The sequence below is a fragment of the Niveispirillum fermenti genome (genome assembly GCF_052474395.1).
This window is the reverse complement of record NZ_CP156680.1, coordinates 113,434-171,104: the sequence shown is the minus strand read 5'-3', so window position 1 is coordinate 171,104 and position 57,671 is coordinate 113,434. Positions and strand designations below refer to the sequence as shown.

At 65.6% G+C, this 57,671-nt stretch carries 49 protein-coding genes, 2 pseudogenes and 2 other annotated features (2 of these 53 only partly in view); of the genes and pseudogenes, 33 read left to right on the top strand and 18 right to left on the bottom strand.

What is annotated here, in order from left to right; genetic code table 11:
- A protein-coding gene (locus tag ABC728_RS10705; protein ID WP_416621459.1) for a MaoC family dehydratase crosses the window boundary here: on the top strand, positions 1-38 show its final stretch. Its footprint begins 448 nt before the window's first position; only the last 38 of its 486 coding nucleotides appear in the window; the start codon falls outside the window, past its left edge; its stop codon occupies positions 36-38.
- A 238-nt stretch (positions 39-276) separates the two neighbouring features.
- Complete coding sequence (locus tag ABC728_RS10700) at positions 277-1,602, top strand: aromatic ring-hydroxylating oxygenase subunit alpha (RefSeq protein ID WP_416621460.1); 1,326 nt, start codon at positions 277-279, stop codon at positions 1,600-1,602.
- 139 nt (positions 1,603-1,741) lie between these two features.
- Here ABC728_RS10700 and ABC728_RS10695 read toward each other — a convergent pair whose 3' ends face one another.
- A complete protein-coding gene (locus ABC728_RS10695; RefSeq protein ID WP_416621461.1) occupies positions 1,742-2,419 on the bottom strand; it encodes a TetR/AcrR family transcriptional regulator in 678 nt (225 codons plus the stop codon).
- Between the two features lie 276 nt (positions 2,420-2,695).
- Here ABC728_RS10695 and ABC728_RS10690 point away from each other — a divergent pair, with 276 nt between their 5' ends.
- The 3 genes from ABC728_RS10690 (at position 2,696) to ABC728_RS10680 (ending at position 4,940) form a co-directional block, all read left to right on the top strand.
- Entirely contained in the window at positions 2,696-3,517 is an 822-nt protein-coding gene (locus tag ABC728_RS10690; protein WP_416621462.1) for an enoyl-CoA hydratase/isomerase family protein, read from the top strand.
- Between the two features lie 209 nt (positions 3,518-3,726).
- On the top strand, positions 3,727-4,140 hold the full coding sequence (locus ABC728_RS10685; protein WP_416621463.1) for a YybH family protein: 414 nt from the start codon (positions 3,727-3,729) through the stop codon (positions 4,138-4,140).
- An 11-nt stretch (positions 4,141-4,151) separates the two neighbouring features.
- The gene (locus ABC728_RS10680) at positions 4,152-4,940 is read left to right on the top strand and encodes an SDR family oxidoreductase (protein ID WP_416621464.1); all 789 of its coding nucleotides are present in this window, start codon (positions 4,152-4,154) and stop codon (positions 4,938-4,940) included.
- A 169-nt stretch (positions 4,941-5,109) separates the two neighbouring features.
- Here the strand turns inward: ABC728_RS10680 and ABC728_RS10675 are convergent, their stop codons facing one another.
- Complete coding sequence (locus tag ABC728_RS10675) at positions 5,110-5,919, bottom strand: TetR/AcrR family transcriptional regulator (RefSeq protein WP_416621465.1); 810 nt, start codon at positions 5,917-5,919, stop codon at positions 5,110-5,112.
- A gap of 291 nt (positions 5,920-6,210) precedes the next feature.
- Here ABC728_RS10675 and ABC728_RS10670 point away from each other — a divergent pair, with 291 nt between their 5' ends.
- From ABC728_RS10670 to ABC728_RS10655, 4 genes are read left to right on the top strand one after another with little or no spacing between them, the layout of a single operon-like run.
- Positions 6,211-7,179 (top strand): thiamine pyrophosphate-dependent dehydrogenase E1 component subunit alpha, encoded by a 969-nt coding sequence (locus ABC728_RS10670; protein ID WP_416621466.1) that lies wholly within the window; start codon positions 6,211-6,213, stop codon positions 7,177-7,179.
- A 15-nt stretch (positions 7,180-7,194) separates the two neighbouring features.
- A complete protein-coding gene (locus ABC728_RS10665; protein WP_416621467.1) occupies positions 7,195-8,208 on the top strand; it encodes an alpha-ketoacid dehydrogenase subunit beta in 1,014 nt (337 codons plus the stop codon).
- A gap of 20 nt (positions 8,209-8,228) precedes the next feature.
- A complete protein-coding gene (locus ABC728_RS10660) occupies positions 8,229-9,851 on the top strand; it encodes a 2-oxo acid dehydrogenase subunit E2 (RefSeq protein WP_416621468.1) in 1,623 nt (540 codons plus the stop codon).
- Positions 9,852-9,867: 16 nt separating this feature from the next.
- Entirely contained in the window at positions 9,868-10,371 is a 504-nt protein-coding gene (locus tag ABC728_RS10655) for a nuclear transport factor 2 family protein (RefSeq protein WP_416621469.1), read from the top strand.
- A gap of 301 nt (positions 10,372-10,672) precedes the next feature.
- Here the strand turns inward: ABC728_RS10655 and ABC728_RS10650 are convergent, their stop codons facing one another.
- Both ABC728_RS10650 and ABC728_RS10645 read right to left on the bottom strand, forming a co-directional pair.
- The gene (locus ABC728_RS10650) at positions 10,673-11,818 is read right to left on the bottom strand and encodes a thiolase family protein (protein WP_416621470.1); all 1,146 of its coding nucleotides are present in this window, start codon (positions 11,816-11,818) and stop codon (positions 10,673-10,675) included.
- Positions 11,819-11,846: 28 nt separating this feature from the next.
- Complete coding sequence (locus tag ABC728_RS10645; protein WP_416621471.1) at positions 11,847-12,257, bottom strand: Zn-ribbon domain-containing OB-fold protein; 411 nt, start codon at positions 12,255-12,257, stop codon at positions 11,847-11,849.
- A gap of 202 nt (positions 12,258-12,459) precedes the next feature.
- Here ABC728_RS10645 and ABC728_RS10640 point away from each other — a divergent pair, with 202 nt between their 5' ends.
- Complete coding sequence (locus tag ABC728_RS10640; protein WP_416621472.1) at positions 12,460-13,221, top strand: SDR family NAD(P)-dependent oxidoreductase; 762 nt, start codon at positions 12,460-12,462, stop codon at positions 13,219-13,221.
- Positions 13,222-13,239: 18 nt separating this feature from the next.
- On the top strand, positions 13,240-14,004 hold the full coding sequence (locus ABC728_RS10635; protein ID WP_416621473.1) for a ThuA domain-containing protein: 765 nt from the start codon (positions 13,240-13,242) through the stop codon (positions 14,002-14,004).
- Positions 14,005-14,361: 357 nt separating this feature from the next.
- Here the strand turns inward: ABC728_RS10635 and ABC728_RS10630 are convergent, their stop codons facing one another.
- Together ABC728_RS10630 and ABC728_RS10625 are read right to left on the bottom strand one after the other, a co-directional pair.
- Entirely contained in the window at positions 14,362-14,922 is a 561-nt protein-coding gene (locus tag ABC728_RS10630; RefSeq protein WP_416621474.1) for a Panacea domain-containing protein, read from the bottom strand.
- Positions 14,923-14,979: 57 nt separating this feature from the next.
- Positions 14,980-15,318: a Rieske (2Fe-2S) protein gene (locus tag ABC728_RS10625; protein WP_416621475.1), complete on the bottom strand. Its 339-nt coding sequence runs from the start codon at positions 15,316-15,318 to the stop codon at positions 14,980-14,982.
- Between the two features lie 179 nt (positions 15,319-15,497).
- Here ABC728_RS10625 and ABC728_RS10620 point away from each other — a divergent pair, with 179 nt between their 5' ends.
- The 5 genes from ABC728_RS10620 to ABC728_RS10600 all read left to right on the top strand — a co-directional run bounded on the left by ABC728_RS10620 (position 15,498) and on the right by ABC728_RS10600 (position 21,738).
- Positions 15,498-16,703 carry an acyl-CoA dehydrogenase family protein gene (locus ABC728_RS10620; RefSeq protein WP_416621476.1) on the top strand — a complete coding sequence of 402 codons (1,206 nt, stop codon included), beginning with the start codon at positions 15,498-15,500 and terminating at the stop codon, positions 16,701-16,703.
- An 8-nt stretch (positions 16,704-16,711) separates the two neighbouring features.
- The gene (locus tag ABC728_RS10615) at positions 16,712-17,851 is read left to right on the top strand and encodes an acyl-CoA dehydrogenase family protein (protein WP_416621477.1); all 1,140 of its coding nucleotides are present in this window, start codon (positions 16,712-16,714) and stop codon (positions 17,849-17,851) included.
- A complete protein-coding gene (locus ABC728_RS10610) occupies positions 17,851-19,470 on the top strand; it encodes an AMP-binding protein (protein WP_416621478.1) in 1,620 nt (539 codons plus the stop codon). The genes ABC728_RS10615 and ABC728_RS10610 overlap by 1 nt, the downstream gene beginning before the upstream one ends.
- Complete coding sequence (locus ABC728_RS10605; RefSeq protein WP_416621479.1) at positions 19,457-20,236, top strand: SDR family oxidoreductase; 780 nt, start codon at positions 19,457-19,459, stop codon at positions 20,234-20,236. The genes ABC728_RS10610 and ABC728_RS10605 overlap by 14 nt, the downstream gene beginning before the upstream one ends.
- Positions 20,237-20,334: 98 nt before the next feature.
- Positions 20,335-21,738, top strand: coding sequence for an aromatic ring-hydroxylating oxygenase subunit alpha (locus tag ABC728_RS10600; RefSeq protein ID WP_445376449.1), 1,404 nt, complete (start codon positions 20,335-20,337; stop codon positions 21,736-21,738).
- A 121-nt stretch (positions 21,739-21,859) separates the two neighbouring features.
- Here ABC728_RS10600 and ABC728_RS10595 read toward each other — a convergent pair whose 3' ends face one another.
- Positions 21,860-22,270 (bottom strand): nuclear transport factor 2 family protein, encoded by a 411-nt coding sequence (locus ABC728_RS10595; RefSeq protein WP_416621481.1) that lies wholly within the window; start codon positions 22,268-22,270, stop codon positions 21,860-21,862.
- A 367-nt stretch (positions 22,271-22,637) separates the two neighbouring features.
- On the opposite strand from ABC728_RS10595, the gene ABC728_RS10590 reads away from it, so the two are divergent.
- Genes ABC728_RS10590 through ABC728_RS10580 form a run of 3 tightly spaced genes read left to right on the top strand, consistent with a single transcriptional unit; the run spans position 22,638 to position 26,813 of the window.
- Positions 22,638-24,878, top strand: a complete 2,241-nt coding sequence (locus ABC728_RS10590) for a TonB-dependent receptor (RefSeq protein ID WP_416621482.1) — start codon at positions 22,638-22,640, stop codon at positions 24,876-24,878.
- A gap of 59 nt (positions 24,879-24,937) precedes the next feature.
- A complete protein-coding gene (locus ABC728_RS10585; protein ID WP_416621483.1) occupies positions 24,938-25,957 on the top strand; it encodes an NADP-dependent oxidoreductase in 1,020 nt (339 codons plus the stop codon).
- A 16-nt stretch (positions 25,958-25,973) separates the two neighbouring features.
- A complete protein-coding gene (locus tag ABC728_RS10580; protein WP_416621484.1) occupies positions 25,974-26,813 on the top strand; it encodes a ThuA domain-containing protein in 840 nt (279 codons plus the stop codon).
- A gap of 72 nt (positions 26,814-26,885) precedes the next feature.
- Here ABC728_RS10580 and ABC728_RS10575 read toward each other — a convergent pair whose 3' ends face one another.
- From ABC728_RS10575 to ABC728_RS10565, 3 genes are read right to left on the bottom strand one after another with little or no spacing between them, the layout of a single operon-like run.
- Entirely contained in the window at positions 26,886-27,671 is a 786-nt protein-coding gene (locus tag ABC728_RS10575; protein WP_416621485.1) for an SDR family oxidoreductase, read from the bottom strand.
- A gap of 9 nt (positions 27,672-27,680) precedes the next feature.
- A complete protein-coding gene (locus ABC728_RS10570) occupies positions 27,681-28,490 on the bottom strand; it encodes an SDR family NAD(P)-dependent oxidoreductase (RefSeq protein WP_416621486.1) in 810 nt (269 codons plus the stop codon).
- A 21-nt stretch (positions 28,491-28,511) separates the two neighbouring features.
- Positions 28,512-29,273, bottom strand: a complete 762-nt coding sequence (locus ABC728_RS10565) for an SDR family NAD(P)-dependent oxidoreductase (RefSeq protein ID WP_416621487.1) — start codon at positions 29,271-29,273, stop codon at positions 28,512-28,514.
- Between the two features lie 315 nt (positions 29,274-29,588).
- Between ABC728_RS10565 and ABC728_RS10560 the strand changes: the two genes are divergently transcribed.
- Together ABC728_RS10560 and ABC728_RS10555 are read left to right on the top strand one after the other, a co-directional pair.
- Positions 29,589-30,767, top strand: a complete 1,179-nt coding sequence (locus ABC728_RS10560; protein WP_416621488.1) for an aromatic ring-hydroxylating oxygenase subunit alpha — start codon at positions 29,589-29,591, stop codon at positions 30,765-30,767.
- A 27-nt stretch (positions 30,768-30,794) separates the two neighbouring features.
- Positions 30,795-31,139, top strand: a complete 345-nt coding sequence (locus ABC728_RS10555) for a putative quinol monooxygenase (RefSeq protein WP_416621489.1) — start codon at positions 30,795-30,797, stop codon at positions 31,137-31,139.
- A gap of 95 nt (positions 31,140-31,234) precedes the next feature.
- On the opposite strand, the gene ABC728_RS10550 is transcribed toward ABC728_RS10555, so the two are convergent.
- The 3 genes from ABC728_RS10550 to ABC728_RS10540 are packed head-to-tail and all read right to left on the bottom strand — an operon-like array spanning position 31,235 to position 34,766.
- Positions 31,235-33,019 carry an AMP-binding protein gene (locus tag ABC728_RS10550; RefSeq protein WP_416621490.1) on the bottom strand — a complete coding sequence of 595 codons (1,785 nt, stop codon included), beginning with the start codon at positions 33,017-33,019 and terminating at the stop codon, positions 31,235-31,237.
- Positions 33,019-33,537 (bottom strand): nuclear transport factor 2 family protein, encoded by a 519-nt coding sequence (locus tag ABC728_RS10545; protein WP_416621491.1) that lies wholly within the window; start codon positions 33,535-33,537, stop codon positions 33,019-33,021. Before ABC728_RS10545 ends, ABC728_RS10550 begins: the two co-directional genes overlap by 1 nt.
- Positions 33,537-34,766, bottom strand: a complete 1,230-nt coding sequence (locus tag ABC728_RS10540; RefSeq protein ID WP_416621492.1) for an acetyl-CoA acetyltransferase — start codon at positions 34,764-34,766, stop codon at positions 33,537-33,539. The genes ABC728_RS10545 and ABC728_RS10540 overlap by 1 nt, the downstream gene beginning before the upstream one ends.
- 228 nt (positions 34,767-34,994) lie before the next feature.
- Here ABC728_RS10540 and ABC728_RS10535 point away from each other — a divergent pair, with 228 nt between their 5' ends.
- The 6 genes from ABC728_RS10535 (at position 34,995) to ABC728_RS10510 (ending at position 42,507) form a co-directional block, all read left to right on the top strand.
- Positions 34,995-37,250, top strand: a complete 2,256-nt coding sequence (locus tag ABC728_RS10535; RefSeq protein ID WP_416621493.1) for a TonB-dependent receptor — start codon at positions 34,995-34,997, stop codon at positions 37,248-37,250.
- A 113-nt stretch (positions 37,251-37,363) separates the two neighbouring features.
- Positions 37,364-38,170, top strand: a complete 807-nt coding sequence (locus ABC728_RS10530; protein WP_416621494.1) for a DUF1295 domain-containing protein — start codon at positions 37,364-37,366, stop codon at positions 38,168-38,170.
- A gap of 109 nt (positions 38,171-38,279) precedes the next feature.
- Positions 38,280-40,025 carry a glycoside hydrolase family 43 protein gene (locus ABC728_RS10525; RefSeq protein WP_416621495.1) on the top strand — a complete coding sequence of 582 codons (1,746 nt, stop codon included), beginning with the start codon at positions 38,280-38,282 and terminating at the stop codon, positions 40,023-40,025.
- A 5-nt stretch (positions 40,026-40,030) separates the two neighbouring features.
- Positions 40,031-41,914 carry a glycoside hydrolase family 9 protein gene (locus ABC728_RS10520; RefSeq protein WP_416621496.1) on the top strand — a complete coding sequence of 628 codons (1,884 nt, stop codon included), beginning with the start codon at positions 40,031-40,033 and terminating at the stop codon, positions 41,912-41,914.
- Positions 41,915-41,957: 43 nt separating this feature from the next.
- Positions 41,958-42,296, top strand: a complete 339-nt coding sequence (locus ABC728_RS10515; RefSeq protein ID WP_416621497.1) for a BrnT family toxin — start codon at positions 41,958-41,960, stop codon at positions 42,294-42,296.
- On the top strand, positions 42,226-42,507 hold the full coding sequence (locus ABC728_RS10510) for a BrnA antitoxin family protein (protein ID WP_416621498.1): 282 nt from the start codon (positions 42,226-42,228) through the stop codon (positions 42,505-42,507). The genes ABC728_RS10515 and ABC728_RS10510 overlap by 71 nt, the downstream gene beginning before the upstream one ends.
- Before the next feature lie 438 nt (positions 42,508-42,945).
- On the opposite strand, the gene ABC728_RS10505 is transcribed toward ABC728_RS10510, so the two are convergent.
- Positions 42,946-44,031 carry an IS5 family transposase gene (locus tag ABC728_RS10505; RefSeq protein ID WP_416621499.1) on the bottom strand — a complete coding sequence of 362 codons (1,086 nt, stop codon included), beginning with the start codon at positions 44,029-44,031 and terminating at the stop codon, positions 42,946-42,948.
- A 404-nt stretch (positions 44,032-44,435) separates the two neighbouring features.
- Here ABC728_RS10505 and ABC728_RS10500 point away from each other — a divergent pair, with 404 nt between their 5' ends.
- Positions 44,436-45,227 (top strand): IS5 family transposase, encoded by a 792-nt coding sequence (locus ABC728_RS10500; protein ID WP_445376448.1) that lies wholly within the window; start codon positions 44,436-44,438, stop codon positions 45,225-45,227.
- A gap of 1 nt (position 45,228) precedes the next feature.
- On the opposite strand, the gene ABC728_RS10495 is transcribed toward ABC728_RS10500, so the two are convergent.
- Positions 45,229-46,457, bottom strand: a protein-coding gene (locus ABC728_RS10495) for an IS3 family transposase (RefSeq protein WP_445376447.1) whose coding sequence is annotated in 2 segments (ribosomal slippage) — positions 45,229-46,163 and positions 46,163-46,457 — 1,230 coding nt in all. Because the reading frame shifts where the segments join, the coding sequence is not laid out codon by codon here.
- Positions 46,060-46,176, bottom strand: a sequence feature (AL1L pseudoknot). It overlaps the preceding gene by 117 nt.
- A 267-nt stretch (positions 46,458-46,724) precedes the next feature.
- Between ABC728_RS10495 and ABC728_RS10490 the strand changes: the two genes are divergently transcribed.
- Together ABC728_RS10490 and ABC728_RS10485 are read left to right on the top strand one after the other, a co-directional pair.
- The gene (locus ABC728_RS10490; RefSeq protein WP_445376446.1) at positions 46,725-47,546 is read left to right on the top strand and encodes an IS5 family transposase; all 822 of its coding nucleotides are present in this window, start codon (positions 46,725-46,727) and stop codon (positions 47,544-47,546) included.
- A gap of 77 nt (positions 47,547-47,623) precedes the next feature.
- A pseudogene (locus ABC728_RS10485) lies at positions 47,624-47,833 on the top strand (transposase); the annotation flags it as partial.
- 146 nt (positions 47,834-47,979) lie between these two features.
- Here ABC728_RS10485 and ABC728_RS10480 read toward each other — a convergent pair.
- The 3 genes from ABC728_RS10480 to ABC728_RS10470 form a co-directional block, all read right to left on the bottom strand.
- Complete coding sequence (locus tag ABC728_RS10480; protein ID WP_416622301.1) at positions 47,980-51,339, bottom strand: SIS domain-containing protein; 3,360 nt, start codon at positions 51,337-51,339, stop codon at positions 47,980-47,982.
- A gap of 183 nt (positions 51,340-51,522) precedes the next feature.
- Entirely contained in the window at positions 51,523-52,503 is a 981-nt protein-coding gene (locus ABC728_RS10475; RefSeq protein WP_416622300.1) for an NAD-dependent epimerase/dehydratase family protein, read from the bottom strand.
- A gap of 1 nt (position 52,504) precedes the next feature.
- Entirely contained in the window at positions 52,505-53,842 is a 1,338-nt protein-coding gene (locus ABC728_RS10470; RefSeq protein WP_416622299.1) for a UDP-glucose dehydrogenase family protein, read from the bottom strand.
- A gap of 336 nt (positions 53,843-54,178) precedes the next feature.
- Here ABC728_RS10470 and ABC728_RS10465 point away from each other — a divergent pair, with 336 nt between their 5' ends.
- From ABC728_RS10465 to ABC728_RS10455, 3 genes and pseudogenes are all read left to right on the top strand, one after another.
- A complete protein-coding gene (locus ABC728_RS10465) occupies positions 54,179-55,000 on the top strand; it encodes an IS5 family transposase (protein ID WP_445376278.1) in 822 nt (273 codons plus the stop codon).
- Positions 55,001-55,466: 466 nt separating this feature from the next.
- Positions 55,467-56,398 (top strand): annotated as a pseudogene (locus ABC728_RS10460) (IS3 family transposase); the annotation flags it as partial.
- Positions 55,748-55,864: a sequence feature (AL1L pseudoknot), on the top strand. Its footprint overlaps the pseudogene before it by 117 nt.
- 47 nt (positions 56,399-56,445) lie before the next feature.
- Positions 56,446-57,671: the 5' portion of an IS30 family transposase gene (locus tag ABC728_RS10455; protein ID WP_445376422.1), read on the top strand. Its footprint extends 181 nt past the window's final position; the window shows 1,226 of its 1,407 coding nt (coding positions 1-1,226); the start codon lies at positions 56,446-56,448; its stop codon lies off the right edge, out of view.

Genomic DNA, 57,671 nt, shown 5'->3' with positions numbered 1-57,671 from the left:
CCTTCGAGCGCTCATTCCTGGCACGCTGCCGGCCATAGCACCAGGTTGCGGTGAGTGGAACTCATCGCAAGTGGGTCCGGCGGCGACCGCCACAGCACCGCTCGTGCGGGGTCGCCAAGCCAACGGATGCTGGCGCCGGCACGCAGCAGGGCGATATCCCGCGCGCGGCTTCTGCCGGCCGTTGACGGCGGGCGCTTCCGGCCATAGTATGATCAATGACTCATCAATCATAAATATGGCGCCGGCATGCCGGCCGACCTGCGGAGGATGAAGCCCGTGTCCGTGATCAACAGCCAGCCGCCCCGCCCCGCCGCCGATCCCTCTCCCCCGCCGCCGCCGCTGCGCGGGGACCCGATCACGGGGAACCGCTATACCAGCCGGGAATTCATGGCGCTGGAATGGGACCGGATGTGGACCCGTGTCTGGCATATCGGCGGCTGGGCGGCGGACCTGCCGCAGCCGGGCGATTACATCACCCATGGCATCGGCCGTGAAAGCATCCTGATGGTAAGGCAGGAGGACGGGTCGGTCGCCGCCTTCTACAATGTCTGTCCGCACCGGGGAAACCGGCTGGTGCATGGCGATCTGGGCCATGCCAGGGTCTTCACCTGTTCGTATCATTCCTGGCAGTTCGACCGGGCCGGCACCACCTGCCGCGTTCAGGATCCCGATGATTTCCCGCAGGGAAACCCGTGCGGCAAGGTCCGCCTCTCCCCGGTCCGGTGCGAGGTGTGGGGCGGGTTCGTCTGGTTCAACATGGACCCCGATGCCCCGCCGCTGCGGCAGTTCCTGGACCCCGTGGCCCCGCAATTCGAGAAATACGGCATGGATGGCCAGGTGCGGGTGCTTTACCTGACGGCGGAGGTGAACTGCAACTGGAAGATCATTCACGACAATTTCAACGAGAGCTATCACCTGCCGACCCTGCATCCCGAACTCTCGACCTTCATCGAGGATGCCTATCAGGACACGATGTTCGATCTTTACGCCTCCGGCCACAACCGGATGCGCATGAAGGGCGGCCTGCCATCGCTGCGGGCGCAGAGCGTGACGGATGTGGCGCAGCCGCTGGACGACATCCTGCGCGCCTGGGACCTGGACCCGGCCGCCTTCCAGGGCCATGCCCGCGATGCGCGCCGCGCCCTGCAGGAACAGAAGCGCCGGCTGGGCCGCGAACGCGGCTTTGCCCATTACGATCTGCTGGATGACGACCAGTTGACCGACTACCACCATTACACCCTGTTTCCCAACATCTCCCTGACCATGAGCGCCGACGGGTTCCAGTTGCTGCGCCCGCAGCCCCACCCGACCGATCCGGAGAAATGCATCTTCGACCATTGGTACATGGTGCCCGTGGTGCCGGGACAGACGGAGGCCGCGACCCCGGTCGGCCCCCGCCCCCTGGCCGAGGCCGAGCATGAGATTTTCACGCATGGCGACCAGACCCTGGGCTTCGTCGCCGACCAGGACCTGTCCATCGCCGTGGGGCAGCAACTGGGCCTGCGCTCCCGCGGGTTCAAGGATGCCTATCTGACGGGCCAGGAAGCGCGCGTCCGCCGCTTTCACGAGATGATCAACGATTATATCGAGGGGCGGCGCTGAAGACGGTCGCCGCCGGACCAACTTGCGATGAGTTCTACTCATCGCAAGTTGGTATGACCTTCACTATCTCCATCACCCCGGCGAAAGCCGGGGTGACCGGATGAGGCCGTTGACATGCCGGAAAACAAGGAAAACCGCCCTAATCCTTGACCGTCGCCTTCGCCCGGCGGCGGGGGGCGGGCTTTTTTGCCGGTTGCGGCTCGGGCTGGGGTTCCGGCGGCCGTGGTGCCAGCGGACCCGCCTGCAGGCCGCTGGCGACGAAGCGCAGATAGGTATCCAGGATTTCCGGCGACAGCGGCCTTATCTTGCCATCCGCCGCGCAGAACCGCATCAGCAGATAGGATCGGGCGCCCATCAGCATGCTGGCCACCTGTTCCAGTTCCGCCTCGCTGTACAGCGGCGGGTCCTGGTCCTTCAGGCTGCGGCGCAGGGACCGGACATAGCGTTCGACCAGCATGTCGACATGGGCGCGAAAGGCGGCCGGCGCGAACAGTTCCGCTTCCATCATCAGGCGGTACATATAGGGATGCGCCACCAGATAGGCGAAGTTCGCCTCCAGCCCCCGGCGCTCCACCTCGTAAAGGGAGGTGGCGTTGCGCACCGCCTCGCTGATCCGGTCCAGCATGCGTGCGCCCAGGGTCGGCAGCAGCAGATCGAACAATTCCTGTTGCGACTTGAAATGCAGATAGAAGGTGCCATGCGCCACCTTGGCCTTGGCCGTCACCCGCGCGATGGAACAGCCGGAATAACCATAGCGCCCCACGATCTTCGCCGCCGCCTCGATCAGGGCCATCCGCGTGGCCTCGTTCTTTTCCACCTTTTCGGCGGACGGCTTCCGTTTCCGGCCCTGTGCGCTTGCCCCCACCGTCGACACTCCCTGAACGTGAACCGGCACCGGACAGGCGCCGGTTCCCATGCTGTTTCCCGCCGGATCATAGCAACGGATGGGGCAACGGTTCAACGTCGGGCAGGGCGGGCGGCGGGCCGGGTGGCGGCATCATCGCTTCCGGGCGGGCCGGCGTTTCCTGTATTGACTAATGATTCATTGATCATAATCATACCGCCGGACGGGAACGTGAAGGAGGGACGGGAGATGACCGGCGGGGACGTGGTCGGCGTGGAAATGCGGGGACCGGTGGCCCATGTCACCGTCAACCGGCCCGACGCGCTCAACGCGCTGGACATGGCGCTGGCCACCGCCCTGGACGGGGTGCTGGCCGGGCTGGAGGCGGATGACGCCGTGCGCGCCATCGTCCTGACCGGGGCCGGCCGCGCCTTCATGGCCGGCGGCGATGTACGGGAATTCGCCACCACGCTGGACCAGACGCCGGCGGACCGCCGCCGTTATTTCAGCCGGCTGATCGGCCATGCCCATGGCGCGGTGCAGCGCATCTGGCGCATGCCAAAGCCGGTCATCGCCGCCATCAACGGCCCTGTTGCCGGGTTCGGCATCGGACTGGCCGCGGCCTGCGACGTTTCCGTCGCGGCCGAGGGGGCGGGCTTCTCCCTGGCCTATTGCCACCTGGGGGCCACGCCGGATGGCGGGGCGACCATGATCCTGCCGCATCTGTGCGGCCTGAAACGAGCCAGCGAACTGGTGATGCTGGGCGACCGGTTCGGCGCGGCCGAGGCGCACCGGCTGGGCATCGTCAATCAGGTGGTGGCCGCCGATGCCCTGGCCACAACGGCGGCAGCGCTGGCACAGCGCCTGGCCGCCGGCCCCGCAGGCGCCCATGCGGCGGCAAAGTCCCTGTTGCGCGCGCCCCTGACCGCGGCCTTCACGGCACAGCTTCTGGCCGAAAAGGAGCGGTTCACCGCCCGCGCCGACAGCGCGGAATTCGCCGAGGGGCTGCGGGCCTTCCTGGACAAGAGGCGGCCGGATTTCACCGGTTGCCGGAACGGCCCGCAGGCTTGACAAGCGGGGACCGCTGCAACACAATGACTGGCGGATCATTAATCATAACCGATCACTGGAAGGCCTGGTCACCGCAAGGCGTGATCACCCGTCAACATGATCATCGGGCGGGCGTCATCCGGGGATGACGGGCCCTGATGATGCCACGAGATTTGCCCGGCCCCCTGGCGGTGCCGGCCACATGATCAATCGGAAATCGGGAGGAAAAGATGCCGTTCACGGGACCGGTGGAAGACCGGCTCGCCATCCGCGAGCTGAACGAGACCTATGCGGATGCCGTCAACCAGCATAATGCCGAGGATTGGGCCTCCACCTGGGCGCAGGATGCTTTCTGGTGCCTGCCCCACGTGCCGGGCATGGAGAAGCTGTCGGGCAAGCAGACCATTGTCGACGCCTGGGTGGCGGCGATGAAACATTATCCCGACATCGTGTTCCTGGTGCTGCCCGGCTTCATCCAGGTCGATGGCGACCAGGCCACGGCGCGCATGTACACGGCGGAATCCTATACCGACAGCGATGGTGTCGCGCGGCGCACCCACGGCCAGTATGACGACATCCTGGTGAAGAAGGACGGTCGCTGGGCCTTCAAATCCCGCACCTTCTCCGTGCGCTACTGGGTTTGACGGGGGGCACCATGGGACGTCTTGAAGGCAAGGGCGCCATCGTTGTCGGGGCGGCCAACCGGGACAATATGGGTCAGGTCATCGCCCGCCGCTTCGCCGCGGAAGGGGCCACGGTGGTGGTCGCCGGCCGCAGGCGGGACGAGCTGGAACGGCTGGCCGGCGAGATCGGCGGGCACGCAGCGCTTTGCGACATCACCGACCGGGAACAGGTCTTCGCGCTGGCCGATTTCGCCAGGGAAAGGCTGGGCCATGTCGATATCGCGCTGAACGCCACGGGCTGGGGTCTGCTGAAACCATTCCTGGAAACCACGGAGGACGAATTCGATCAGATGAGCGCGCTTCAGTTCAAGGGGCCGTTCATGTTCTATCAGGCCGTGATCGGCGCCATGGACCGGGGCGGGTCGATCATCCAGATCAGTTCGGCCACCGCCACCATCATGCTGAACGATCATGCCGCCTATATGGGGGCCAAGGCCGGGACCGATCACATCATCCGCGTCGTGGCCCATGAATTCGGCAGCCGCGGCATCCGCGCCAATTCCATTTCCCCCGGCCTGACCGCCACGCCGATGACGGCCGACCACATGGCCATTCCCGGCCTGACAGAGGCGTTCCTGCCCGAATATCCGCTGGGCCGGATCGGCACATCGGACGATATCGCCGCCGCCGCGGTCTGGCTGGGATCGGATGAATGCTTCATGACGGGCCAGAACCTGCAGGTCAATGGCGGGCTGACCCTTCGCCGCAACCCCACGCGGGAAGAGGTGGCGGCATCGGTGGCACGGGCGACGGCGGGTTGAGGCCAGATCCCGGTGAGTGCAACTCACCGGGATCTTGTACGGCGGCGACCGCCGCAGCACCGCCCGCGTGCGGCATGGCCGAGCCGTTGGCGTGCTGGCGCCCGCGCCTGGGGGTCTGCCAGAACCGCCGGCGGACCCCGTCATCTGTGCCAAGGCGCCGGGCGGCCCCCTACCCCGCCGCCTTGCCCCGGCGGCGCGGGGCCAGGGGCACCACTTTTGCCTGTCCGTCCGGCACCGCCTTGGTGGCGTGTGCTTCCGGCCCGGCGCTGGCGGCTTCCGCCCCGGGGGTCATCGACGGCGCCGTCACCAGCTTCACCCCCAACCCTTCCGCAACGAAGCGCAGATAGGTTTCGGTCAGCTCGGGGGTCAGCGGTTTCAGGCTGTTGCCCTGCACGCAGAACCGGGTCAGCAGGTAATAGCGCGCACCCAGCAGCATGGAGATGACGGCATCCAGCTGTTCCTCGCTGAAGGCCGGCCGGCTTTGCGCCGCCATCGACCGGCGCAGCGACTTCTTGTAGGGCTTGGCCAGTTCCTCGAAATATTGCCGGTAGGCGACGGGGGCGTAAAGTTCCGCCTCCGACGTGACGCGGTGCAGATAGGGATGCTGCACCAGATAGTCGAAATTGGCGACCAGCCCGCGATGTTCCAGCTCGATCAGGCTTTTGCTGTCGCGCACCGCCTTGCCGATCACCTCCAGCATCTCCGCGCCCAGGGCGGGCAGCAACTGGTCGAACAGATCCTGCTGCGATTTGAAATGCAGGTAGAAGGTGCCGTGCGCCACCTTGGCCCTTGCCGCGACGCGGGCGATGGAACAGCCGGCATAGCCATATTTGCCGATGACCCGCGCCGCCGCGTTCAACAGGCGGGTGCGCGTCTCCTCGTTCTTCTGCTGCTGGGCTTCCGACCGGCGGCGGCGGGTGGCCGGCTGCCCGCTATTCGCCTTGTCGTCGGCAACGGCTTTCTGCTTCCTGGGCGGCACGGGATCACCCTGCTTGGCTGCGGTGGTTGGCGGGACTGCCGGAATGTGATTGGTGACTCGTAAGTCATTTTGGCACACTCCGCCTGTGCCCGCAATCGGTGGATTGCGCGGCGGCAAAATCCTGAAATCCTGCAGGAAGGGCCGTTGACGGGCCAGGGCCGCGACGTTACATTGACTAATGAATCAAAAATCATTGTCGGGGGAACGGGGTCGTTCAAGGCGGGCAGGAAAGGGGTACTGCCCCTTGAAGTCGCCGGCGTCCGGACCATCCGGCATCATAGGGGGATTTCCATGCAGATAAGCCGCGAGCAGATGCTGCGCGCCTACCGCCAGATGGTGACGATACGGGCGTTCGAGGAACGGATCCATGTCGATATCCAGCGCGGCGGCATTGCCGGTTTCACCCATCTTTATGCGGGCCAGGAGGCCGTGGCCGTCGGGGTGTGCGAACATCTGACGGAACGGGACAAGATCATCAGCACCCATCGCGGCCACGGTCATTGCATCGCCAAGGGCTGTGACGTCATCGGCATGATGAAGGAAATCTATGGAAGGCGGGACGGGCTGTGCAAGGGCAAGGGCGGGTCGATGCACATCGCCGACCTGGACAAGGGCATGCTGGGTGCCAATGGCATCGTTGGCGGCGGCCCGCCCATCGCCGTGGGGGCGGCCATCACGGCCAAGGTGCTGAAGACGGGCGGTGTCGCCGTATCGTTCAGCGGCGACGGCGCCAGCAACCAGGGCACCGTGTTCGAGGCCATGAACATGGCCGTGGTGCTGAAGGTGCCGAAGATCTTCGTGCTGGAGAATAACGGCTACAGCGAACATACCGGTTTCAGCTATGCGGTCGGCAGCAAGGATATGGTGCGCCGCACCGAAGGCTTCGGCATGCCTGTGTTCCAGGCCGATGGCTATGATTTCTTTTCCGTCCATGAGGCGATGCGCCAGGCAACGGAACTGTCGCGCAATGGCGGCGGCCCCTGCGCCGTCTATGCCGAATGCACCCGCTTCTTCGGGCATTTCGAGGGCGATCCCCAGCTTTACCGCGCCAAGGACGAGGTGGCGCGGCTGCGGGCGGAGAATGACAGCCTGAAAATCTTCCGCCAGCGGGTGACGGAAACAGGATTGCTGCCCGGCAGCGATCTGGATCAGGTGGAAGGCGAGGTGCATGACCTGATCGACCGCGCCGTGCGCGAGGCGGTCGCCGCCCCCGCCCCCACCCAAGCCGACGTCCTGACCGACGTCTATATCAGCTATTGAGCGGGAGCCTGACCCATGCCCAGGATTTCCATGCGCCAGGCGATCAACGACGCCCTGCATCTTGAAATGGAACGCGACCCGCGCGTCATCGTGCTGGGGGAGGATGTGTCCGGCGGTGCCGGCGGCACGTCGGGGGAACGTGAAGCCGCCGGCGGCGTCTTCGGCCTGACCAAGGGGCTGCTGCCCCGGTTCGGCGAGGACCGGGTGATCGACACGCCGATCAGCGAAAGCTGCATCGTGGGTGCCGCCAATGGCGCGGCGCTCACCGGCCTGCGCCCCGTGGCGGAGATCATGTTCGCCGATTTCGTGGGCGTCTGCCTGGATCAGTTGCTGAACCAGGCGGCCAAGTTCCGCTACATGTTCGGCGGCAAGGCGCGCACGCCGCTGGTCATCCGCATGACCTGCGGCGGCGGCATGAACGCGGCGGCCCAGCATTCGCAGACGATCTATCCCCTGCTGACCGCCATTCCCGGCCTGAAAGTGGTGGTGCCGTCTAACGCCTATGACGCCAAGGGCCTGCTGCTGACCGCCATCCGCGACGATGATCCCGTCATCTTCTTCGAGCATAAATCGCTGTACATGGATGAATGCGAGGTGCCGGACGGGGATTACACCATCCCGTTCGGCGAGGCGGCCATGGTGCGCGAGGGGGAGCATGTGACCGTGGTCGCCCTGGCCCGCATGGTGCCGCTGGCGGCCGGCGTGGTGGACAGGCTGGCGGCGGAGGGGATTACCTGCGACCTGATCGACCCGCGCACCACCAGCCCGCTGGATGAGGAAACCATCCTGGAAAGCGTGCGGGCCACGGGCCGGCTGGTGGTGGTGGATGAAAGCCCGCCACGCTGCTCCGTCGCGGCCGACATCGCGGCCATGGTCGCGGAAAAGGCCTTCCACCATCTGAAGGCCCCGATCATCCAGGTGACGGCCCCGCACACGCCCGTGCCCTTCGCGCGCGAGCTGGAGGCAGCCTATCTTCCGTCGCCGGAGAAGATCGAGGCGGCCATCCGCAAAGTGCTTTCCGGCCGCTGACACGAAGGGGTTGCGACGCGATGAATGCCATCACCCCGATCATCATGCCCAAATGGGGCCTGGAAATGTCGGAAGGCACGATCTCCAACTGGCACGTGGCGGAGGGGCAGACCCTCACGCGCGGCATGGAAATCGTCGATATCGAAACTGCCAAGATCGTCAACACGCTGGAATCCGACCTGGAAGGCACGGTGCGCCGGCTGGTGGCCCCCGTGGGGCAGACCCTGCCCGTGGGTGCCTTGATCGCCATCGTCGCCGATGCGGGCGTGCCGGACGCGGAGATCGACCGCTTCATCCGGGGGGATGCCCCGGCGGCGGAACCGGCGGAAGCGCCCGCCCCCAACCCGGCCCCGGCGCCCGCAATGACCGATGCCGGCACCGGTCCGGCGCCGGCATCGGTCAGTGATCCCGATCTGGAACACCGGAACGAGACGGCGTCGGCAACCCCCATGGCCCGGCGCATCGCCAACCGGAACGGGGTGGATCTGTCGCTTGTCACCGGCACGGGCCGCAATGGCCGGATCAGTCAGGAGGATGTGGAGGCCTTCATCGCCGCCCGCCCCGCGGCGGCGGCCCCGATGGCGTCTCCCGCGGCGTCTCCCGCGGCGTCTCCTGTGGCCGGGGGCCCGGACATTGCCGCCGGCAACCGGGCCGTCCATGCCACCTCCCACGCCATCCGGCTGGCCAACCGGCTGGGCATCGACCTGACCCGGCTGGCCGGCACGGGCCGCAACGGTCGGGTGAATGTGCAGGATGTGGAGCGCGTTGCCGGGGAAAGCGGCCTGACCGTCACGCCTGGCCCCGCCGCCACCCCGCCCGCCGGTCCCGCTGCGCGCAAGCTGGCGGCCGATCTGGGCGTGTCCCTGTCCGGCGTCACGCCCACCGGGCCGAAGGGCCATGCCACGAAGGAGGATGTGCGCAACGCCGCCGCCCCGGCCCCCGTTCCTGATCCCACGGTCACCGGCGGCGATCTGGTGCCGCACAGCGCCATGCGCCGCACCATCGCCACGGCCCTGACGGCCGCCAAGCGCGACGTGCCGCATTTCTATCTGACTGCCGACATCCTGATGGATGATCTGCTGACCCTGCGGGCACAGTTGAACGCCATGGCGGGACAGAAGATATCGGTCAATGATTTCATCGTCCGCGCATCCGCCCTGGCCCTGTCGGACGTGCCCGATGTGAATGTGCAATATACCGACGCGGGCATGCGTCGGTTCACCCAGGCCAATATCGCCATCGCCGTGGCGATCGAGGGCGGGCTGGTCACGCCGGTCCTGCATGATGCCGGCGGCCGGCCGCTGCGCGCCATCGCGGCAGAGGCCGCATCCCTGGCCGCCCGTGCCCGCGACCGGCGGCTGACCGCGTCCGACCTTTCCGGCGGCACCTTCGCCATTTCCAATCTGGGCATGTTCGGCATCCGGGATTTCCAGGCCATCATCGCCCCGCCGCAGGCCGCCATCCTGGCCGTCGGCGCCACGCGGCGCGACGCGCAGGAGGGGCCGGATGGTGGGGTGCGGTTCCGGTCCGTCCTGTCGGTGACGCTGTCCTGCGACCACCGCGCCATTGACGGGGCGGTCGGTGCCCGCTTCCTGGCAGCATTGCGCCAGCATCTGGAACAGCCGCTGGGGCTGTTGAGCTGAAAGGGGAGACAGTGCCATGGGCGATCTGGATATCCTGCTGGCCAAGCAGGCGCTGCATGAACTGAACATGGCCTATTGCCGGGGCGTGGACCGGGCGGACGAGGCGCTGCTGCGCAGCGTCTGGCACCCGGATGCCACGGTCGATTTCGGCTATTTCACGGGGCCGGCGGCGGATTTCTGCGCCCTGGCCGTGGGGGCGACGGGCGGGCTGGCCCGGTCGTTCCACATGGCCGGCAATGAATGGTTCGACATTCGCGGCGACCGGGCGGTAGGGGAAATCTACAGCCTGACGCTGGCCGCCGGGGCCGGAGACGACACGGACAGCCTTCTTTATGGCCGCTATCTGGACCGGTATGAAAGGCGGGACGGCGTATGGAAATTCAGCCATCGCCAGTATCTGATGGATTGGAACGCCAGCCCGCCGCGCAGCGTGTCCTGGGATCAGGGGGTCTTCGCGCTGATGAAACATCGGGGCGGTCAGGCCCCTTCCGACGCTGTCTATGCGCTTTGGCAGGATTGATTAAGGAGCGGTGCGGTCCCCGGACCGTTTCTTATACTATTTTGCGGTGATTAGAACCAATAGGTTCTAATCACCGCCCTCAATTGCCGGCGCCAACATTCGTTGGCTTGGGCTACGCCGAACGAGCGGTGCTGTGGCAGTCGCCGCCGGACCAACTTGCGATGAGTTCTACTCATCGCAAGTTGGTATTAGATCAGGGCAAACGGCCCGCATTATTGTGCAAGTCTGCGGGTGACCCCTGCCCTGACCAGCCTGTTCCGTCTTCCCCGCCAGGAGGCCGGGGAAGACGGCAGGCTTTCCCCTACCGCGCCAAAATCGTCACGGCCGACACGCCGGGCGCGCCATAGACATGGGTGTAGCCGGTGCGGACCGGTTTCGGCACCTGCCGCGCCCCGGCCTGCCCGCGCAATTGCAACACCGTCTCATAGACCTGGCGCAGGCCCGATGCGCCGATCGGCTCCCCATTGGCCAGACAGCCGCCATCGGTGTTGACGGGCAATTTCCCGTCCAGCCGGGTCAGGCCGTCGCGCAGCCATTTCTCCTGCTCCCCGTCCCGGCAGAAGCCATTTTCGGCCATATGCATGATTTCCGCCCCGCTTTCGGTATCCTGAAGCTGGGCGATGTCGATCTCATCCGGGCCGATACCGGCCATGGCAAAGGCGGCGCGGGCGGCGATGGGGGTGGCCCCCTCCCCATCGTCCACCGACAGGCCGGGGCTGAACACCTCGAACGATCCGGCCCCGCGCGTGCGCATGGCCGCCGCCTTCAACCAGACGGGATGGCGTGTCAATTCTGCCGCCTTCTGCGGGCTGGCCAGGATCAGGGCCACCGCCCCTTCGCCCGGCGAACAGAACATATATTGGCGCAGCGGATCGCTGATCATCGTGGATTGCGCGATCTCCGCATAGGACAGCGCGCGGCGGCGCCAGGCATGGGGGTTCAGCGCGCCATTGGCAAAGGCCTTTTCCGCCACGCGAACCAGGGCATCATCGGTGATGCCGTGCAGGGCCATGTAGCGCTGGATCTTCATGGCGAAGAATTGCGTGGTCAGCGCAAACCCCACCTCTCCATACCATTCCGGCAGGCCCCAATCGGCCGGGCGCACCCGGAACGATCCCTGTTCATGCTTGTCGAACCCGACGACAAGCCCAAGATCATACTGCCCCGACCGGATGGCGCCATAGGCAGAAATCAGTGCGCTGCCCCCCGTGGCACAGCCATTGGCGACATTGATGAATTGCAGGCCCGTCAGGCCCAGTTCATCCACCATCGTATCGGCATTGCCGCCATCCTGGCTGCCGCCATAGGCGAACTGCACATCGCCCCACGCGATCCCGGCATCGCCCAGGGCCTGACGCACGGCGAAGGCCCCCTGTTCCAAACCTGTGCGGTCCGGTGTCCGTCCGAACGGATGGATACCGATGCCCACAATCGCGACATCCGACATGTCCTGTTCCTCCCAGCCTTCCCGGTCGTCACGCCACCGGGCGGAATGCGTACATCAGCAGGTCACACCCCTGTTCATCACGGAACAGGGGCCGGATGGTCAGCCGCATGGGCATGCCGATGCGCAGATCCTCCGGCACGCAATCCACCAGCCGCGTTTCCACCCGCACCTGCCCCGGCAATTCGACATAGCCCAGCGCGAAGGGCTGGAAGTCCGCCTTCGTCTCCCGCCCCAGATAGGGCGGCTGCTTGGGCAGGAAACGCTGGACCGTCCAGCTCCACAAGGTGCCCTGCCGCGCCAGTTCCACCGGCCGTTCGCCCGGACGGCCCATGAAGGGAAAGCGGATGCGGCCCCGCCCATCGACACCGCCGATCAGGGCGGGATCGGCGCCGGGCCAGGTAAAGACATTGTCGGCCAGCGGCCTGCCCTCCATCGCCATGATGGTTCCTCCGTCGCGTTCAGCCATTCGGGTGGGGGTCAACGCCGCTTCCGGGAGCCCAGGCGTTGACTTTTGATTCATCAGTCATAATAATGAACATGGGCGCGGTTGCTTGTCAATTCATGAAGGGGGTGAAAGCATCCCCTTCCCGCCCCCTTCGACAATGGGATCATCAACAACGGACATCTGGGGAGGATAGGCGATGGACCTTCGGCTGGGCGGGCGCAAGGCGCTGATCACCGGTTCCACGCGGGGCATCGGCCGGCGCGTGGCGGAGCTTCTGGCGCGGGAAGGCTGCGACATCGCCATCGGCGCCCGCAAGCCGGCAGAGGTGGAGGCCACGGTCGCCGAACTATCCGGTCTGGGCGTGAAGGTTGCCGGTGCCGCCATGGATGCCGGGGACGCGGATTCGGTGCGTGACTGGGTGGCGCGCATGGGCGAGGCGCTGGGCGGGATCGACATCCTGATCCCGAATGTCTCCGTCGGCGGCAGCATGAACGGGGAGCAAAGCTGGCACGATGCCTTTCAGGTCGATGTGCTGGGCACGCTGCGCGCCGTGGATGCGGCCCTGCCGGCGCTGGAGGCATCGGGCCAGGGGGCGATCACCATCACCGGCACGACGGCGGCGGTGGAAACCTTCATGGCGCCCATGGCCTATAACGCGCTGAAAGGGGCCCTGATCATCCATGCCAAGCAATTGTCGCAAACGCTGATGCCGCGCGGCATCCGGGTCAATGTCGTGTCCCCCGGCCCCACGGAATTTCCCGGCGGCGCCTGGGACGGGTTCCGCACCGACCTGCCCGACCTTTATGCCGCCGCCATCGCCGAACAGCCGTCGGGCCGCCTGGGCACGCCGGAAGAGGTGGCATCCTGCATCGCCTTCCTGTCCAGCCCGGCGGCAAGCTGGGTCACCGGCGTCAATCTGGTGGTGGATGGCGGCTATACCAAGCGCGTGCAGCTCTGACGGCAGGGGGGATGGGCCATGTCCAGCAGGATCGACGTCTATCTGGTCGCCGGCGGCAAGTATCATGACATCAATTTCGCGCGGCTGGAGCTGTTGACGCTTCTGGCCGAGCATGAGGATATAAGGGTGGAGGTCGGGCCCGATTACAGCCGCATCGCGGAGATCGAGGCGGCCGACATACTGATCACCTATACCTGCGATGTGGTGCCCAGTGCGGCCGAACAGGCCGGCCTGCGCCGGTTCCTGGCCAAGGGCGGCAAATGGTTCGCCCTGCACGGCACCAATTCCGTCATCCGGTTTCTGGAGGATGGGCGCATCGACTGCCCCGACCTGGATGATGATCTGTCGGACATGCTGGGCAGCCAGTTCCGCGCCCATCCCCCCATCTGCCGCTACGAAATCCAGGTGACCGACAGCACCCACCCCCTGACCGCCGGCCTGAAGAATTTCTGGGTCGAAGATGAGCTGTATCTGGGCACCGTCAGCCCCGGCAATCAAACCCTGCTGCATACGCGCTGGGGCGGGAACTGCGCCCCCTTCGTGCAGGAGGACTGGCCGGAAGCCGACCATCCCGTGCTGTATCTGCGCGATCACGGGCCGGGGCAGGTGCTGTATCTGGTGCTGGGCCATTGCCGGGGCAAGCACGACCTGCGTCCCCTGATGGAGGAATATCCCCATAGCGAGCGCTGTTCCTGGCAAAGCCCCGTCTTTTATGAATTGCTGCGCCGGGGCATCCGCTGGGCCATCGGCCGCGGCGCCATGGGGGCAACACCGGGGTTCTGATCAAGGCCGGCGCCAACATCCGTTGCTCGGGCGCACGCGGCATGTGGCGCGCGGCGGCAGTCGCCGCCGGACCAACTTGCGATGAGTTCTACTCATTGCAAGTTGGTATAACGCCCCGGTCCAGCGCCCTTGACAATTCGCGGGGTGGAAAGGTGGTCACCCGGGACAGGTCGAGATGGCAATCACGGGACAGTGCCTGATGATCACCGGCCTTCAGTGGAAACTGCCCGATCCCATGGTGTCTGGCATCGGTGTTTATCCAGACAAACAGGGTGTCGGCCGCACAGATACACAGGGTCAGCTTGTCCTTGGGCGGCGATGCCAGTGTCGTGTGAATGACATAGACATGCCCCGGCGTCACAGAACACCGTATGCCGCAAATTCCCGTGCGTCTTGCAGAATGTCCGCCCTGGCGGGGTTCTCCTCATCGATCATGGCTTGATAATCCATGGGGCCATTGACCGGGGCTTCCATCCACGCCCGTTCCTGATGGGTCAGGCTGGACAAGGCGCTGAAACTATATTGCCGGCAAAAGGCGATGGCTTCGTCAAGGCATTCGACATCGCTGGGCGACAATACATCCAGGTCTGGCGCGCGGCGGGCCCGGACCTGTGGGTACGATTTCTGACCAACCTCAATCGCGGTGAACACGGATTCAGGATCGCCCAGCAAATCGACCCGTCCCTTGATCATGTCATACACAGATGACGGAACAGGCCCGTTCGGCATGGCGATGAACGTGTCCGCGACAATGGGACGCCCATAGCGGTTCAGGTGATATTTTTCAGCGAAAAACAATATCTTGGAGGCAAAGAACACGGTCACGCCCGGCCATTTCGAGGCAATGTGGGTCAGCGCCTCGACCGCCTTCTTCTCATCATACTGGAATTTCAGGACGGGCATGTTCATCATGTTCATACCGGCATCCTATCCCATAGCCGCCATGACCTGCCATCCGAAAATGGCCAGCCCCCCCTACCCCTTCATGCCCACCAGCACCCGCCCGTCTTCCACCTTCACCGGGAAACAGGTCAGCGGGCGATAGCCGCTGCTGCCCAGGGCGCGGCCGGTGATCAGGTCGAACCGGGCGCCGTGCAGGGGGCAGGAGATGCTGTTCTGGCGCAGCCGCCCGCCATCCAGCGGGGATTGCGCGTGCGGGCAGCGGTTGCGCAGGGCAAAGAAACCGCCCGCCGCGTGGCAGACCAGCACCTCCTCCCCCGCCAGGGAAAACAGGCGCATCTGCCCCGGCGGCAGGTCATCGGCGGAAAGCAGGTCGTGATAGGTCGGGTTTTCGGCGGCAATATCGGCGGACATGGATGTCATCCTGCGCGAAAGCGGCATGGAACAAGGGGTTGATGCCCGATGATGATTGATCCTTGATTCATCAGTCAACGTAAAAATCACTCTTCCCCGCTTCAGGCCGTTGACGAACCCGCGTCCCCGATCTAGTCTGATTTGTGACTCACCAATCATTCAAAATCCGGAGCAAGGCCATGTTGGGGATCGACCTCATGCGCGACCCGGCCATCCAGGCATTCCGGGCGGAGGTGCAGCGTTTCTGCGCCACGCACCTGCCCGCCGATATCCGCGACAAGGTCCTGTCGGGCCAGCATCTGGGCAAGGATGATTATGTCCGCTGGCAGAAGATCCTGTTCGACAGGGACTGGATCGTCGGCCATTGGCCGCGCCAGTATGGCGGACAGGACTGGACCCCCCTGCAGCGCGCCATCTTCGATGATGAAACCAGCAAGGCGGGCGCGCCCTGGCTGACCCCGTTCGGCGTCTGCTATGCCGGCCCCGTGATCTACACCTTCGGCAGCCAGGCGCAGAAGGACCGGTTCCTGCCCGCCATCCGCAGCACCGACACCTGGTGGTGCCAGGGTTATTCGGAACCGGGGGCGGGGTCGGACCTGGCCAATATCAAGACCCGCGCCGTGCGGGACGGCGACCATTACATCGTGAATGGCCAGAAGACCTGGACCACCATGGCGCAATGGGCTGACATGATGTTCGCCCTGGTGCGCACCGGCAATGACGGCAAGCCGCAGAACGGCATTTCCTTCCTGCTGATCGACATGAAGGCACCGGGCGTCACGGTGCGGCCCATCATCAGCATCGACAAGTGCCACCACCTGAACGAGGTGTTCCTGGACGATGTCCGCGTGCCGGCGGACCATCTGGTGGGGGAAGAGGGGCGCGGCTGGACCTATGCCAAGTTCCTGCTGAACAATGAACGCCTGCTGGGGGCGGAGGTGGGCAAATCCACCCGCCTGCTGCACCAGTTGCGCCGCACGCTGGCCGAAATCCGCGATGGCGGCCGGCCCCTGGCCGATGATCCGCACTGGCGCCGCCGGCTGGGCGAATTGCGCGCCCGGCTGCTGGGACTGGAGGCGGTATGCAACGAATATCTGGCCGCCGCGGAGGCCGGGTCCACGCCGGGGCTGGAGGTTTCGGCCCTGAAGATCATGGGATCGGAACTGATCCAGGGGATAACGGGGGCCATGGTCGATGCGCTGGCCGTCAAGGGCCTGGTCTACCAGACGGAAGGTCTGGAACCGGGCTGGCAGGCGCCGGCGGTCGGGGTGCCGGGTGCGCCCGGCATGATCCGCGAACATCTGCACGACCGCGCCACCACCATCTATGGCGGTGCCAACGAGATTCAACGCAACATCCTGGCAAAGGCCGTTCTCGGCCTCTAGGGAGCAACATGTCGGCATTCACCCAAGAAGACCGCAGCCTGCTGGCCGACAGCGTCGATCGTTTCATCACCGACGCCTATGGTCCGGACCGCCGTGCGGCCATCCTGAAATCCGACGATGGGTTCGGGCGGGCCGAATGGGCGCGCTATGCCGAACTCGGCTGGCTGGGCATCGCCATCGGCGAGGATCATGGCGGGTCCGGCGGCGGGCTGGCCGAACTGGCCGTGCTGATGCGGGCCGCGGGCCGTGGCCTGCTGATGGAACCGCTGCTGCCCACGCTGGTGCAGGCCGCAGGCGCGCTGGCGGCCGGCGGCAGTGCCGAACAGCAGGCACAATGGCTGCCCGCCATCGCCGGGGGACAGGCCATCCTGGCCTTTGCCCAGGATGATGCCGCCGGCGACGGGGCGCCGGTGACGGCCCGGCCCGACGGGGACGGCTATCGCCTGTCGGGCTGCCGGGGCTTCGTGCTGTACGGTGCCGCCGCCGACCGCATCATCGTCAAGGCCGACCTGGCCGGCGACACCGCCCTGTTCCTGCTGTGCCCGACGGCCGCGGGCGTCACCCTGGCGCATGCGCGCAGCATCGATGACCGGCCCGTGTCCGACCTGACACTGGACAATGTGCGGGTCGCGGCGGCAGACCGGCTGCCCGGCGGCGACGCGGCCCTGCTGGACCGGCTGAACCGGATGGCCGCCCTGGCCGTGTGTGCCGAGGCGGTGGGCGCCATGGAGGCGGCAAACCGCCTGACCCTGGACTATCTGAAAACCCGGACGCAGTTCGGCACCAGCATCGGCAGTTTCCAGGTGCCGCAGCACCGGATGGTCGACATGGTTCTGGCCGCGCAGGAGGCCGCCGCCATCACATGGTCCGCGATCGGCGCGGCCATCGCGGCCGGCACGGGCGGCCCCGCCATCCGGGACGCCCCCGTCCTGACCGCCGCCGCCAAGGCGCGCAGCGCCGCCGCCGCCCGCCTGATCGGGGAGCAATCCATACAATTGCATGGCGGGATCGGCATGACAGAAGAGTATGTCATCGGGCATTACTATCGTCGCCTGATGCTGTTGGAAACGCTGTTCGGCGGGGCTGGCTGGCATCTGGACCGGTTGGGCGGCTGGACGGCCGCCGGTTTTGACGGGGGGGATGCCTGATGGCGGCGGCTGTGAACCTTGCACCCGGCGGCTGGACCGCGCAGCCCCTGGCGGCGCTGGCCCGCCAGCATGCCGCGCGAACACCCGATGCCGTCGCCTTCCTGAACAATGACCAGCATCCCGGCACCTATGCCGCGCTGCTGACCGATGCCGAGGCGCTGGCCGTCGGGCTTTGGGATCTGGGCCTGCGACCGGGCGACGTGATCAGCTTCCAGTTGCCCAACTGGATGGAAGCCGTGCTGATCGATATTGCGGCCGGGCTGCTGGGTCTGGTCTGCAATCCCATCGTGCCCATCTATCGCGGGGCGGAGGTGGGGTTGATCCTGGCCGACTGCAAAAGCCGGCTGATCTTCATCCCCGATACCTATCGCGGCTTTGATTATGCCGCCATGCTGGACGGGTTGCGGCCATCCCTGCCCGACCTGCGCCATGTGGTGCAGGTGCGGGCGGCACAGGCGCCGCTGACCCTGGAGGGGTTGATCCAGGCGGGCCGGGGCCGGCGCATCGACTGGCCGAGAATATCCGCCGATGCGCTGAAACTGGTGATGTATACATCGGGCACCACGGGCCGGCCCAAGGCGGTACGGCACGATCACCGGTCCATCGCGCGTGTCTCCCATATCTTCATGGGGTATTGGGGGCTGGCACCGGGTGACCTGATGCTGATGCCCTCGCCCGTCACGCATATCACCGGCTATTCCAACGGGATCGAGCTGCCTTTCACCGATGGCACGCGCACGCTGTTCATGGAACGCTGGAACGCGGACGAGGCGGTATCCCTGATCGACCGGCACGGGGTGAATGTCACCATCGGCGCCACGCCGTTCCTCCAGGAATTGCTGGACGCGGCGGACCGGGCCGGATCGCGGTTGCCCTCCCTGAAGATTTTCGCCTGTGGCGGCGCCGCCGTGCCGCCCGGTCTGATCCGCCGCGCCAATGCGCTGTTCGATCGCGGCCGCGCCTTCCGCGTCTATGGCAGCACCGAGGCGCCGCTGATCACCCAGGGCTGCATGGGGGCCGACGAGGCGGAACTGGCCGCCACCACCGACGGCAAGGTCATCGATTACGACATCCGCATCGTTGACGAGGCGGGGCAGAGGCTGGAGCCGGGCCAGGATGGCGAAATCCTGGTCCGCGGCCCGTCTTTGTTCATGGGCTATGCCGATGAAGGGCAGACGCGCGAGGCGATGGATGATGACGGCTATTTCCGCACGGGCGATATCGGCCACCTGACACCAGCCGGCGCCATCGTCATCACGGGCCGCAAGAAGGACCTGATCATCCGCGGCGGAGAAAACCTGTCGGCCAAGGATATCGAGGATGTGCTGCACCGCCATCCGGGGATCCAGGAGGTCGCGGCCGTCGCCATGCCGCATGCCCGGCTGGGCGAGACGGTCTGCGTCTATGTCGTGCCGCAGCCGGGGGAACGGCCCGATCTGGACGGCATCACCCGCCATGTGGCCGCCGCCGGGCTGGCCCGGCAGAAATTCCCCGAACGGGTGGAGCTGGTCACCGACCTGCCCCGCACGGCATCGGGCAAGGTGCGCAAGGACATCTTGCGCCAGCGCATCGCGGCAAGGATCGCGCAGGAACAGGGAGGCGAGAATGACAAGGCTTGACGGCAAGGTGGCCCTGGTCACGGGCGGCACGGCCGGCATCGGGGCGGCGGCCGTGCGGCGCCTGTCGGCGGACGGCGCACAGGTGGTCTTCACCGGGTCCAACGCGGCGGCGGCGGAAAAGATCTGTCAGGACACGGGCGCCCATTTCCACGCCCATGACGTGACGGACGAGGCCGCCTGGCCCGCCCTGATGCAGGCCATCGCCGAACGGTTCGGGCGGCTGGACATCGCCTTTGCCAATGCCGGGATCGAAAATGAAGATGGCAGCATCGAAACGATCGGGCTGGCGGCCTGGAACCGCATCATGGCGGTGAATGTCACGGGCACCATGCTGACCTGCCAGCACGCGATTGCCGCCATGAAGGCCAATCCCGGCGGGCCGGGCGGGTCGATCATCGTCAATTCCTCGATCAACGGCCTGGTCGGCCTGCCGGCCAACATCGCCTATACGACATCGAAGGGTGCCGTCCGCCTGCTGGCCAAATCGGTGGCCGTGCATTGTGCCCGCACGAAAACCAATATCCGCTGCAATTCCATCCATCCCGGCATCATCGACACGCCGATCATCCGCCGCGCCGTGGCCGACACGCCCGACCCCGACGCCTCGCTGGCCTATCTGGGCAACATCTCCCCCCTGGGCCGCCTGGGCCGGGTGGAAGAGGTGGCGGCCCTGGTCAGCTTCCTGGCCAGCGCGGAATCGTCGCTGATCAATGGCGCCGAACTGGTGGCCGATGGCGGCACCACGTCGGGTCTGGTCGGGGTTTAGGCGGCGACGGGCGAAGGGCACGCCCCCCGCATCGTCGCGGGGGAGCGGCCGGCCCGACCCCGAAAGCGTCCGCCCAACGCAAGATCGAACGAAACAACATGTTCAGGGAGGTTGCCGTGCCAGATGATCTTTCGTCACAGCCCAAACCCGGCGAGGCCCGCTGTCCCGGCACGTCGTGGAACGACCTGATGGATGCGGACACCCGCCCCGTGCCCGATTTCCTGCGCCGGGAAAATTACCAGTATATGGGCAGTGACCCCCTGCAGGCCGCGCGTTACACCAGCCCGGATTTCTTCCGCCGCGAACAGGAACGGATGTGGCCGCGCGTCTGGCAATTCGCCGCGCGGGAGGAGGATATCCCCCAGCCCGGCGATTACGCGCTGTACGAGAATGCCGGCCGATCCTATCTGGTGACGCGGCAGCAGGACGGGTCGATCCGCGCCTTCCACAATGTCTGCCTGCATCGCGGGCGCAAGCTGCGGCTGGAAAGCGGATCGGCGGCGGAATTCAAATGCCCGTTCCATGGCTTTGCCTGGAACAATGACGGCAGCCTGAAGGATATTCCCTGCCGCTGGGATTTCCCGCACCTGCGGGAAGAGAAACTGGCCCTGCCGGAGGCGCAGGTCGGGCGTTGGGCCGGCTATGTCTTCCTGCGGGAAGCCGCCGAGGGTCCCAGCCTGGAGGAATATCTGGCCCCCCTGCCCGATTTCTTCAAACGCTGGCGGCACGAGGAATGCACGACCGTCATCTGGGTGGGCAAGGTGGTGAATGCCAACTGGAAGGTGGTGGCCGAAGCCTTCATGGAGGCCTGGCACACGATCGAGACGCACCCCCAGCTTCTGCCCTTCACCGGCGATGCCAATACGCAATACAGCACCTATGGCGACCATGTGAACGCGGCGCTGACGCCGTTCGCTGTCATGTCCCCCCATGTCGATCCGGCCGGCAAGCAGCAGCAATGGATCGTGGACGAGTTCCTGAAATATAACGGCCGGGCCGGCGGCACCGAAATGGCCGTGGATGTGCCCGACGGCATGACGGCACGCGCCGCCATGGCCGCCGCCAACCGGGAGAAATATCAGGCGGACAGCGGGTACGATCACAGCCATGTGACCGATGCCGAGCTGCTGGACGCCTTTGTCTACAACGTGTTCCCCAATTTCGCGCCCTGGGGCGGGTTCATGCCCAACATCGTCTATCGCTGGCGGCCCTGGCCGGATCAGGACAAGACCCTGATGGAAGTGCGCATCCTGGTCCGCCTGCCTGCCGACGCGCCGCGGCCGCCGCCCGTGGAAATGAAACTCCTGGGCCCGGACCAGCCCTGGACCGATGCCCCGGAACTGGGCGTGCTGGGCGATGTGTTCCAGCAGGATATGGAAAACCTGCCCTTCGTCCAGGACGGGCTGAAATGTTCCAAGAATGGCGAGGTGCAGTTGGGCAATTACCAGGAAATCCGGGTGCGCCACCTGCATGCCACGCTGGATAAATATCTGGCCGACTGATCCACCGGCGGGAAACGGGCCTGGCGGGGGTATACGCCTCCGCCAGGCCCGGCCGCTGTCCGGCTATTTTACGGTGATCAGAACCAACTGGCGATGAGTTCTTTTCATCGCCAGTTGGTTATCAGCCCTGTGCCCGGTTGACGGCCGCCGTCACCGCGGCGCTGTCATAGTAATAGGGCTTGATGGCGGCGACCCGCCCGTCTTCGGCGAAATGGAACACTTCCACCAGATCCAGCGGTTCCCCGACAGGCGGGACAAGCTGGAGCAGGTAGACCACATGATTGCCGGCCGCCATCCTGTTCTTCACCGCAATGGTCGCCTGCCCCAGCGAGGTGCCCAGCACCTTGGCGTAAAGCGTGCGCAGCGCCCCCTTGCCGCTATAGGTCCCGGCGAAGGGCAGCGTCTGCGCCTCCGTGATCACCAGATCCTCGCACAGCATGGTTTCGGCCAGGGGCCAGTCGCCCGTCGCCGTGGCGGCGTAAAGCGCCTCGGCGGTGGCCAGGTTGCGGGCGGCGGCATCGGTCTGGGGCATGGTCTTCCTCCGTCATGGGCCGGCCGCCGGATGGCACAATGCCCCGTCGCACCGGTTTTCTATGATTTATGATTCGACAGTCATTAGATGGGACGGCCGCCGGCCTGTCAAGCCCGCCCCGCAACCGTCTGCGCCGGTTTCCATACCCCCAAACCAAGGCGCCAATACGCACAGAAATCGACAGGGGGACCGGAAAGGTGGATTGACGTGCCACGGGACCGTGAATATAGTGATTAATGACTCATCAATCATCACTTACGGGCAGGCGTGCATCGTCGTTCTGACACGCCGGAACCGGTGCCCCGCCCGCAAGAGTTGCTGCAAAACAAGCCCACAAAAAAAGACATCCACAGGGAGGATATCCACCATGGCTTGCGCACCCACATTGCGTTCCACCCTGCTGGCCGCCGCGGCCCTGGTGCTGACCGGCACCCCCCCGGCGCTGGCACAGACCACCGGGGGCGCATCCGGCACCCAGGTCGACGCGCTGGAGGAAATCATCGTCACGGCCCGCCGCCGGTCGGAAACCTTGCAGGAGACGCCGCTGGCCGTCACGGCCATCACACCGGCGCAGTTGGAAAGCAAGGCGACGCTGAATATCGGCGACCTGATGGGCTCTGCCCCCAACGTACTGATTTCACAACAGAATTCTGGTGGCGCTGCCGCCAATGTCTCCATTCGCGGCCTGTCCTTCGCGGATATTGAGAAATCCTTCGACCCGACCGTGGCCATCGTGGTGGACGGCGTGTTCATCGGCACCAGCACCGGTGCCTATCTGGATTTCTTCGATATCGAGAGCATCGAGGTGCTGCGCGGCCCGCAGGGCACGCTGTTCGGGCGCAACACGATCGGCGGCGTCATCAATATCCGCCGGTCGCGCCCCACGGGGGAGAATGGCGGCAAGGTGGAACTGAGCTATGGCAAGTTCAACACCTGGGCCATGCGCGCCATCCTGAACGCCAATGTCGTCCCCGACAAGCTGGCCGCCAAGTTCTTCTATTTCCACAATGAAAGCGACGGTTATTACCGCCATGGCGTGAACGGTGATCGTCGGGGCGGCAATAATAACGACAATTTCGGCGCCAGCTTCCTGTTCACGCCGACCGACAATTTCGAGGCCCTGCTGACCGTGGAAAAGCAGGTCCAGAATTTCGACGTGGTCAATTCCTCCATCTCGCAGACCGGCGAGGTGATCTGCACCATGGCCCCCGCGGCCGAGTGCGACCGCAATACGCGCGGCGACCTTTACACCATTTTCAGCGAGCCCGGCCATTCCAACTACAAATCCCCGGCCGTCACGCTGGAAATGAACCTGGATACCGACGGAATGGATGTCACGTCGGTCACGGGATACCGCACCTCCGACGAGGCGCAGACCCAGGATTTCGACTCCTCCACCGCCGACCTGTACTATACCAACCGCATCCAGGATTACTGGCAGTTCAGCCAGGAACTGCGCGGAGCCGGCAACCTGACCGACAATTTCGACTATGTCATCGGCGGCTTCTATTACGAGAGCAAGTTCAACCTGTTCCAGGCCACCCGCCTGTTCGGCGCCATGACCCCCGCCGCCGATCAGTATAATACCGGCCGCGCCCGATCCTATGCCCTGTTCGGCGATTTCAACTGGAAGCTGGGCGATCAGTGGCGCCTGTCGGGCGGCGGCCGCTGGACCCGGGACGAGAAGAAGCAGATCAACCGCGTCGGGCCGGCGCAATATCCGCAGGCCAGCTACAGCGGCAGCAAGTTCACGCCGAAGGTGGTCCTGGACTACCGGCCCGATGACAACAACATGATCTATGCCTCCTGGTCGCGCGGCTACCGCTCGGGCGGCTTCTCCAGCCGCGGGCAGACGCTGGTTTCCTCCACCACGCCGTTTGGCCCGGAAACCGTGGACAGCTACGAGGCGGGCATCAAAAGCTCGATGCTGGACAACCGCCTGCAGGTCAATCTGGCCGCCTATTATTCCGACTATGACGAATTGCAGCAAAACACCACGATCCCCACCAATGTCGGCACCGGCAACGAGACGATCGTCAGCAATGTCGGTTCCGCCACGATCAAGGGCATCGAACTGGACGTGACGGCGCGGGTCACCCATGACCTGAAGGTCACCGGCTCGCTGGGTATCCAGGATTCCGGGTTCAAGGGCTTCATCACGGGTGCGCCCAATGCCGCCGGCCAGTTGGTGAATTTCGACTACTCGGCCGTGAAGATGATCTATTCCCCGGATGTGACGGGCTCGATCGCGCTGGATTACACGGTGCCGCTGGATGCCGGTGACCTGGTGTTCAACCTCGGCTACCGCTATATCGACGCCTATGACCAGCAGATCTCGCTGGGGCCGACGCAGGTCGATCCGGCGACCGGCAACGTCACCGTCCTGGCCAACGATCCGCGCGTGCGGTCGGACAAGCAGAACCTGGTCGATGCCTCGGCGACGATGAATTTCGACCTGGGCGACAACCGGGCCAAGCTGACCCTTTATGGCCGCAACCTGCTGGATGATCGCGGCCCCACGGCGGCCTTCACCGTGGCGGGCCTGTTCTCCTTCGCCTCTGCGCGGGAACCGCGGACCTATGGCGTCCAGCTCGGCGTCGAATTCTGATGCCGCCCGGCCGGCGGTTCCGCCGCCGGCCGGTTCTTTCCGTTCAGGGAGCCACGCGAATGAGTATCAACCGGCGCATCATCCTGCGCGCGCACCCCGGCGGCACCCCCGTGCCGTCCGATTTCCAGCGCATCGAGCAGCCGGTGCCGGAGCCCGGTCCGGGGGAGATGCGGGTGCGCAACCTCTATTTCTCCATGGAACCGGCCATCCGCGGCTGGCTGGACGGCAAGGACAATTATTTCCAGGCCATTCCGCTGGGCGGCGTGATCCGTGGCCCGACGCTGGGGGTGGTGGAAATATCCAACCTGGAGGGGTTCCGGCCCGGCGACCATGTCTGGGGCCTGAACCTGTGGGAGGATTATTCCATCCTGTCGGCAGAGACCATCCTTTTGGAAAAGCTGGCGGTCGATCCGGCCGTTCCGCTGTCCCACTATGTCGGCGCGCTGGGGCCGTCGGGCCTGACGGCCTATGTCGGGCTGCATGATGTGGGACAGGTGAAGGCGGGCGACACGGTGGTGATCAGCGCCGCGGCCGGTGCCGTGGGCAGCGTCGCGGGCCAGATTGCCCGGCTGCGCGGCGCGCGGGTGGTGGGCCTGGCGGGCTCGGCGGAAAAGGTGGCGCTGCTGAAGGACCGGCTGGGCTTCGATGCCGCCATCGATTACCGCGCCGTCCCCGACCTGGGGGCCGCCATCGCCGATGCCTGCCCCGACGGGATCGACATCTATTTCGACAATGTCGGCGGCCGGACGCTGGACGCCATGCTGCCGCATATGCGCGATTTCGGCCGCGTCGTCTGTTGCGGCATGATCGGCGATTACAACAACCAGTCCAACCCCACGCCGGTCCATAATCTGTGGCAGGTGGTGGCCAAGCAGTTGACCCTGCGCGGCTTCCTTCTGTTCTCGCACATGGAAACGCTGCCGCAGGCGCGGGAGGATCTGCGCCGCTGGGCGGCGGAAGGCCGGCTGGTCGCGCTGGAGAATGTCACGCGCGGCATCGACCGGGCGCCGGAAAGCTTCTGCCGGCTGATGGCGGGGCAGACGGTGGGCAAGACCGTGCTGGAAGTCGACTGGGCGTGAAGGCGGGGGCTGGCCCATGGTGATCCGCTATGATGCGGCGGTGAAGCTGCTGCTGGTCACCAAGGGCCATCCCTTCGACCGGCCCGCCTTCTTCGCCCTGTTCGATGCGCTGCCGGATGTGGCCTGGACCCATGTCGAACATCCGGCCGCCCCCTGGCTGATGGCGCCGGAACGGCTGCGGGCATTCGACCTGCTGGTCTTCTATGACATGCCGGGGCTGCTGTTCCGTCCCGCCACCCCGCCCGATCGGATCGACCCGCCGGACGCCATGAAGGCGGGCATGGAAGCGCTGCTGGCCGAGGGCAAACCCCTGCTGTTCCTGCACCATGCCCTGGCCGGCTGGCCCGCCTGGGACCGGTGGGCAGAGATCATCGGCGGCCGTTTCCATTACACGCCCGACCCGGCCCGCGGCATCATCGACAGCGGCTATCGCCATGACGTGACCCACCGCGTGCGGGTCGTGGCCGACCATCCCGTCACGGACGGCCTGGACGACGGTTTCACCATCACCGACGAACTGTACCTGACCCGCATCAACGAGGCGGACAAGCTGCCCCTGCTGCGCAGCGGCCATCGTTTCGAAGCGGAAAATTTCCATTCCGCCGATCTGGCCGTGCGCGGCCGCATGCATGCCAATGATGGCTGGCACCACCCGCCCGGCAGCGACCTGATCGCCTGGGCGAAGCGGGCGGGCAACAGCCCTGTCGTCTATATCCAGTGCGGCGACGGCCCGTCAGCCTATGGTAATCCCGGCTATCGCCGGCTTCTGTCCAATGCCGTCGCCTGGCTGACCGGCCCCGATGCCGGCCCCTGGGCACGGAATTTCACAGGCATGCCGGCGGGAAAGCCGGGTTGATGCCGGGCCGTACCGGTCCCGACCACCGGTCCCGATCATTGTCGGGACCGGTATCCAGGACAGGCGGCCCGTTCACCGGCTGGTATAGCCGCCATCGATGACCAGCTCGGACCCGACCATATAGCTGGAGGCCGGGGAGGCCAGGAACAGCACGCCGGCCGCGATCTCCTCCGGCCGGGCCTGACGGCCGATCGGGTGCATGGCATTCACGGCCTGCGTCGCCTGTTCCACCGACGCCATCGACCCCAGCGCGACATAACGGTCGATGATATCCTGGATCATGGCGGTGCCGACGGCGCCCGGATGCACGGAATTGACCCGGATCGGATAGCCAAGCGCACAGAATTCCAGCGCCGCCGACTTGGTCAGCATCAGGACCGCGGCCTTGGACGTGCAATAGGCGGCGTTGAACGGCGCCCCGCGCAGGCCGCCGACCGACGAGATGTTGATGATCGACGCGCCGCCCGGCCGGGCCGCCCCGCTTTCCCGCAGCAGCGGCAGCGCGGCCTGGATGCCCAGCAGCGGCCCTTCGACATTCACCGACTGGCACAGGCGCCACTGGTCCAGCGTGGTTTCGGCGATGGCGGCAACCAGCGGGATGCCGGCATTGTTGACCAGCACGTCCAGCCGCCCGTGACGCTTGCGGATATCCCGCATCAGCGTGGACCAGGCGTCGGCGTCGCGTACATCCAGGATGGCCTTTTCCCCCGCCACCGGGGCGGCATCGGCCGGCCAGTGGCGGTCGGCCGCCAGGACATGCGCACCGGCCCCCGACAGCGCGGCACAGATGGCCCGGCCGATGCCGCCACCGGCCCCGGTCACCAGGGCCACGGCCCCGTTCAGATCACGATCCATCATGCTGCCCCCCTATTGCGCCGTCCAGCCGCCATCGACGACCAGTTCCGATCCCGTCATGTAACTGGCATCATCGCTGGCCAGGAAGGCGATGGCGGCGGCGATTTCGTCCGGCCGGGCCAGCCGCCTGGCCGGCGTCATGCCGCCGATGGCGTCGATCAGATCCTGCGCCCGGGCCGCCTTGCCCTGATCGACCCAGCGCTGCATGCCGACATGCAGCAGCGGCGTTTCGACAAAGCCGGGATGGATTGAATTGACGCGGATGGGCTTGCCCGCCTGCGCGAATTCGATGGCCACGGCCTTGGTGAACAGGCGCACGGCCCCCTTGCTGGTATTATAGGCCGATGTCTCGGCAAACCCGACCAGCCCCATGATGGAGGCGACATTGACCACGCTGGACCCGCCCCGCCGCGCCGGCCCGCCGGCGGCCAGGGCGGCCGTGAAGGCCCGCACGCCCAGGAACACGCTGTCGACATTGACGCGCATCAGCCGGTGCCATGCCTCCAGGCTGGCCTGATCGACGGGGCCGACCATGTCGGTTCCGGCATTGTTGACCAGCACGTCCAGCGCGCCCCAGCGGCTTTCCACCCAGCCGCGCGCCAGGTCCCAATCCGCCTCCGACGTCACGTCCAGGCGCAGATAGTCGGCGGCCGGTCCCAGCCGGCCCACCACCTGGCCCACCAGCGGATCATCGGGCGGGGACAGGTCGGTCACGGCCACCTGCGCCCCTTCCGCCACCAGCCGTTCCGCCGTGGCCAGCCCGATCCCGCGCAAGGCACCCGTCACCAGGACGCGCGCGCCCTGCAATCCACGATCGATCATGGCGCTTGCCCCCCCTTGCCCTCACTGCGCCCACATGCCGCCATCGACATAAAGCTCGATGCCCGTGATGTACCGGCTTTCGTCGGACGCCAGGAACAGCACGGCATTGGCGATATCATCGGGTTCCCCCATGCGCCCCAGCGGAATGGCGGCCATCAGCGCATCCTTCACCGCCTCCGCACTGACGGATGCCTGCATCATCATGTTGGTCCAGATCATGCCGGGATGGATGGAATTGCAGCGGATATTGTCGGGCGCGCCTTCGATGGCGATGGTCTTGGTCATGGACCGCACCCCGCCCTTGGCCGCCGCATAGGCCGACAGGCCCGAAATGCCCAGGGTGCCGGCGATGGAGGACAGGTTGACGATCGACCCGCCGCCCGACCGGCGCAGCAGCGGCAGGGCCGTCTTCACCCCCAGGAAGGTGCCCATCAGGTTGACATCCAGCTGCCGCTGGAATTCCCGGGGCGTGGTGTCGTCCACATTCTTGGTCAGATGGATGCCGGCATTGTTGACCAGGATGTCCAGCCGGCCGAAGGTCTTCTCCGTTTCCGCGATGGCGTGCGCCCAATCATCTTCCGACACCACATCCTGGCGCAGATGAAGGGCCTCCCCGCCCGCCCCCCGGATGGCGGCGGCGCACAGGCCGGCGCCATCGGCATCCATGTCGGTCACGACCAGCCGGGCGCCCTCGGCCGCCAGGCGGCAGGCCGTGGCATAGCCCAGGCCGGGGTTGGACGCGGCACCCGTGACAAGGGCGACCTTACCCTGCAAACGACCCATCTTCTCCATCCTCCCTGTCTGTCGGCCGGGGCCGGCATTGCCGGCAGGCGGCAGGTGACCCCCTCCTGCCTGCCGGCTTATGGCCACGGCTTATTACGATTTATGATTCATTAGTCATTATTTCAGCGCAAACGCCCGGCCTGTCAAGCGCGAACCCGCCCCGGCCCGGCGTTTATGCAAATTCGCTGAAACGCAATCAAACCCGGCTTGACAAGCCGGTTGCGGATAGTGAACATGACGAATGAATCATAAATCATTCGGGTGGCGCGCGGGGCGGTTCCGCGGCCAGCCCGTTTGCACATCGGGGGAGGCGGTATGACGGCGCTGGCGGAACAGATCAACCGGTCGGCCGAGGCGATGCTGACCTATGTGGAAACCCAGACCACCGATCAGGCGGCGGACATCCTGAAGGTGCCGGCCGCCGATTATCTGGACCCGGCCCGGTTCGAGCGGGAAATGGCCCTGATCTTCCGGCGCCTGCCCCTGATGCTGGCCCTGTCCATCGAACTGCCGGCGCCCGGCGATTACAAGGCGATGGAGGCGATGGGCGTGCCCGTCCTGATCACCCGTGACCGGGCGGGCCAGGTGCATGCCATGCTGAATGTCTGCACCCATCGCGGCGCGCCGCTGGTGAAGCCGGGCCAGGGATCGGCCAGCCGCTTCACCTGTCCCTATCATGCCTGGTCCTTCCATAATGACGGCCGCCTGCTGGCCGTGTCGGAAAAGGCCAAGTTCGGGGAGGTGGACAAGGATTGCCACCGGCTGAAGCCGCTTGCCTGCCAGGAAGTGGCCGGGATGATCTTCGTGATCCTGACGCCGGGCCTGGAGATCGATGTAAAATCCTATCTGGGCGGCATGCTGGACGATCTGGAAAGCCTGAATTTCGGCAAATGGCATTTCTGCGGCAACCGGGAGATTTCCGGCGCCAACTGGAAGATCGCCTATGACGGCTATCTGGAAGGGTATCATTTCGCCGCCGCGCACCCGGAAACGGTGCATCCGCGCACCTTCTCCAACATCATGCATTTCGAGGGGTTCGGGCCGCATCTGCGCATCGGCTTCCCCCAGCGCAGCATCGGCAGGCTGCGCGATGTGCCGCGCGACGAATGGCACCGGCACCAGAATGACGGGTTCGATTTCGTGCGCACCCTGTTCCCCAACCTGTCCATCTTCGTGGCGCCGGAGATCGCACAGATCGCCCTGCTGCTGCCGGGGCCGGCGCCGGGGCAGAACCGCACCATCCTGACCTATGCCACCCCCAACGCCCCGGCGGACGAGGCGGAGCGGGAGAAGATGGCCATGATGGCCAGCTTCTTCGGGGATGTGACGAACCAGGAGGATTACGTGCTGGGCCTGTCCATCCAGAAAGGGCTGGAGGCCGGCGCGCTGGACCATGTCACCTTCGGCCGCAACGAACGCGGCAATCAATATTTCCACCGCTGGGTCGATCATTACCTGAAGGATGATCCGGCCGCCCCGCCGCCCCGCCTCTGACCCGGCCCCCCATCAAGGACAAGCACGATGCCCATCATCATCATGGCCACGCTGGACGTGGACCCTGCCCTGCGCGCGCAATTCCTGACCGATGCCGACCCCCTGATCCAGGAGGCGCTGGCCGAGGATGGGTGCGTGGAATATAGCTGGGGCGCCGATCACAGGAACCCGGCCCGCGTGAACGTGTTCGAGGAATGGCGCGACGAGGCGGCCCTGCGTGCCCATTTCGCCGCCCCCGCCTACAGCACCATGGTCGGCCTGCTGCAACAGGCCGGCATGACGGCCGCGGAGGCACGCAAGTACCGCGTCGATCTGATCGAACCCGTCTATGACCCGCAGGGCGTGGCGCGGGCCGATTTCTTCACGGCCTGATCCGGCAGCCGGTCCGGCCGGGAAAGACAGCGCGCAGAGACAGCACGGGGAGAAAAGGCGGGGTGCCGCCCGGCGGCGGCACCCCGCTTCCCTGCCTACAGCACCCGCACGGCCGGGCCGGGGTTGGCGCTGTAAAGATCGGCCACGATGTCGGCGCGGTGGTCGATGACGGCGCGGCGGTTGATGGTGCCCTTGTCCGACAATTCATGCCAGTCGGGGTTGGGCGGGGTGGTCAGCATGGCCACGCGCGCCACGGTGGCGGACCGGCCCGCCTGATCGCGGTTGAAATCGCGCAGCCGCCCGGCCACCTGGTCCAGCACATCGGCCGGGGCGCCGGGACGTGGCCAGAACAACAGGCCCAGCCACGGCCGGTTGTCGTCGGTGAAGACCAGATCCAGCACCAGCGGCGCCAGATGGCCCAGCAACAGGTCGCGCAGATGCCCGCCCTGAACCCAGGTGCCGTTATCCAGCTTGAATTCCTCCGCCAGCCGCCCGGCAAAGGCCAGACCCGCCTCGGGCCGCGCCTCGTCATGGAAATGGGCCAGATCGCCGGACCGGTAGAAGCCATCCTCGTCGAAGGCGGCGGCCGTCCGGTCGGGATCATCCAGATAGGCCGCCATCACATTGGGCCCGCGCAGGCGCAGCTCGTACCGCCCGTCATAGGGCACCAGCTTCACCTCCACCCCCGGTGCGGGCAGGCCGATGCCCACCTTGTCGGTCGGGAAATGGGTGACCAGACAGCCCGTTGTCGATTCCGTCATGCCATAGCCGGAGGTGATATGGACGCGGTGGCCCGTCTCCTCGATCGCCATGCGCTGCAGGCGGTCATAGACATGCTGGGCCAGACCCGCGCCGCCATACAGCATCATGCGCATGCGGCTGTAGAAGGTGCGGCGCAGCACCGGGTCCTGTTCCAGCGCATCGGCCAGCAGGGCATAGCCGGCCGGCACATTGTTGTAATAGCCGACCGACACCTCGCGCAGGTTGCGCACCGTCTCGCCGAACAGGCCGGGCATGGGCTTGCCATTGTCGACCCAGAGCGAATACCCCTCCAGCAGCGCGATACGCAGGACCGACGCGCCGGCGGCATGGTGCCAGGGCAGCCAGTCCACGATGTCGCCGTCCGGCCCCAGCGCACCACCCGCCGTGGCCATGCCCTGCGCCGTGCTGGCCGCCAGATTGGTCAGGCTGAGCGGCACGACCTTGGGCAGGCCCGTGGAACCGGAGGTCAGCATCAGACAGGCCGGCGCCGTGACATCCAGCGCCCCGATGGCCTGATCCAGATCGGCGGCGGCCGGTGTGGCCAGCAGCGCGTCGAAGCCGATGACGGGCCGGTCCAGCCCCAGGGGCGCCGTGCTGATCACGGGCATGCCGGCCGGGGCCACGGCATCGATGGCGCCGGCCAGGGCCGGATGCGGATCGACATAGGCCATGACCGGCCCGACCTTGGCGAAGACATGGCGCAGCCGCGCCAGATTGCCGCCGGCCAGCCCGTAGGAGATGCCGACCAGACTGACCCGCACCCCCGCCGTGAAGGCGGCATAGGTCAGCACGGCCGTGGCGTGGCTGTTCACCCCCATGATCAGAAGCGTGCCCCCGGCCGGCACATGGGCCGACAGCCAGCCGGCCGCCGCCGCGATATCATCGGCCAGCGCGCCGAAGCTGCGCTTTTCCCAGGCCCCGTCGGCCCCGCGCCAGGCCAGGGCCAGCCGGTCGGGATGCCGGCGGGCGCGGGCCCGGATGGCGCGCGGGATGTTGGCGTCGGGAATATGCAGGTCCAGGCGGGACCGCAGCCGGATGCTGCCATCGGCCGCGCGGTCGATGGCCAGATCGACCGGCATGAAATCGGCCTCGCGGAAGGGAACGGTCGTCATGTCCATCACAGGGCCTCCCGGTCGATCAGTTCAACCACCTGCGGGGGATAGGGTTCGCCCCGCCGCATCGCCTCGATCACCGACCGGTCGATATAGTCGCGCCAGCCGATGATCAGGTCGCCGTCAAATTCCATGATGCCGGCATAGGGCACGGCCACCTTGCGGCCATCGGCGCGCACGAACTCGTCAACCCCTTCCACGAACAGCCGGTCGCCCTGCTCGGCGGCGTGGAATAGGCGCCAGCGCACCTCCGCCACCTCCTGCGAGAATTTCTCCAGAAAGGCGCGGGCGGCGGCCTTGCCGCGCAGCGGCGGCACCACGGCCGCCGCGAAATGCCAGACGATATCGTCATGCAGCCGGGCCAGCACGGCGTCGATATCCTGGCGCTTCCAGTCGGCGATGACGGCCTTGAACTGGTTCAGCCGGCGGTCGGGCGCGGGGGCCGCACTGGCTGCGGTGGCTGCTGCCAGGGGGGCTGCTGTGATCATGGCGGGCACTCCGGCCAGGATGGTGCGGCGGTCCATCAGGCGGCCCTCCGCTCGACGATGAAGCTGACGGTGGTGGTGGTGGAGCCGCCGATATTCAGCGTTTGCACGGCCCGTGCCCCTTCCACCTGATAGCCGCCGGCCATACCGGTCACCTGCCGGGCGGCGTCCAGCACCATGCGCACGCCCGTGGCCCCCACGGGGTGGCCCAAGCCGATCAGCCCGCCGGACGGGTTGATGGGCAGCCGGCCCCCCATCTCGATGGCGCCCTCCTCCACGGCCTTCCACGCCTCGCCGGGCGCGGTCAGGCCCAGATGGTCGATGGCCATGTATTCGGTCATGGCGAAGCAATCATGGGTTTCCACGGCGTGGATCTGCGACAGGTCGGTGATGCCTGCCCGCTGGCGCGCATCCAGGATGGCGCGGCGCACCTGCGGGAAGACATGCTCGGCCCCCGCCCCGTCGGCCAGCTTGCGGCGATAGCCGATGGCGGCCGACCGGTGGCCCCAGCCCGTGATGCGGGGCAGGTCGGACAGCGCGATCCCCCGCCGGCGGGCATAATCGGCCGCGCGTTCGGGCGAGGCCAGGAACAGCACGGCGGCCCCGTCGGTCACCTGACCGCATTCCATCTTGCGCGTCCGCCCCTCCACGAACGGATTGGCCTCCGCATCGTCGGTGAAGCTGCGGTCGGTGAAGGTCCAGTTGCGCGTCTGGGCATTGGGATTGCGCCGGGCGTTGGTGAAATTCACCTCTGCGATGCGCCAGAGATGGGCCGGGTCCAGCCCATAGCGCCGTTCATATTCATCGGCCAGGTCGGAAAAGGCCTGGGGCCAGACATAGCGGCAATCGGTGAATTCCTGCCCGCGCAGGCAGGCAGCCCCCAGATGGTCGGCCGCCGTGACGCCCGGCACGTTGCGCATCAGTTCCAGCCCCACGACACAGGCCAGCCCGTGGCGGCCCGCCTCGATATCCGCCATGGCCGCCTGCACGGCCAGCGAGCCGGAGGCGCAGGCCGCCTCGTGCCGGGCCGTGGGCATGCCGTCGAAACCCGGATCGGCATGGCCGAAGAACCCGCCCAGCAGCCCCTGGCCCACGAACAGTTCGGCCACGAAATTACCGACATGGCCGCAATCGACCTCGGCCGCATCCAGGCCCGTGACCGCCAGCCCCTGCTGAACCGTCTGCGTGAACCCGGCCAGGATATCCATTCCCTGGCGCGTCCAGTTGGACGCAAAATCGCTTTGCCACCCGCCAAGCACATAGACCATGGCAATGGTTCTCCCCATGCATGATTAGTATGGTTATGCAAGTTTATATCGTCTATGGTACGTTTACGCAAGCGTTGATCCGCCACCGGCTTCCCGAAGCGCACTGTGCATACGCACAAAATTTTCCGCAGAAAATAGTTGAAGTCCAGCTTGACAGGCGCGAGCGGATGGTGAGATTTGTGACTTGCGTAAACATACCAATAAGAATTCGCAGCTAAGGGGGAAATCATGATCAACGGAATTCAGGCGGCAAACCGCCGCCATTGGCCGGCCGCCGGGCTGCTGGCCGCCCTGCTGGGCGCCACGTCCGGCCCGGCCCTGGCACAATCGGCGCCGGCCGCCACGGCCGCCGCGAACGACCAGCCCTTCCTGGCCGAGATCGTCGTGACGGCGCGCAAGCGGGCGGAAAGCCTGCAGAACGTGCCCGTCGCCGTGACCGCCATCGATGGGGAGACGCTGCGCGCCGCCGCCATCACCGACATTTCCGACCTCGCCTCGCGCACGCCCAGCTTCACCTTCCAGCAGCAGAACGCGCTGGAACAGGAGCTGTTCATCCGCGGCATCGGCACGGTGCGCCTGAACAGCGCCACGGCCGATCCGTCCGTCGGCGTCTTCCTGGACGAGGTCTATATCGGCCGCCGCGGCACGGCAACGCCGCCCATCTTCGACCTGGAGCGGGTGGAGGTGCTGCGCGGGCCGCAGGGCACGCTGTTCGGCAAGAATGTCGTGGGCGGCGCCATCAGCTTCGTGACGGCCCGCCCGAAGGAGGAGCTGGAGGGCTTCGCGTCGGTCAGCATGGGCAATTACGGCGCCATCGCCAGCCAGGCCTATATCACGGGCGCCCTGTCCGACACGGTGAAGGCGCGCCTGTCCTTCTACCAGAACCGCCATGACGGCTATGCCACCAACATCGTGACGGGGCAGGAGCTGGAGGATATCGACAGCTTTGCCGGCCGCCTGTCGGTGCAGTTCGACCCGAACGAGGCGCTGTCCATCCTGGTGGTGGCCGATGCCGGGCGCGACAGCGGCGGCGGGTCGGCCCGCCATGCCGTGGACGACCCGACGCGGGCCGGCTTCGGCTTCATCACGCCCAACCTGATTTCCGACAATCCCCGCACCACCGAAACGCCGCACGACCAGTACATGAAGCGGCGCACCTCGGGCCTGACGGTACGGGCCGATTATGATTTCGACGGGCCGGTCCTGACCTATGTCGCCGCGGTGCGCCGGGGCGAGGCGTCGAACCGCTGGAGCCAGCCGGGTGCCGGCTCCCCGCCCTCGATCACCGACAGCATGCTGACCCAGACGGAAGATTATGTCGGCATCACGCAGGAACTGCGCCTGGCTTCGGCCCAGGATCAGCCGCTGCGCTGGGTGTCCGGCCTTTATTTCCTGAAGGAGACGACGGACCGTTCGTCGCGCAACACGGCCAATTCCTTCCTGCCGGGCGGGGCGGGCAGCACGCGCGACACGCTGGATGGCGACAATATCTTCATCCAGACGGGCAAGGCACCCAATTATGCCGCGTTCGGCGAACTGGAATATGATCTGACCACCGATCTGACCCTGTCGGCCGGCATGCGCTACACGATCGATCACAAGAGCTTCGATTCCGAGGCGCGCATCCTGAGCCTGGGTCCCGACGGCATGGACAATGCCCTGTCGCCGGCCCCGCTGCTGGGCCCCTATCACATCAAGGTCGACCAGACCTGGCGCCGGCTGACGCCGCGCGTGCTGCTGGAATGGTCGTCGGGCAACGGCACCATGGTCTATGGCTCCGTCACGCGCGGCTTCAAGGGCGGTGGCTGGCAGAGCGCGGCGGCCGACGCGGCCACCGCCTCCCTGGCCTATAACCCGGAAACCGCCTGGAATTACGAGGCCGGCATCAAGACCGACCTGCTCGACAACCGCATGCGCTTCAACCTGGCTGCCTTCTACACCGACTTCAAGGACCTGCAGGTGGAGCAGCTGGACGACGTGGCCCTGACCCTGGTGGTGGCCAATGCCGCGTCGGCCAAGATCAAGGGGCTGGAGGCGGAAGTGCAGGTGCAGCCGACGCGGGAACTGACCCTGTCGGCCTCCGGCTCGCTGCTGCATGCGCGCTATGGCAAGTATCTGGACGCCGCGCGCAACCTGGAATTCACCGGCAACAAGATGCTGCGCACGCCCGATTACCAGTTCAGCGTCAGCGCCAATTACGCCATCGATGTCGGCAGCGACATGCGGCTTTCCACCAATGTCGCCTATGTCTACCAGGACAACATCTTCTGGGGGCCGGAGAACACCAATGTCGAACCGGGTTACGGGCTGCTGGATGCCCGTGTCAGCCTGGGCACGACGGACGGTGCCTGGCAGTTCACCGTCTATGGCAAGAACCTGACGGACAAACTGTACCGGACCAGCATCATCCCCTTCGCCGGGGACGAGGTGTCGCTGTACGGCGCGCCGCGCACCTACGGCGCCCGCCTGTCCACCCGGTTCTGATCCGGTCGGCACGCAAAGCCCGACGGACACGAGCGGCAAACGAGGAAGCCCCTGCCCCTGCCCGCCGTCAGCGCGGGACAGGGGCAGGGGCATCGACCAGGGAGCGCCAAGCCATGGAAACAGCCAGCCTGCTGCTGACCAACGCGGCAGTGATCATCATCGCCTTCCTGATCCTGTGGGCCATCTGCCTGGCCATCGGCGACATGACGCCCGTGGACGCCGTCTGGGGTCTGGGCATGGTGCTGGTGGCCGCCAGCACCTATGTCCAGATGGCGGGCGGCGTGGGGGACGGCGCCCCGCGGCAATATCTGCTGCTGGGTCTGGTCGCCCTGTGGGGCGGCCGGCTGGGCGGCTACATGCTGTGGCGCTGGCGCCATCACGGGCCGGACCGGCGCTATGTGGCCATGCTGGGCAAGGCGCAGGCCGCCCGCGGCTGGAGCCTGCCCGTCGCCTCGCTGATCCTGGTGTTCGCCACCCAGGCGCCGCTGCTGCTGATCGTCTGTCTGCCCGTGCAACTGGGCCAGATCGACACCAGCACGCCGCTGGGCCTGCTGGGCTGGGCCGGGGCGGGGCTCTGCCTGTTCGGTATCGCGTTTGAAACGCTGGCCGACTGGCAACTCGTGCGGTTCAAGGCCGATCCCGCCAACAAGGGACAGGTGATGTCCCGCGGCCTGTGGCGCTATACCCGCCATCCCAACTATTTCGGCGATGCCTGCGCCTGGTGGGGCCTGTACCTGATCGCGGCCGAGACCGGGCCGGGCCTGTGGGCACTGCCGGGGCCGCTGCTGCTCACCTGGACGCTGATGAAATGGTCGGGCGCCCCCACCGTGGAACGGCGCATGGCCCGTACCAAACCCGGTTACGAGGATTATATCCGCCGCACCTCCGGCTTCATCCCCTGGCCGCCGAAGCGGGCCTGACGGCCACCGCCTTCCGCCCTTGCACCAGCCCCTCATCCTCCCTGGACAGCGCCGCCCTTCTTCCGCATGATAGCGCTAACAAGATCAAGGCGCGTCAGGGAGGAAGTAAATGGGATGGGCAAGCTGGGCGCCGCGTGCGGCGCTGGGACTGGTATTGACGCTGGCATCCGGGCTGGCGCCGGCATCGGCGGGCGGAGCGGAGGCCGGGGCGGGCGCGGTGGCGCGGTTCGGCTGGCTGGACTATCAGGGGTCGGACCCGTCGGACGCCGTGGCCCGGCCGGGTCCGGGGGATTACCGCAATCCCATCCTGGCCGGCTATTACCCCGACCCGTCGATCACGCGGGTGGGCGATGATTATTACCTGGTCCATTCCACCTTCACCTGGTTTCCGGGCCTTCCGGTCTTTCACAGCCGCGATCTGGTGAACTGGACGCAGATCGGCAACGCCATCGACCGGCCCGGCATGCTGGATTTCGGGAGCCTGGGCCTGTCGCGCGGCGTGTTCGCCCCGGCGATCGAGCATCGCGACGGGGTTTTCTACATCGTCAACACCTGCGTGGATTGCGGCGGCAATTTCGTGATCACGGCCCGCGACCCGGCCGGACCGTGGAGCGATCCGGTCTGGCTGCCCGATCTGGAGGAAGGGATCGATCCGTCCCTCTTCTTCGATGATGACGGCCGGGCCTATCTGCTGAATAACGGCCCGCCGCCGGGCGCGCCGCTTTATGACGGGCACCGCGCCATCTGGATCCAGGAATTCGACGCCGGGGCGCTGAAGACCGTGGGGCCGCGGCAGTTGCTGGTCGATGGCGGGATCGATCCGTCGACCCGGCCCATCTGGATCGAGGGGCCGCACATCATCCGCAAGGACGGCCATTATTATCTGATCGCGGCAGAGGGCGGGACGGCCATCAACCATTCCCAGGTCGTGCTGCGCGCCGACGCCCCCATGGGCCCCTATGTGCCCGGACCCGTCAATCCCATCCTGACGCAGCGCGACCTGGACCCCGACCGGCCGCATCCCGTCACGTCGGCGGGGCATGCCGATTTCGTGGAACTGCCGAACGGGGAATGGTGGGCCACCTTCCTGGCCGTGCGCCCCTATGAGGGGGATTACTATAATACCGGCCGCGACACCTATCTGCTGCCCGTGCGCTGGGTGGATGGCTGGCCACGCATCACGCAGCCGGGAGAAGCCATCGCCCTGACCCATGCGCGGCCCGGCCTGCCGGCACAGCCGCCGGCGCCCGTGCCCACATCCGGCCCCTTCGCCGTGCGCGACGAATTCGACGGGCCGGCCCTGCCGCCCTATTGGATGATGGCGCGCAATCCCCGGGGCGACTGGTACAGCCTGACCGAGGATGCCGGCTTCCTGACGCTGCGCCTGACGCCGGTGGGCCTGTCCGACCATGGAAACCCGGCCTTCTGGGCACGCCGGCAGCAGCATATGAACGCCTTGGTCACCACGGAGATGCATTTCGCCCCCGTCCGGCCCGGCGACCGGGCCGGGCTGGCCGCCGTGCAGAGCGACGAATACTGGTATCGCTTCACCGTGGAACGCCGGGGCAAGGACCGGGTGGCACAGGTCGCCATGCGCGACGGGCCGCAGGCGCCGGCCGACGGACGGCTTCTGGCCTCTCTGCCCGTGCCCGATGACGGGCCGCTTTATCTGCGTATCGTGGCGCGGGGCGGGGCCTATGATTTCCTTGTCGCCACCGACGCGGCGGCGGCGGGGGAAGAATGGCGCACCGTGCTGGCCGGGGCGGACGGCAAGATCCTGTCCACCAAGGCCGCCAACAGCTTCATCGGCGCCATGATCGGCCCCTTCGCCCAATCGGCCACCGCGGGGAAGTAACGGGCATGTCCGGACGATCCACGCGCGCGGCCGCCCTGGCCGCCGGCCTCTGGCTGCCCCTCCTCCTTCTCCTCTCCCCGGCCCCGGTCACCGCCGCCCCGGCGGCCGGCACCGGCACCGGGGCGGCGGCGGGGGACATCGCACCCGTGCGGCTGAACCAGGCGGGGCTGCTGGCGCGGGCGGGAAAGCATGCCATCCTGCCCCATCCCGCCCGCACCCCCCTGCCCTGGACCCTGCATGATGCGGCGGGCCATGTCGTGGCGGCGGGCCACAGCAGCGTGACGGGCGACGATGCCGCCTCGGGCCAGCACCTGCATCAGGTGGATTTCAGCGCTGTTGTGGCGCGCGGCGACGGTTTCGTCCTGACCGTCGGGCCGTTGCGAAGCCGGCCCTTTTCCATCGGCGACGGCCCCTATGGCGCGTTGAAGCGCGATGCCCTGGCCTATTTCCACCATAACCGCGCCGGCATGCCGATCGAGGCGCGGTTCGTGGGGGCGCAATGGGCCCGGCCGGCGGGGCATGTCGGCGAGGTGGTGCCCTGTTTCGGCGGCCGCGACCGCAATGGCAATGACTGGCCGGCCTGCGCCCACCGGCTGGACGTGACGGGCGGCTGGTACGATGCCGGCGACCACGGCAAATATGTCGTGAATGGCGGCATCGCGCTGTGGACGCTTCTGCACCTGCATGAACGCGCCCTGGCGCGCGGCAAGCCCCCGCCCTTCCCCGACGGGTCCGCCGCCATGCCGGAGGCCGGCAACGGCGTGCCCGACCTGCTGGACGAGGCGCGCTGGCAGATGGAATTCATGCTGTCCATGCAGGTGCCGGCCGGCACGCGCATGGCCCTGCCGCTGGGACCCCAGAAGCCGGGGGAGCGGCTGCGCTTCACCCTGGTGGATGCCTCTGGCATGGCGCACCACAAGGTGGCGGACAGGCGCTGGACGGCGCTGCCCATGCCGCCGCACCTGGATCCCGAGCCCCGCTTCCTCTATCCGCCCGGCACGGCCGCCACCTTGAACCTGGCCGCGACGGCGGCCCAGGCGGCCCGGCTGTGGCGCACCATCGACCCCGCCTTTGCCGAACGCTGCCTGCGCGCCGCCGTGCGGGCCTGGGAGGCGGCGCGCCGCGTGCCCGACGCCCACGCGCTGGGCGATTTCGAGGGCAGCGGCGGCTATGGCGATGATGACCTGTCGGACGAGTTCTTCTGGGCTGCCGCCGAACTGCTGGCGACCACGCGGCTGCCCGTCTTCGCCGGCCCGGTCACGGGGTCGCCCCATTTCGCGGCGGATGCCGTGGCCGAGCCCGCCTGGCCGCAGGTCGCCCCGCTGGGCCTGCTCAGCCTGTCCCTGCAGGAAGGCGCGCTGCCGCCGGCCCAGGCCGGGCAGGTGGCCCGGGCCATCCGCAACGGCGCCGACCGGTTCCTGCACGATGGTGCGGGGGCGGGTTACCGCCAGCCGCTGGCCGCCACGGCCTATGGCTGGGGATCGAACGCCGGCCTGCTGAACCGCGCCATCGTGCTGGCCCATGCCCATGACGCGACGGGCGAGGCGCGGTATCGCGACAAGGTGGTCGATGTCATGGATTATCTGCTGGGCCGCAACCCGCTGGACCAGTCCTATATCAGCGGTTACGGCGCCCGGCCGATGCGCCACCCGCACCACCGTTTCTGGGCCCCGTCCCTGGACCCCGCCCTGCCACCCCCGCCCCCCGGCGTGCTGTCGGGCGGCCCCAACGCCCGGCCGGGGAAGGAGGCGCTGGAAAAACTGGGCGGCCCCTGCGCGCCCCAGGCCTGCTGGCTGGACGATATCCACCTCTATACGCTGAACGAGGTCACCATCAACTGGAACGCCCCCCTGCTCTGGGTGGCCGCCTGGCTGGACGAGACGGGGTGAGGCGGGCGTATATCAATTGATTTCTGTATTCACAAAAAACACCTTGACCGGTACCATTATTGTGGATACAGAAATATCTGTGAGTATCATCTTCGATCCGACCAAGCGTGATCGCACCCTGGCCGAACGGGGCCTGGATTTTGCCGATGCCGCCCAGTTTTTCGCCGGGCTCACCTTCACCATGAAGGACGACCGGTTCGATTATGGTGAGGATCAGTTTATCAGGGCCGGCATGCTGGCGGATCGAATGGTGGTGATCGTGTCGACCGCGGCCGATGGCGGACGGCGCATCATCAGCATGAGGAAGGCAAATGAACGCGAACAACAGCGGTTCCGGGCGGCCCTGGCCAGACCCCGACGACGCCCCCGAACTGACCGATGAATTCTTCGAACAGGCGGAGCTTGCCACAGCCGGCACCGTCATCCGCCCCGCGGCGGCCACAATGAAGCGTGCGGGCCGGCCGAAATCGGCAGCGCCCAAGGTGGCGCTCAACCTGCGCCTGGACCCCGACGTGGTCGAACATTTTCGTGCCACCGGCCCCGGTTGGCAAAGCCGTATCAATGAAACATTACGCAAGGTGGCGGGGCTGTAATATCCAAGTGCGGTGAGTTCCACTCCTCGCAATTGTTAGGGTGGACGGCCCCCGGCATCGCTGTGCCATAGTTGGGTTTGTTGATTTCCACGCGGAACTGACCCGGGATTTCCGTCGAGAATTGACCCACCATTGAGTTATACCAATCTCCTGGGCCTGTTGAGAAAGCCCTGACATTTTGATTCGATGGCGATGTCACGGGAGGCATCGTCATGTTGGGTCAGAAGGATCGTCGTCAGCCTGAGTTGTTTGTGTCGGGCTTGCTGCGGGACCTGGTGCCTGCGGACCATGTGCTTGTTCGGGTTGATAAGGTGGACACCTCCGATAACCCTTTGTGATGTGGTCAATCGGAGCGAAATTCGGGCTGCCCAGCGCCGGTCTGGCGGCTTTTTGGGGTATCACTGCCTGGTGCAGCCGCCCTTGCGGGCGGTTCTGGCGTCATGCGGACGCAGTTCTTCCGTCGAGCCAGACCCATCGTTTCATGTTGTAGGCCATGGCGGCCAGCGTGATGGCCGCCATGGCGCGTTTGATGCCGATGGTGCGGATGAAGAGCCGCATCGGTCCCTTCAGCATGGCGAACGGATGCTCGACCTTGGCGCGGATGGCGGATTTGCGGGCATTGGCACGAGCGGTGCGGTCGGACATCGGCTTGCCCTTGGGTTTCTTGACGTGGATATGGCTGACCTTGCCGGCCTCGCGCAGGAAGTCCTCATTAGCCTGCGAGCGATAGGCCGTGTCGGCCCACACGCCCGATGCCGTATTGTCCGGGTCGATCAACCCCTCGCGCAGGCGCGCCCCGTCATGGGCGGCGGCATCGCTGACCAGCCGACGCCGGATCACCCCATGCCGGCGGTCGATGGCGATATGCGCCTTGTAGCCAAAGTCCGGGATGGCGATGTCGGGCGGCTGCGGCGTGCCCTCGACCGCCGGCTTGGCCTTGCTGAATTTCACCGTCCAGCGCGCGTCCACATCCTTCTGCGCCGCTTTGGCTGGCTGGTCAGGCCAAATCTCCTGGGCTGACCGGCCCTGCTTGATCGCCGCCTTCTCATCCTCCCGGTTGCGTTGGCGCGGAGCCGCCACCAGGGTCGCATCCACAATCTGGCCCGACATCGGCAGATAGCCCGCGGCACTGATCGCCTGCTCCAGACGCATGAACAGCGCGTCCAGTGCGCGGGCACCGATCAACGCCTCGCGGAAGTCCCACAGCGTGTTGGCATCGGGCACCCCATCCCCCGGACCCAGCCCGCAGAACCGCATCCAGCTCAGCCGGTCGCGCACCAGATCCGACGTCTGTTGCAGCGACAACCCGTGCAGCGCCTGCAACACCAGCATCTTGAATTTCAGCACCGCGTCAAACGGCGGGCGACCGCCCTTGCGCGGGTCACCGCGCCGCAGGGCCTTGGCCAGAACCGGTCGGAATTGCTCAAAATCGACCGTCGCCGACAGACGCTCCAGCGGATCACCCTCCGCCGACAACTCACGAAGACGGTCCTCAAAATCCCAGAAGCCACCCTGTCCTGTCATGACCAACCCCGATACAGGCTGCATGACATATCATAGCAAAAATTGACGGTTTCCGGAGGTGTCCAATTATTCTGGATTTAATTTTGTCACCGAAGAATCTTACAATCCCACTGTTGTAGATGTGATTGAATATAATGTAAATATCAATGAACTAAATAATTTGGTAAGAAATAAATATTCATTTCATAAATCTGTAGATATAGCTCTTGTTTCCATCAGAATGTCACTATTCATTATAAGATATGAGATCGTATATTCTATTGATGATATCGAAATTAAATTTGGCGATGGAGCTTCTATAAGAGCCTGATCCGAAATTAAGTTGAGTGGTATCAGCGGGTTAGCTTGACAGCGTTCCCTATCGGTGATTCAGGGGTTTCGCCAAAAACAACCGTGCATCTCCGATGTGGACTGATACCACCCGCGCCCTTCATGCCCGCAACGGCCTGGCTTTGCCAAGCGATTTGACCGATGCGGAATGGTCTTTGTTGGAACCGCTGCTGCCTGCTGCGTCCGCCGTAGGCAGGCCACGCAAATGGCCGCTGCGCCGGATCGTCGAGGCAATCCTTTATCTGCTTCGGGGCGGCCTGCCGTGGCGGATGCTGCCACCTTGTTTCCCGCCGGTCTCGACGGTGCGGCGCTGGTTCTACCTGTGGCGTGACAATGGTCTGTGGCTCACGGTAAACCATGTCTTGCTGATGGCGATGCGCGAGCAACAAGGCCGTGATGCCAGCCCAACCGCCGGCGTGATCGACAGTCAGAGCGTCAAAACCACGGAATCCGGCGGCCCGAGGGGATATGACGCGGGCAAGAAGATAAAGGGGCGTAAGCGCCATATCCTCACCGACACCCAAGGTAATCTCGTCCATGCCGTGATCCATACCGCCGATATCCAGGATCGTGATGGCGCACCGCTGGTGCTGGCCGAAATCGTCAAACCCTTCCCGTGGCTGCGGCACGTCTTCGCCGATGGCGGCTATGCCGGGGACAAGCTCAAAGACGCGTTGCGCTGCATTGGAAAATGGACCATCGACATCATCAAGCGATCCGACACAGCCCAAGGCTTCCAGGTCTTGCCACGACGCTGGGTCGTCGAACGCACCCTGGCATGGCTCAACCGAAACCGACGCTTGGCCAAAGACTTCGAGCAGACTATCGTGAACCGCGCCGGGATTGTCGGCGGCAAAAGTTCGTGAGTCACGCCGCCAACTGCTGAATGCTCACGGCGTCATGATAGCGTTGTTCGGCCTCTGCGGGCGGGATATTTCCGATAGGCTCGAGCAGGCGGCGGTTGTTGAACCAGTCGACCCATTCGAGGGTTGCATATTCCACGGCTTCAAAGGATTTCCACGGTCCTCGCCTATGGATGACCTCCGCCTTGTAGAGACCGTTGACGGTTTCGGCCAAGGCGTTGTCGTAGCTGTCGCCGACGCTGCCGACCGATGGCTCGATGCCGGCCAGGCCTAGCCGCTCGGTGTAGCGGATGGACAGATATTGGCTACCCCTGTCGGAATGGTGGACCAATCCGGATTTCCCCGCCGGCCGGCGCTGGTGCAGGGCCTGCTCCAGGGCATCCAGGACAAAACCGGCATCGGCCGTCCGGGACACCCGCCAGCCGACGATCCGACGGGCAAAGGCGTCGATGATGAAGGCCACATAGACGAACCCGCTCCAGGTGGAGACATAGGTGAAATCGGACAACCACAGCTGATCGGGCCTGTCGGCCCGGAACTGCCGGTTCACCCGGTCCAGCGGACAGGGTAAGGCCTTGTCGGCAATGGTGGTTTTCACCGGCTTGCCGCGAATGGCACCCCGCAGGCCTATCTCCCGCATCAGCCGCGCGACCGTGCAGCGTGCCACCTGGATGCCCTCGCGCTGCAACTGCCGCCAGACTTTGCGGACCCCATAGACCTGGAAATTCTCATCGAACACCCGCCGGATATCGGCCTTAAGGCCGATATCGCGCTGTGCGCGCGCCGACAGTTTGGCCGGATCAGCCTTGCGAGCAGCATGCAGACGCACAGTTGACGGGGCGATTGGCAAAACGTCGCAAATCGGCTCGACCCCGTATTCCTGGCGGTGGACATCAATGAAATCCAGCATCATTTCGGTCGGCGGTCGAGCTCCGCCATCGCGAAATAAGCCGAGGCCTTGCGCAGGATTTCATTCGCCTGGCGCAACTCCCGGATCTCCCGTTCCTGCGCCTTCAACTTCTCCAGCACATCCAGCGGAATACCAGCACGACTGCCGCTTTCCACCTCGGCCCTCTTGACCCACTCATTAAGTGTGTGGGCCGAACAGCCAATCTTGGACGCCACGGATGAAACCGCCGCCCATCGCGACGGATGATCCTTCTCGTGATCCAAAACCAGCCGAACAGCCCGCTCGCGGACCTCAGCTGAAAATTTGTTCGTTGTCTTGCTCATCGTAGCCCCATCCTCTCAGGAGTTGGAGCCGCCGACAATCCCGGCGCGGTTCATCGCTTCCGCAACAGCCTGGATCTTCATCGCCTCCGTACAAACCTTCGTCAGGCGTATCGCAAGGCATTGATGCAATTCAGATTAATTTCGAATCAAACTCTCAAACTCTTAGAGCCTGATCCGAAATTAAGTTGAGTGGTATCAGCGGGTTAGCTTGACAGCGCTCCCTATCGGTGATTCAGGGGTTTCGCCAAAAACAACCGTGCATCCCCGATGTGGACTGATACCACCCGCGCTCTTCATGCCCGCAACGGCCTGGCTTTGCCAAGCGATTTGACCGATGCGGAATGGTCTTTGTTGGAACCGCTGCTGCCTGCTGCGTCCTCTGTCGGGCGTCCGCGGAAATGGCCGTTGCGCCGGATTGTGGAGGCGATCCTTTATCTGCTGCGCGGCGGCCTGCCTTGGCGGATGCTGCCGCCTTGTTTCCCGCCGGTCTCGACGGTGCGACGCTGGTTCTACCTGTGGCGTGACAATGGTCTGTGGCTCACGGTCAACCATGTCCTGCTGATGGCGATGCGTGAGCAACAAGGCCGTGATGCCAGCCCAACCGCCGGTGTGATCGATAGCCAGAGCGTCAAAACCACGGAATCCGGCGGCCCGAGGGGATATGACGCCGGGAAGAAGATCAGAGGACGCAAGCGCCATATCCTCACCGACACCCAAGGCAATCTCGTCCATGCCCTCATCCACACTGCCGACATCCAGGACCGCGACGGCGCGCCGCTGGTGCTGGCCGAAATCGTCAAACCCTTCCCATGGCTGCGGCATGTTTTCGCCGATGGCGGCTATGCTGGGGACAAGCTCAAAGATGCCCTGCGCCGCATCGGAAAATGGACCATCGACATCATCAAGCGATCCGACACAGCCCAAGGCTTCGAAGTCTTGCCGCGACGCTGGGTCGTAGAACGCACCCTGGCATGGTTCAACCGAAACAGACGGCTCGCCAAAGACTTCGAGCAGACAATCACATCTGCAACCGCATGGTGCTTCATCGCATCCGTGCAAATCTTCATCCGACGGATCGCAAGGCATTGATACAGTTCAGATTATTTTTGAATCAAACTCTAAGGGCCTATCGTGAAACCGCCTGACTGTCCGGCCAAACGGGGGCCAGTTCACTTCATCTGCCACCCTATTGCCCCGAACTCAATCCCGTCGAAAGTATCTGGCAGTACCTGCGCCAGAATTTCCTCGGCAACAGAATATTCAATGATTACGACGATATCGTCGATGCCTGCTGCAGCGCATGGAACAGCCTCATTGCACAAACAGGGAAAATTCGACAAATCGCTTCAAGGAAATGGGCAACGGTCAATCATTAGGGAGATTGGTATAAGAATGTATTTATACAGCCGCATATCCAATGCAAACCCCACAACCGGCCGGCTGTCCCTGATCGCCGGGCGCCGCTGGACGGTAGGCGGGCTTGCCTGGATTCCCACTCTGTTCCACGCAACCCCGCGTAATATTATCCCTTCGGCACCAGATCGGCCGGGTTGCGGAACAGCAGGTCGCGGGGGCTGACCCCGGCGATGAAGGCGGCGAAGTCCCGGTCCTCGCCATGCACCGCCTCGTGATAGGCGTCGAACAGATCCTCATAGAGGTGGAGTTCCTTCAGCAGGGCCGTCTTCTGCTGCAAGGAGGCCTGGGCCATCAGATCGGTATGCAGCATGGCCAGCCCGGCCACCCGCCATTCCTGGCCGGCGAAGACGGGCACCAGCACCAGATTTTCCGCCGACCGGGCGCCGGGGGAAAAGATGATGCGGCCCAGGCGCAGGGCCCGGCGCTTGCTGCCGGCGGCCGGACGGCCGCCATCATAGCCCGACGCCCGGCCGGCGGCACTGCCGATGCGGGTTCCGGCCGCCAGCACCGGCGCGCCGTCCCTGCCCTCCCCCGTCAGGCGGTAGAGGATGGCGCCATGCACGCCCGTCAGGATGGAGGAGAAGGCCGTCAGCGTGCGGCGGTCGGCATCGGCCAGCGCCTCATGCGACACGCCCAGGGCCGACAGGGCCGACAGGATGGAGGGCGCCACCTCCCGCACGGGGCGGGAGATGCCGACCGTCACGGTCTTGGCCTGGTGTCGGATCGTGTCGACGGGGCGGCTGGTTTCCTCGAACAGCTTGCGCATCAGGGCCGACCCGTCGGCCAGCAGCCGGGCACGGCTGCCGGCATCGGCCACGGCCAGGGACGCCGACAGGCCGGCCAGTTGTGCCACGGCCCGCGGCGGCAGGGCGGCATCCTGCTCCCCCTCGGCGATGCGGCGCATTTCCACGGCGATGGCGTCGGTGATGGGCGCCAGCGGCCGGTCGGGTTCGACCAGCGCCTGTTCGATGGCCACGCCCAGGGCGCGGAACCCCTGTGACCGGCGATCGATGGCGCGCGCCGCATGGAAACCCCAGAGATGGCCGACCACGGTGGCCAGCACGAAATCCAGGCCGGCCCCGGCCGACGGCACGCGGATCACGGTTTCCGCATAGGCGTCGAAGCAGGTCTCCCCCTTGGCGGCGACGACCAGCGGCTTGCCGGCATGCGCCTTGAAGATGGCCACTTCCTTGGCCGTGTCCTGGGCCAGCAGCGGGGCCAGATCATTGGCGATGACCAGGGTCAGCGGCTCGGTCGACAGGTCGATATGCTTCTTGTCCTCCGTGAAATCCACGGGGATCGACTTGTAGCAAAGCTCCGACAGCTTGATCCGGATCTCTTCCGCCGCGATCTTGTTGGGGCCGTTGCCGACCACGGCCCAATAGCGGTTCTGCGGGGCATAGCGCTCGGCGCAGGCGGCGATGGCCGCCTCGTCGTCCAGCACCTCCTGGATGCGGGCCGGCAGCCCTTCCAGGGCCACCAGCTCGTCATGGATCTGCACGGGCGGCAGGCTGCCCAGCGTATCGGCGATGCACAGGGCGGTCAGCTTGCCGGCCGCGACCTGGCTGTAGAAGGCCTTGGTGCTGGCCACGGCCATTTCGATGTCGCGCCCGTCGCTGGTGAACAGGTGGCTGTCCGACTTGCGCACCAGCGGGCTGTTGCGGCGGTTGACGATGGCGTGGATCCAGGCGCCGGCCGCGCGGGCCAGATCGACGGTGCGGTTGGTGTCTGTGGTCGTGCCCGACTGGCTGATGGCGATGACGATGGCGTCGTCCAGATCCACCCCGTCCAGGTCGGACGACAGTTCCGACGCCTTGGCCGCCTCCACATGGATCGACGTGCCGGCCAGCGCCTGGCGCAGCAGATGGGCCACCCCCATGCCGGCGATGGCGGCCGTGCCCTGGCCCGTCACGAAGATGCGGCGGATGGCGGGCCGGGCCGGGTCGGACAGGCGGCGGCGCAGCGCGGCCCAGATGCCGTGCGGCCCCAGGTCGAAACTGGCCCGCCGTCCCTGGCGGCTGTAGCGGCCGACCAGGGTCTTGCGCACGCTGCCGGCCGCCTCATGCACTTCCTTTTCGAAGAAATGCTCGAAATCGCCGCGGAAGATGTCGCGGCTGAAAATCTCGATGGTGTCGGGCTTCAGCGGGGCGGCGGCGCCGTCATCGATGGTGCGGGCCGACAGGGGTTCCTCACCCTCCGCCGTCGACAGGATGACCTGCAGGCCGCCCTTCTCCACCTTGGCCAGACCGATGGAGGCGCGGGCCCGCGGGGCCAGCCCGTAATTCTCCGACGCCAGGATCAGGCCGTCGCGCACCTCGGCCACGAAGACGCTCTGCCCGCTGCCCTTCTGGCCCAGATACAGCCGTTCCGGTTCGGCCGGATGCAGCAGGCCGATGGCCACCGACCCCTCGAACTGCCGCAGGGCCGACAGGAAACGGTCGGCCGTGGACCGGCCCTGGGCCAACCGGAACATGACGGGGATGATCTTGGCATCCGTGGTGACGGCGGCCGGCACGGCATGGCCCGCCGCCTTCACGGGCCCGTCCTTCAGGGTCTGGTAATTGTCGATATCGCCGTTCAGCACACAGGCAACATCGGCATCGGCCGGCAGGACAGGCACATTGTCCCCGGCCAGCCGGCCGTTCTGCGGGTGGCAATTGGCCAGATTGATGGCCCCGTGCGAGGCCCAGCGGGTATGCGCCAGGATGCCGATCTGGCCAGTCCGCGCCGCCAGTTCCCAGAACAGGGCATCGGCGCGCAGCTTGGCCCGCAGCGTGGCGCCATTGTCCCCCAGCTTGCCGATCAGCTGCGCCACCTTGTAGGTGAAGCGGGCCGTCGCCCCGCCATCGGCCAGCGCATGGAAGGTGACGGCACCATCGGCATCGAAGGCATCGCGCCCGGCCGTGGCCGCCTGCCGGCGCCAGTCGGCAAGCTGGGCGTCGGACAGCGGCCCGGTCAGGCGCAACTGCACCGCGATGCCGGCGCTGTCGCGCCCGCGCACCTCCAGCCGGTCCAGGTTCTCCAGCACCTGTTCCACGGCCCAGGCCGCGAAATGCTGCGCCCTGGCCGGGGTGGGAACGCCGCCGATCAGGCCCAGGGTGCGATCGATATTGGCCAGCACCTCGTTGCGAAGCTGCCAGCCATAATCGCGCAGCCGCTCCGCCACCCGCTCGGCCACCGGTTCGCGGGCGAAGGCGCTGGCCTTCAACTCCGCCTCCAGCCCTTCGATCCGGCTGGCGGCCGCGGTCAGCCGGTCGCGCAGGTCGGGCCGTTCCACCAGCGCCATATGGGTGGAAAAGGCCATCAGGTCGTCGAACCGGGCATGCAGCCCGTCAAGGATGGCATCGATGCCGGGAAGATCATCGATCCCCGCCACGCGCAGGGCATCGGCCAGCGCGCCGACCCACGCCGCATCACCGTCCCGGCGCCATGACAGGTTGGAAAGAAAGCCTGCGATCCCGCACATGTCCTGAATTCCCATAGCGATACGACGCCTTGATACAAGGACCCGCCGCATCGTGCAAACATCAAGCCCGGGCATCAGCCAACGGTCAGCATCGCAAACCGGGGGGCCCGGCCGGGCGCATCCGCGCCCTGAGCCTGGCGGCGCATCCGCGCCCTGGGCCTGGCGGCGCATCGCCCCTCGGGGTCAGCGGCGGTGATAATCGCGGAACCAGGCGACGAAGCGGGGCAGCCCCTCGGCCAGGTTCGTCCGGGGCTCGAACCCCAGGTCCCGGCGGCTGGTCTCGATATCGGCGCAAGAGCTGAGCACATCGCCGGGCTGCAGGGGCCGGAAATTGATCTGTGCCTTGCGGTTCAGCGCCCGTTCGATGATGGCGATCACGTCCATCAGCTTTTCAGGCCGGTGGTTGCCCAGATTATGGACCGCGTGGGGCACCCCATCCGGGTCGGGCGGCGGCGGGCGCAGGGCGGCGGCGCGGATGCCGTCGACGATATCGTCGATATAGGTGAAGTCGCGCCACATCTCCCCATCATTGAACACATCGATGGGCCGCCCGGCCAGGATGGCGTCGGTGAACAGATAGACCGCCATGTCCGGTCGGCCCCAGGGGCCATAGACCGTGAAGAAGCGCAGGCCGATGGCCGGAAAGCGGAAAAGATGGCTGTAGGTATAGGTCAGCAGCTCGTCCGCCCGCTTGGTGGCGGCATAGAGCGAGATGGGCCGCGTGACGGGGTCGTCCACGGAAAAGGGCGTCTGCCGGTTGGCACCATAGACGGAGGAGGAGGAGGCATAGACGAAATTGCGCAGGCCCGGCAGGGCGCGGGCCAGTTCCAGCATCACGACATGCGCCTGGATGTTGGACTGCACATAGGCATAGGGATTGACCAGCGAATGGCGCACCCCCGCCTGTGCCGCCAGATGGATGATCGCCGTCACGTCGGGATGCTGCCGGGTGATGAAATCGACCAGACCGCTGTCGGCCAGGTCCCGGCGGTGGAAGGTGAAGCCCGGAAAGGCCGCCAGTATCCGCAGCCGGGCCTCCTTCAGGCCCGGGTCGTAATAGTCGTTGACGCTGTCGATGCCCAGCACGGGCTCCCCGTCCGCCAGCAGGGACCGCGCCAGCGAAAAGCCGATGAAGCCCGCAACACCGGTGACCAGCGTGACCATCCTATTCCCCCCGCCCCTTGCGGACCCGGCCGGGCCGGCCGATGCTGTGATAGGTGAAGCCCGCCATCTCGGCGTCCTGCGGATTGAAGATGTTGCGCAGATCGACGATGACCGGTTCGTTCATGATGCCGCGTGCCCGGTTGAGATTGAGCATGCGGAACTCGTTCCATTCGGTGAGGACGATGGCACAGTCGGCCTGCCGCAGGGCGGCATAGGCGTCGCCTGCCCATGTCACGCCGGGGATGAGCCGGGCCGCCTCCTCCATGCCGGCGGGATCGTAGGCAGCGATGCTGGCCCCGGCGGCCTGCAGGGCCGGGATGATGTCCAGCGCGGGCGCATCGCGCATATCATCGGTATTGGGCTTGAAGGTCACGCCCAGCACGCCGATGCGGCGCCCCTGCACCGACCCGCCGCAGGCCGCGATGACCCGTCCGGCCATTGATTTCTTGCGCCGGTCATTGATGTCGACGACGGTTTCGATGATGCGCAGCGGCGCGCCATGGTCCTGGGCCGTCTTCACCAGGGCTAGGGTATCCTTGGGAAAGCACGACCCGCCATAGCCGGGGCCGGGATGCAGGAACTTCTTGCCGATGCGGTTGTCCAGGCCGATGCCTTTGGCAACGTCATGCACATCGGCGCCCACCTTCTCGCACAGGTCGGCGATCTCGTTGATGAAGGTGATCTTGGCGGCCAGGAAGGTGTTGGCGGCATATTTGATCAGTTCCGACGTCTCCAGGCTGGTGAAGACCATCGGCGTCTCGATCAGGAACAAAGGACGGTACAGGGCGCGCATGACCTGCCGCGCCCTGTCGCTGTCGGTGCCGATCACGACACGGTCGGGCCGCATGAAATCCTCGATGGCGGAGCCCTCGCGCAGGAACTCGGGGTTGGACGCCACCTCGAAATCGGCTTCCGGCCGGGTTTTGCGGATGATGCGGGCCACCTCCCGCCCCGTGCCGACGGGCACCGTGCTTTTCGTCACGATGACGGTGAAGTCGTCGGGGTCCAGGGCCGCCGCGATCTCCGCCGCGGCGGCATGGACATAGGACAGATCGGCATGCCCGTCGCCGCGGCGCGAGGGCGTGCCCACCGCGATGAACACGGCATCGGCACCGCGCACGGCGGCCGGCAGGTCGGTCGTGAAGGACAGGCGGCCGGCCCGGGTGTTCTTTTCCACCAGCGCGTCCAGGCCGGGCTCGTAGATGGGGATCACCCCGCGGCGCAGCCGCTCGATCTTGTCCTGGTCCTTGTCGACGCAGATCGTTTCCACCCCGAATTCGGAAAAGCAGGCCCCGGAGACCAGACCCACATAACCGGTACCGATGACGGCGATGCGCATCGAAAATTCCCTTTACCATACGACAGCCGCAAAGGGCCGACCGGCTGCTGGCTTATAGTGGAATCAGGTGCCAAAATGAATAGTTCGTTGCATCGCTCCCTCCCCTTTGCGTGGGCCCTGCAGAATGAGCAAGAAATTTTAGGGCTCTCTGTGCATGTCGCTTTGTTATGCGCCGAACCGAACCGCGCTGCGGGGACAAATTGACCTGCCGAAGTTGATTTCAACAAAACCTAAGAGCCTGATCCGAAATTAAGTTGAGTGGTATCAGCGGGTTAGCTTGACAGCGTTCCCTATCGGTGATTCAGGGGTTTCGCCAAAAACAACCGTGCATCTCCGATGTGGACTGATACCACCCGCGCCCTTCATGCCCGCAACGGCCTGGCTTTGCCAAGCGATTTGACCGATGCGGAATGGTCTTTGTTGGAACCGCTGCTGCCTGCTGCGTCCGCCGTAGGCAGGCCACGCAAATGGCCGCTGCGCCGGATCGTCGAGGCGATCCTTTATCTGCTTCGGGGCGGCCTGCCGTGGCGGATGCTGCCACCTTGTTTCCCGCCGGTCTCGACGGTGCGGCGCTGGTTCTACCTGTGGCGTGACAATGGTCTGTGGCTCACGGTCAACCATGTCTTGCTGATGGCGATGCGCGAGCAACAAGGCCGTGATGCCAGCCCAACCGCCGGCGTGATCGACAGTCAGAGCGTCAAAACCACGGAATCCGGCGGCCCGAGGGGATATGACGCGGGCAAGAAGATAAAGGGGCGTAAGCGCCATATCCTCACCGACACCCAAGGTAATCTCGTCCATGCCGTGATCCATACCGCCGATATCCAGGATCGTGATGGCGCACCGCTGGTGCTGGCCGAAATCGTCAAACCCTTCCCGTGGCTGCGGCACGTCTTCGCCGATGGCGGCTATGCCGGGGACAAGCTCAAAGACGCGTTGCGCCGCATTGGAAAATGGACCATCGACATCATCAAGCGATCCGACACAGCCCAAGGCTTCCAGGTCTTGCCACGACGCTGGGTCGTCGAACGCACCCTGGCATGGCTCAACCGAAACCGACGCTTGGCCAAAGACTTCGAGCAGACTATCGCTTCCGCAACAGCCTGGATCTTCATCGCCTCCGTACAAACCTTCGTCAGGCGTATCGCAAGGCATTGATGCAATTCAGATTAATTTCGAATCAAACTCTAATATATCTCTTTGATATATAGATTTGAGGCCAGAATACAGTAGAATACGGCTTTGCATTCTCAAAGAATACAAAAATACCTTTAACAAACAATCACTTACCAGCCTCGGTAGCTGCATCAGGTGTGATAGAAAACCCCTCCCAGTGCAAATCGATCTCCTGGTTTCAATAGCCTCCCATCGACCTTCCCCGACCTCTCCGCTTGCTGGAAGGTGGCGGGGTCTGGGGCAGCCGGCGCCTCAGAGAAAGTTCGGGGCCGCACTGGGTGTCGCCGGTGGTTCACCGTCGCCGTTCCCTGTCATCCGAACAGCCGATGCGGGTGCAGAGCCATCAGGGCTGTGGTGCCGGTTGCCTGCACTAGACGCTTCCCGCCAGTCCGGTCTGAACCGCGCCGGGATTGTCGGCGGCTCCAACTCTTGAGTAGGATGGAGCATGATGAGCAAGACAACGAACAAGTTTTCAGCTGAGGTCCGCGATCGGGCTGTTCGGCTGGTGGTGGATCACGAGCAGGATCATCCGTCGCGATGGGCAGCGGTGTCGTCCGTGGCGTCCAAGATCGGCTGTTCGGCGCATACGCTGAATGAGTGGGTCAAGAAAGCCGAGGTGGAAAGCGGCAGCCGTGCCGGTGTTCCGCTGGATGTGCTGGAGAAACTGAAGGCGCAAGAACGGGAGATCCGGGAGTTGCGCCAGGCGAATGAAATCCTGCGCAAGGCCTCGGCTTATTTCGCGATGGCGGAGCTCGACCGCCGACCGAAATGATGTTGGGCTTCGTTGAAGCCCACCGCCGGGAATACGGGATCGAGCCAATCTGCAGAGTATTGCCGATTGCCCCCTCCACCGTCCGACGGCACACGGCACGTGCGAGTGATCCGGCCAAACTACCGCCGCGGGCGCAACGCGATGCGGGCCTGATGACCGATATCCGGCGGGTGTTCGATGAGAATTTCCAGGTCTATGGGGTGCGCAAGGTGTGGCGGCAGTTGCAGCGGGAGGGCGTGCAGGTGGCACGCTGCACGGTGGCACGGCTGATGCGGGAGATGGGCCTGCGCGGCACCATCCGTGGAAAGCCGGTGAAGACTACCATTGCTGACAAGGCTTTACCCTGTCCGTTGGATCGGGTGAACCGGCAATTCCGGGCCGACCGGCCCGATCAGTTGTGGCTTTCCGATTTCACCTATGTGTCCACCTGGAGCGGCTTTGTCTATGTGGCTTTCATCATCGACGCCTTTGCACGGCGGATCGTCGGCTGGCGGGTGTCCCGCACGGCCGACGCCGGCTTTGTCCTGGATGCCCTGGAGCAGGCCCTGCATCAACGCCGGCCAGCGGGGAAGTCCGGATTGGTTCACCATTCGGACAGGGGCAGCCAAGGCGGTCTCAACCGGTCGTCGCAACAGCCCTTTGAGAGGAGGTTGCGATGGCCAAACGGAAGCGTCGATCAGCCAGATCTGGACGCGCGCCTGTGTTTTCACCTGGACGCCCTGGTATTGCCCGCCGTGAAGATCGCCGGCGCTTCTGGGGTTTGATTGCCCTGGGCCGTTCCAGTGAAGACGCCGCCATTGAGGTTGGGGTATCAGCGCCTGTCGGCTCCAGATGGTTTCGCGAGGCTGGCGGCATGCCCCCTACACATCTTTCCCCGACGGCCCCATGTCCGGTCGGACGCTATCTATCCTTGTCAGAGCGGGAGGAGATCGCGCTGATGCTGGCGCGGGGATGTGCCTTGCGAGCGATTGCACGGCATCTGAAACGATCCCCCTCGACGATATCCCGCGAGGTCCGTCGCAATGCGGCGACGCGTTCGGGCGGGTTTGAGTATCGGGCAACCACAGCCCAATGGCATGCAGAACGAGCAGCGCGCCGGCCCAAGATCGCGAAGCTGGCCTCGAACGAGCGGTTGCGACACTATGTGCAAGAACACCTTGCCGGCCTGGTCCAGCGATCAGATGGAGGCAAGGTCGCCGGGCCGCAGGCGCCCTGGAAGGGGCGACGCCATGGGCGCAGGCAATCACGGCGGTGGGCAACGGCCTGGAGCCCGGAACAGATTTCGCGAAGGCTGTTGCTCGACTTCCCCGAGGACAAGACCATGCGGATCAGCCACGAAGCCATTTATCAGGCCCTCTACATCCAGGGGCGCGGTGCCTTGCGTCGGGAATTGACAGCATGCCTGCGCACCGGCCGGGCGCTACGCGTGCCCCAGGCCAGGACCGGCCGCCGGGGAAAATCCTTCATCACGCCTGAAATCATGATCAGCGAACGCCCAGCCGAAGCCGATGACCGCGCCGTTCCTGGACATTGGGAGGGTGATCTGATCATCGGGCTGAACAGTTCTGCCATTGGCACCCTGGTCGAAAGAACGACACGTTTCACGATGCTGTTGCATCTGCCAGCGATGCCGGGCCATGGCGAAGGGGCACGGCCGAAGAACGGCCCCGCCCTTGCCGGTCATGGCGCCGAAGCCGTGCGCGACGCCATCGCGCGGACCATTGTCCAACTTCCTCAGCACCTCCGGCGATCTCTATCCTGGGATCAGGGGGCTGAAATGGCACGGCACGCGGAACTGAAGGTTCTTGCCGATCTGCCTGTCTATTTCTGCGATCCTCACAGCCCTTGGCAACGTGGGACCAACGAGAACACCAACGGGCT

Coding starts and splice junctions, on each gene's coding strand:
- ABC728_RS10640 (WP_416621472.1), top strand. CDS start 12,460: ATGGACCTTCGGCTGGGCGGGCGCAAGGCGCTGATCACCGGTTCCACG.
- ABC728_RS10465 (WP_445376278.1), top strand. CDS start 54,179: ATGTGGACTGATACCACCCGCGCCCTTCATGCCCGCAACGGCCTGGCT.
- ABC728_RS10665 (WP_416621467.1), top strand. CDS start 7,195: ATGCCCAGGATTTCCATGCGCCAGGCGATCAACGACGCCCTGCATCTT.
- ABC728_RS10690 (WP_416621462.1), top strand. CDS start 2,696: ATGACCGGCGGGGACGTGGTCGGCGTGGAAATGCGGGGACCGGTGGCC.
- ABC728_RS10630 (WP_416621474.1), bottom strand. CDS start 14,922: ATGAACATGATGAACATGCCCGTCCTGAAATTCCAGTATGATGAGAAG.
- ABC728_RS10475 (WP_416622300.1), bottom strand. CDS start 52,503: ATGGTCACGCTGGTCACCGGTGTTGCGGGCTTCATCGGCTTTTCGCTG.
- ABC728_RS10685 (WP_416621463.1), top strand. CDS start 3,727: ATGCCGTTCACGGGACCGGTGGAAGACCGGCTCGCCATCCGCGAGCTG.
- ABC728_RS10575 (WP_416621485.1), bottom strand. CDS start 27,671: ATGATGGATCGTGATCTGAACGGGGCCGTGGCCCTGGTGACCGGGGCC.
- ABC728_RS10540 (WP_416621492.1), bottom strand. CDS start 34,766: ATGGTCTATGTGCTTGGCGGGTGGCAAAGCGATTTTGCGTCCAACTGG.
- ABC728_RS10590 (WP_416621482.1), top strand. CDS start 22,638: ATGGCTTGCGCACCCACATTGCGTTCCACCCTGCTGGCCGCCGCGGCC.
- ABC728_RS10585 (WP_416621483.1), top strand. CDS start 24,938: ATGAGTATCAACCGGCGCATCATCCTGCGCGCGCACCCCGGCGGCACC.
- ABC728_RS10510 (WP_416621498.1), top strand. CDS start 42,226: ATGAACGCGAACAACAGCGGTTCCGGGCGGCCCTGGCCAGACCCCGAC.
- ABC728_RS10650 (WP_416621470.1), bottom strand. CDS start 11,818: ATGTCGGATGTCGCGATTGTGGGCATCGGTATCCATCCGTTCGGACGG.
- ABC728_RS10625 (WP_416621475.1), bottom strand. CDS start 15,318: ATGTCCGCCGATATTGCCGCCGAAAACCCGACCTATCACGACCTGCTT.
- ABC728_RS10480 (WP_416622301.1), bottom strand. CDS start 51,339: ATGTGCGGGATCGCAGGCTTTCTTTCCAACCTGTCATGGCGCCGGGAC.
- ABC728_RS10525 (WP_416621495.1), top strand. CDS start 38,280: ATGGGATGGGCAAGCTGGGCGCCGCGTGCGGCGCTGGGACTGGTATTG.
- ABC728_RS10520 (WP_416621496.1), top strand. CDS start 40,031: ATGTCCGGACGATCCACGCGCGCGGCCGCCCTGGCCGCCGGCCTCTGG.
- ABC728_RS10655 (WP_416621469.1), top strand. CDS start 9,868: ATGGGCGATCTGGATATCCTGCTGGCCAAGCAGGCGCTGCATGAACTG.
- ABC728_RS10545 (WP_416621491.1), bottom strand. CDS start 33,537: ATGGACCGCCGCACCATCCTGGCCGGAGTGCCCGCCATGATCACAGCA.
- ABC728_RS10565 (WP_416621487.1), bottom strand. CDS start 29,273: ATGGGTCGTTTGCAGGGTAAGGTCGCCCTTGTCACGGGTGCCGCGTCC.
- ABC728_RS10610 (WP_416621478.1), top strand. CDS start 17,851: ATGGCGGCGGCTGTGAACCTTGCACCCGGCGGCTGGACCGCGCAGCCC.
- ABC728_RS10635 (WP_416621473.1), top strand. CDS start 13,240: ATGTCCAGCAGGATCGACGTCTATCTGGTCGCCGGCGGCAAGTATCAT.
- ABC728_RS10615 (WP_416621477.1), top strand. CDS start 16,712: ATGTCGGCATTCACCCAAGAAGACCGCAGCCTGCTGGCCGACAGCGTC.
- ABC728_RS10570 (WP_416621486.1), bottom strand. CDS start 28,490: ATGATCGATCGTGGATTGCAGGGCGCGCGCGTCCTGGTGACGGGTGCC.
- ABC728_RS10620 (WP_416621476.1), top strand. CDS start 15,498: ATGTTGGGGATCGACCTCATGCGCGACCCGGCCATCCAGGCATTCCGG.
- ABC728_RS10490 (WP_445376446.1), top strand. CDS start 46,725: ATGTGGACTGATACCACCCGCGCTCTTCATGCCCGCAACGGCCTGGCT.
- ABC728_RS10670 (WP_416621466.1), top strand. CDS start 6,211: ATGCAGATAAGCCGCGAGCAGATGCTGCGCGCCTACCGCCAGATGGTG.
- ABC728_RS10560 (WP_416621488.1), top strand. CDS start 29,589: ATGACGGCGCTGGCGGAACAGATCAACCGGTCGGCCGAGGCGATGCTG.
- ABC728_RS10470 (WP_416622299.1), bottom strand. CDS start 53,842: ATGCGCATCGCCGTCATCGGTACCGGTTATGTGGGTCTGGTCTCCGGG.
- ABC728_RS10505 (WP_416621499.1), bottom strand. CDS start 44,031: ATGACAGGACAGGGTGGCTTCTGGGATTTTGAGGACCGTCTTCGTGAG.
- ABC728_RS10500 (WP_445376448.1), top strand. CDS start 44,436: ATGTGGACTGATACCACCCGCGCCCTTCATGCCCGCAACGGCCTGGCT.
- ABC728_RS10605 (WP_416621479.1), top strand. CDS start 19,457: ATGACAAGGCTTGACGGCAAGGTGGCCCTGGTCACGGGCGGCACGGCC.
- ABC728_RS10580 (WP_416621484.1), top strand. CDS start 25,974: ATGGTGATCCGCTATGATGCGGCGGTGAAGCTGCTGCTGGTCACCAAG.
- ABC728_RS10680 (WP_416621464.1), top strand. CDS start 4,152: ATGGGACGTCTTGAAGGCAAGGGCGCCATCGTTGTCGGGGCGGCCAAC.
- ABC728_RS10555 (WP_416621489.1), top strand. CDS start 30,795: ATGCCCATCATCATCATGGCCACGCTGGACGTGGACCCTGCCCTGCGC.
- ABC728_RS10660 (WP_416621468.1), top strand. CDS start 8,229: ATGAATGCCATCACCCCGATCATCATGCCCAAATGGGGCCTGGAAATG.
- ABC728_RS10595 (WP_416621481.1), bottom strand. CDS start 22,270: ATGCCCCAGACCGATGCCGCCGCCCGCAACCTGGCCACCGCCGAGGCG.
- ABC728_RS10530 (WP_416621494.1), top strand. CDS start 37,364: ATGGAAACAGCCAGCCTGCTGCTGACCAACGCGGCAGTGATCATCATC.
- ABC728_RS10645 (WP_416621471.1), bottom strand. CDS start 12,257: ATGGCGATGGAGGGCAGGCCGCTGGCCGACAATGTCTTTACCTGGCCC.
- ABC728_RS10535 (WP_416621493.1), top strand. CDS start 34,995: ATGATCAACGGAATTCAGGCGGCAAACCGCCGCCATTGGCCGGCCGCC.
- ABC728_RS10550 (WP_416621490.1), bottom strand. CDS start 33,019: ATGGACATGACGACCGTTCCCTTCCGCGAGGCCGATTTCATGCCGGTC.
- ABC728_RS10600 (WP_445376449.1), top strand. CDS start 20,335: ATGTTCAGGGAGGTTGCCGTGCCAGATGATCTTTCGTCACAGCCCAAA.